Origin of the sequence: Chryseobacterium sp. MYb7 (assembly GCF_002979455.1) — a bacterium.
GTDB lineage: Bacteria > Bacteroidota > Bacteroidia > Flavobacteriales > Weeksellaceae > Chryseobacterium.
In genome coordinates this window covers 56,380-107,695 of sequence record NZ_PCOU01000018.1, presented here as the reverse complement: position 1 = coordinate 107,695, position 51,316 = coordinate 56,380, and the positions used below count along the sequence as shown (strand labels likewise).

The following is a 51,316-nucleotide window of genomic DNA, read 5'->3' as shown; positions in this document are numbered from 1 at the left end:
TTAGGATATAAAACAGCTAAAAGACGCATCGCTATGGAACTTCGGGATATGATTACCGCAATTCTAATAATATTTGCGGGGGGTGATCCTGCAAAAGTCTTCAAAACTTAAAACATAAAAAATGGTCGGAAATTTCTTCCGACCATGACTAGGTTAAAACCCGCCTTTGTTGAAATTAGATATAAAAAATAGAAATTTTTTTTAAATTCTTTGGTTTTTTCTTTACAAATGAACCGTTTAAGCACTGTGCATAAATTTTTGCCGATCCAATAGTACTTCTTCCGTTTCCCGATGGTCAGGATCATCTACACAACAGTCTACAGGGCATACAGCTTTACATTGAGGTTCATCGTGAAAACCTTTACATTCCGTACATTTTCCGGCTACAATATAATAAACCTCATCCGAGACAGCTTCATGATAAGCATCGGCATCACCTTCGCTGCCGTCAGGGAATATGATATGTCCTGAAAGTTTGGTTTTGTCTTTCCAGCGCCAGTCGATGGCACCTTCATAAATGGCTGAGTTGGGGCATTCAGGTTCGCAGGCTCCACAGTTGATACAGGCATCTGTTATTTTTATCGCCATATTGTTTGAATTTAAAGGGTTTAAAAAAGGGATTTCTTCAACGTCGGACGGCTAGGAAATCCCCGCTAAACTTAATTACAGCAGTTCAACACTGTTCTTTGAAAATAAGCAGCATAAAGCGTGCTAATTTTTATTTTTTAATCATTAATCTGCAGCAATTTCTACCGACAGCCCATCCATCTGGGCGGTAAGGTAAATCTGGCAGGATAATCTGCTGGTTGTCTTGGAGGTAAACAATTCTGATAACAAAGCTTCTTCAATGTCATTTTTTTCAGGCAGAGGAACTGTTTCACTCAGAATAAAGCAGTGACAGGTAGCACACATGGCCATACCACCGCACATCGCTTCCATAGGTAATTCGTAAGCCTTGCAGATGTCTTTAAGGGTAAGCCCCATTTCTAAAGGACATAATAAAGTATGTATAATACCGCTTTGGTCAATAACAGTAATCGTAATCTCGTTTTCCATAATTCTTAGTCAATAAGGGCTACTTTTTTAGAAGTTGCAATGCTGATGAGTTGATTAAACTTACCGGAATAGAGATCCGAAATTTCAGTTGAATTATCACCTGCGAATAATGCCGATCTGAGAACAGGTACACTGAATGGCAATGGCCATGCACGTAATGATTTGGCAATAGAATCCATGGCATTGATTCCCTGCATAGCCTGCAGGCCATCAGCCCAGCAAACCAATCCGACAGTTTTATCAGTAAGATAAGGTTCTTTCCTGTTGGCGGTCACTTCAAGCCAGTCCAGACAGTTTTTCATCACTCCCGGAATGCTTCCGTGGTAAAGAGGAGCCAGCCAGATGTGCAGATCAGCATCCGTGAACATCTGAGTCATCCGTTCTACAGCCAAAGGAGTTTTATTCAAAGTAACATCGAATAAAGGGATACCGGAATCAGCAAGCGTAAAAATATCAGTATGAATTCCCAGTCTTTTCAGACGTTCTGAAAAATAGTCCGAAATAAGCCCGGAAGTTGATAAAGTTCTTCTTTCCAGCGACCCGTTGAATATAATAGCTTTCATTTTCTATTGTTTAAAAATTACTTTGGGTAATCCTATTTCACCGTACATAAGTGTTTTCACCAGAGGTTTCAATAATCCTGCTGCTAATAAGTACAATGCAGGATCATGATTCGTACTTGCGCGAACAACTACTTTCTGGTTTCTGTAGTGTTTCAGGTCAGCATAGATGAGACGGCGTTTCCAGAGATCGAGCAAAATAGTTTCTGCATTGTTTAAATCGGCATAGGAAGCATAAGGAGACAATTTTTCCATAATCAGCATGTAGGCCCAGGGCGGGATGATAGCATCCGTAGAACAGATGATTCCTACAGCTTTTTCGTTGTATACAGAAAAATCTACCGCAGCAATTGATTCTTTAAACTCTTTCTCCTTCACAATCATTCCCATAAAAAGATGATCTTTGATATCCAGTTCTACAATTTCCGTAGTCGGTTTGTAGTCTGAAAGGTCAAGGGCAATAATGCCTGAAGCCTTTGCTTTATTGATAAAATTTTCCTCAACCATAGTTTATTTGCATTCAAGGTTCATTATCTTACTTTTGACAAAGCTTCTTCATATTTTCTTCCTACAGCAGACCAATCCAGTACAGACCAGAAAGCATCCAGATAATCTGCACGTTTATTTTGATAGTTTAAATAATAAGCATGTTCCCACACATCTATTCCCAAAATTGGAAAGCCTCTGTTCGTAGAAAGAATATCCATCATCGGATTATCCTGATTAGGAGTAGAACTGACCGCAAGTGATCCGTTGAATTTCACAAAAAGCCATACCCATCCGGAACCGAACTGAGATAAACCTGTTTTTTTCATTTCTCCTTTAAGATTCTCAAGGCTTCCGAAAGTAGCTGTGATATCATCATGAAGCATCCCTTCAGGGGTAAGCTTAGGCTGAGATGAAAGAATTTCCCAGAATAAAGAATGGTTATAGTGACCACCGCCATTATTTCTTACAGCAGGGCTGTATTCACTGATTCTTTGCAGTATGGAATCCAGATCCGGATTGACTTCATCGGTTTGTGTCAAAGCTGCATTCAGATTATCTACATAAGCCTGATGATGTTTCTGGTGGTGAATAGTCATTGTTTCTTTATCTATAAAAGGTACCAAAGCATCATAAGCATAAGGTAATTGTGGTAATGTAAATGGGTTCATCGTCTTTGTTTTTTTGATTAATGTGTGACAAAGGTAGAAATATATTTTAATAAAACAACTTTTTAGTTGTTTTATGTGTTTTATGATTTTAATTGATAAAGTATTGTAAATGTTTAATTTAAGCTTTTGTTTTTGAAATTATAGAAAATGACTATATTTGTTGTTGGAAAATAAAACAACCTAAATATTGTCAAATGAAGAAGCCGGCTGCAGATCGTATTCTAATGTTTTTGAAGATGAGAGGTGAGGCTACATCCCTTCTTATTGCTGAAGAATTGTCGATTACCAAAGAAGGAGCGAGAAAACATTTACTGAATCTTGCTCAGGAAGGATTGATTCGTTCTTTGGTGAAGAGCGAAGGAGTAGGTCGTCCATCCACTTATTATATTCTTACAGAGAAAGGATTGGCTCAATTTCCGGATACGCATGCAGATGTAACGGTTCAGATTCTGAAATCAGTAAAAAATCTTTTGGGAGAAAATGCTTTAAATCTATTAATTAGTGACCGGGAAAAAAATACCCATGACCGCTATGAAAAGATACTTTCCAAGACAAAATCTCTTGAGCAGCGCCTTGAATCCCTTGCAAAAGTGCGTAGTGATGAAGGCTATATGGCAGAATGGAAAAAAGAAGGTACAGATTATTTCCTGATTGAAAACCATTGCCCAATATGTGCCGCTGCAACCGAATGTCAGGGTTTCTGCCGTGCCGAATTATCCAATTTCCAGTCGTTGATAGGGAAGGATTACAAAGTAGAAAGGATAGACCATATCATTTCCGGAGGACAGCGCTGTGTGTATAAAATCAGCCAATAATTCATCATTTATAACTCATAACTCATAACTCATAATTCATCATTCAGAAAATGGCTTTACAAGCAGTAATATTTGACATGGACGGTGTTCTGATAGACTCAGAAAAATTCTGGACTCAGGCGGAGCTTGATGTTTTTTCATCATATGGCGTACAAGTTACAGATGAATTGGCGGCACAAACCAAATATATGACGGCTCAGGAAGTCACAGAATTCTGGTATGAAAGATTTCCATGGGAAAATTTTGATAGTTCTGATTTGGAAGATAAAGTGGTTACAAGAGTAATCGAAATGATACAAAGCCAGGACTGCACGATGTCTGGTGTACAGGAATTTATTCAAACTCTTAAAAGTAAAGCATACAAAATAGGATTAGCTACCAATGCTCCTTTGCGTGTGGCACATGTGGTTCTTGAGAAGCTTCAGGTTCGTGAACTCTTTGATACCGTTCACTCATCAGAGTTTGAAACTCAGGGGAAACCTCATCCGGCCGTGTATCTTACTTCTGCAAAAAATCTGGGTGTTTCTCCTGAACACTGTATTGCTATTGAAGACAGCCAGTCAGGATTAAAAGCAGCCAAAGAAGCCGGAATGCAAACCATAATTTTCACCAATAATGATGAAAGCATCCACTCCAACCTTGCCGATTTTAAAATCTTAGATTTTAATACAGATTTTCCAGCCGTATTTGGTGAATAACGAATGGTGAATGGTGAATTTGCTTCGCTGTGAATTTTATTAATGGTTGTAAAAATTGACCATTGACTGCGCAGCAAATTGACCATTGGCACAAGCCGCACCCCGCATCTCAATACCTCGTCAAAACCTCCATCAGTAATAGAATAGAGACCAGTTTTTTAGACGACTGATATTCCGGATTCAGTTTTTCGCGGATTTCCCCTAAAGCTTTGCTTAATTTATTACTCACCGTTTTGTTGCTGATTCCCAGTGCTTCTGCGGTTTCATTCACCGACATATTTTTCCGGATTCTCATATCATATACCTGCTGTTCCGTGGAAGGAAGCTGAGAAACAACCTCATCAATCATCGATAATAAAGTACTGATCTCATTTTCCTCAAGGATTTCAAAATAGTCCGAATCTGCGATTTCAATTTCATTCGGAATATCAAATTCATCAATGCTCAGCGTTGGAGGTGCTTTTTTGTAGCTGTTATAAAAATCAATAATCCGATAATGAAGATGGCGGAGAAGATAGCCTTTGGCACTTTCTGTATCATCTGTTTGTATAAGTTCTGTATTCTCAAGAATCTTCATCCATAGGTTCTGAAGAATTTCCTCAGAGACTTCTTTATCCCTTGTCCGCACATAAACAAAGCGATATAGACTATCCCAGTATCGGTCATACAGCAGCATAAATGCAGGACGGTCGCCTGATTTTATTTTCTTTAATAATGTATAGTCGGTTGCGCTCATATTGTTGTCACAAAATTACCTAAAGGAAAATTAACTTTTTGTGAACTTTGGGTATAGTAAGATTAAATATTTCTGAAAAAAGACTCCAAAATTGGATGTTAATGTTGAGTAAATGTGAAAAACAATGAAAATTATTAACAATTTGGTGTAAATGTGAATATAATATTAAGAGTGCTCTGGGGAAGTTTTTCATTTTCAAAGTCTTATAGATAGAAGTATCTGTGAATACGATGAAAAACTCTATGAAAAAACGCTTAACCTATAAAAATATTGAAGCCTTTGTTTTCAGACTTTGGGAACGGGAAGTTTCGGAAAATAACATTTCTGAAAAGGAAAATGAATTGTTAAAACAATGGAAGACCCTTGCAGAAAAAGATCTGGATATTACTCATCTTAAAGAATCCAAAGAAAGGATATTATCCGGTCTGGAACATTATTTTCCTCAAAGAGATATACAGTCTGCAAAAAGTTTTAAAACCCATTTTTATAAAATTGCAGCAGTTATTATTCTGTTGTTGTCGCTAGGAAGCATTTTTACCTACACGATGTTCATTAAACCGGATGTCTATCTTGCAAAATCTGAAAATCGAATTATTCATCTTGAAGACGGATCTGTGGTTACTCTTTTGCCGGGTGCTGAACTGACCGTAGAAAAATCTTTTCCGGCATCTACCAGAGTGGTGGATTTAAAAGGAGATGCAATTTTCACTGTAGCAAAATCAAAAATACATCCTTTCATCGTTCGTGCGGATGGTTTCAGTACCAAAGTACTGGGAACGGTATTTAAAATCTCACAGTCGGGGAAGAGAAAAGCAGTTGATCTTTATGAAGGGAAGGTTGCGGTATCTTCGCCGGGTGTTCCTGTTTCTTTTCTTAAGCCTAATCAGAAATGGACCAATTTCGGGATTGCTCATACTACAGCAATTGTTTCATTGAAACCAGCAAAAAATTCACCCAACAAAGTTCCAGCGATATTGTCTTTAAGCTTTAATGATGTTCCTTTAAAAGAGGTAGTGTCAGTTCTGGAGAACAGTTACAATACAAAAGTTTTATATCCTAAAGAAGCCGAAGATAAAAAAATCACAGCAGATTTTACCGGAGGAACTGTCGGTGAAAATATTGAATCGCTTGCCTTCATCCTTGGATTGGAAGTACAGAAAAAAGAAAACACCTATATCCTTAAGAAATAAATCATTATTCAAAAAAATTAAATAATCATAATCAAGAGAACACTATTAAGTATGAAAAGTTTGAAATGTGGGATTACCATAGCAGCCTTATTTTTTACTGTAGCCGCAGAAGCTCAGGAGCTGGTTCAGAAAGTAACATTTTCCGTACCTGCCAACAGACCTTTGATTGAAGTTTTGGAAGAGTTTGCCGGAAAAACAGGGATGAGACTGGCTTATTCCAAGGTAGATATTAAAGAGCTGAAGGTAAGAGGAGTGAAATGTGAAAATACTTCCGTGAACAACTGCCTGAAAGACATTACTAATGGACTTCCTGTGATATACCGTCTGCATGGTGATCTTATTTCGGTAAAATATGAAGGTTCAAACATTTCAGTACCGGGAAACGGAAGAATTTCCGGTAAAATAGTGGATGAAGTAGGAAATCCCATTACCGGAGCCGAAGTGAATATCGCTCAGAAAACCGTCATAACAGATAATAATGGGGATTTTACGGTAGATCTCCCTTCAGGAACTTATAATCTGAGCATAAAAGCTCCCAAATACAATACGCTGAGGGTTGAAAAACTCTCTGTTACCAATAAAGAAACCAATTCCGTTTCATTTGCATTAAACAAAGCTTCTGACAAAATTACAGACATCAAAGAAGTGGTGATTACCGCAACCCGTAAAGCAGATACACAAGCCGGACTTCTTGCCCAGCAGAAGAAAGCAGCACAGATGAGTGACGGTATTTCTGCGGAACAGATTTCCAAAACTCCCGATAGTGATGTAGGAGGAACATTGAAAAGAGTAACAGGAATCACCACGATTGATAATAAATATGTTGTTGTAAGATCCATGGGAGAACGTTGGAACACCGCAGCGATGGACGGGATCAACCTGCCCAGTACGGAAGCCTATAGCCAGAATTTTTCGTTTGATATCATTCCGACAGCAATGGTAGAAAGCGTGGTAGTAAGCAAATCAGCAACACCTGATATGAATGCCAGCTTTGCGGGAGGTTATGTGGAAGTGAGGACGAAAGATATTCCCAATGAAAATTTTACAACAGTAACCATGGGAACCTCTTACAATGATCAGTCGGCATTCAAAGAATTTCTGACCCGTAAGCGTGGAAAATATGATTACTTCGGATATGATGATGGAACAAGAGATTTTCCGAAAGGACTGGAAGCCATGAACTGGACAGATCCAAGGTTTTTTGAGCAGTCTAAACAGTTCACCAATGACAATTTCAGCACCTACAAGACAAGAGGTGACATGGGTTCTAATATACAGCTGGCACTAGGAAGAACATATGCCCTTAAAAACAATAATAAATGGGGATTTGCAGGAGCATTTGTCATCAGAAATGAGCAAAATAAACTGGATATTGACCATACAGGAAGAGGGAACTGGCTGGATACAACAGGAATGCCGGATGCTAACGGACAGATTCCATTCTATAATTTCAAAAATAGCGGAGCTTCTTACAATTACAATTCTACGTTGGCAGGAATGTTGAATTTCGGATTTCAATTGGGAAAAAACAGAATCTCATTCCGTAATTCTTATACCCATATTTTCGACAATACGCTGACAAGAGTAACAGGCTGGAATGAATATTCAACCGGAAGTGGAATGGCAGCCAATGCAGAATTAGCCTATAATTATTTCTACAATGGAGTTGTTCCTAATAATGATCCCGCTCAGATCAAAAATTTAGACAGACCTTATACTGATAATACCAATTACCCGATTTTTCAAACCCTTTTACAAAATAAATTAGAAGGAAACCATAAAATAGGAAATGCAGAAGTAAGCTGGTTTGCAGCCCGTACAGGAGTAGCTTCCGATACCAAAGATTACACACAGTATATTACCCGGTATGATTTTATTGGAAGTGAAATTCTGACTTTTCATAAGATCTACAATTCCGGAGCAGATTTTTACAGAGGGTATATCGAAAATAAAGAAACAGATTACAACTATGGTGCTTCTGTGAAATGGGATATGGATGCAGGAAGTTTTAAAAATACCATCAAAACCGGATATGCCGGAGCTATAAAAAACAATACCAACCAACAACAGAAGTTTTTTCTTCGTGTTGACGAAAACCGGAACGTTCCGAATAGCGAGAAGAACTATTTGACGATGTATGGTTCTCTTGCTGACTGGTTTAATGGTTCCCATTATGTTCCGGGTGGTATTGGTTGGGAAACCAGAGGATTGTACAAAAATGACAAGTATGAAGGTGAAGTGAATCAGCATGCGGTTTTTGTGATGTTTGATAACCGTTGGAAGAAATTAAGATTAGTCTGGGGACTTCGTGCAGAATATTTTAAGTACGATATGATTTCCCAGCAGTTGGATCCTACTGATTCCAAATACATCATGAGAACAGCTATAGATGATAAACCTTGGCAGTGGATGCCTTCCGTGAATTTTACGTACAGTCCTACCAATAAAATTAACTTGAGGCTTGCCTACAACAAATCTGTTATCCGTCCTCAATTTAATGAAAGAACAGGATTGCCCTATTTCGACCCTATTGCTAATGGGTTGATTTATAATACAGAATTAAGCTCTTCAGTCATTAATAATTATGATTTCAAATTTGAATGGTTTCCGGGGCTTGGCGAGATATTTTCTGCAGGATTGTATTACAAAGATATTGACAGGCCTATTGAACGTGAAGGTCATATTTCAAGTGAAGGAAATCTTTTCTTATACAACGGAAATTCAAAAAATGCAAAGCTGATGGGAGTGGAGGCAGAAGTAAGAAAAAGCTTAGGCTTTATCGCAGACGGAACTTTTCTTGAAAAGCTTTTCATAAGCGGAAATTTTACCTATAACCATACGAAAGTAGTGGCTTTTAAAGACTTATATAAAACAGGAGATAATGACGATACCTACGAAGTAAAACGACCGCTTTACGGACAGACACCTTATGCTTACAATCTTGGACTGGTCTATGACGGAACCCGTTTTGGGATGAGTTTTTTGTATAATGCAAAAGGAGACCAGTACATCACGGTAGGATATGCATACAAAGGAGAGGAAATCCAACGTCCTTATGCAGTGGCAGATGCTCAAATCTCATATAAATTTCTTCGAAACAGAAATTTTGAAGTGAAATTTAATGTAAGAAATCTCTTCAACAGGGTAAAGGAATATTACAACAACTTCAATTCTTATCTCGCTGCAAAAAACGGAGGCGGAAGTAATGTAGGAACAGAAAGAGAAGCTTGGGATCTTCTTCCGGGAGCAACAGATAAGTACGATAAAAATATTGATAAGATTATGTTCAGAGCCTACAGCGGAAGAATGTTCAGTCTGAGTGTGAACTATACTTTTTAAAAATAAGACACCAAACAATACCATATAAAAAGAGCTCTTAAGATAGAGGCGTACAGGTTTCGGGAACCTGATTAAAGACTGAAAAAATACTGCTGATGCGCACAGCAGTACAGTTAAGAAAAAAACCGGACGTTAACAGCTTTTCCCAGGCGTTAATGGATCTCATGGGAACTCCCGCAATGCAGCTCCTCATGCAGCGATGGGATGAACACCAAAAAACAAATCGAAGGAATAAAGAGGAAGATATTCCTGAATATTAAAAAACTGATCTGGTATAAAAATAATACGACCGGATTGTACTAAAAATTATAACAATGAAAAGACTAACTCTAATTGCAGTGGCAGCATTATCTCTTACAGCTTGTCAACACGATCAACTGGCGGATTCATCATCTCCATTCGAAATGAAATCTACTTCTGCTGAATACCTTACCGCTTCGGCGCTTCCGGTAACCAGCGTAAGTGGGGCTATTACTTCCAATACTACATGGAGTGGTGTAGTTGAATTAGATGGAGTTGTAACCGTAAAAGATGGTGCTACATTAACAATCCAGCCGGGTACATTCATTAAAGCAAAACCAAATTCAAGCAATACAGCTACAGGAGTTTTGGTAATTGCTAAAACAGGAAAAATCAACGCAGCAGGTACAGAAGCTCAGCCAATCATTTTCACAAGCTACAAATTGTTAGACGGAAATGAAGATACTACGGCTGCTCCTGGTGATTTCGGAGGGGTGATTATCTTAGGAGATGCTCCTACCAACACTCCTTTCACAAAAACGATTGAAGGATTATCTGGTCCTGATTTCTATTACGGAGGTACAAACCCTTCTCACAATGGTGGAACATTGAAGTATGTACGTATTGAGTTTGCGGGATATGACCTTTTGGCTCCGAATTCAGGAAACGAAATCAACGGTCTTACTTTAGGAGGTGTTGGAAACGGAACTACTTTAGATCATATTCAGGTATCTTTCGGAAAAGATGACTCTTTTGAATTCTTCGGTGGTACTGTAAACGCTTCAAACCTTGTTTCTTTCGCAGCAGATGACGATAACTTCGATTTTGATAATGGATATACAGGAACAATCACTTGTGCTCTTGCTTTGGCAGATTACAACTCTACACACAGCCTTAGCGGATCTAGCCCGGATTCTAACGGTATCGAGCTTGATAACAATGCAGACGGTTCTTCTACATCATTGTTGACTCACCCAGTAATCAACAACCTTACGATCATCGGTACTAAAAACTCTACTCAGGGAGCTTTGTATGAAAATGGTATCCACATCAGAAGACACGGAAGATTAACATTAAATAACGCTGTGGTTACAGGATATCCTGTGGGAATCAAAGTAGAAGGTACAGGTTCTGAACTTTCTTCAGCTTCAGCATACAACACGATCCAGATCCACGGATTTGGTACTTCTGTGACAGGTACAGGAACTGCGGGAATCCCAGCTGCTAACCTATTGACTGGAACTCCTGCATCTCTATGGGGTATGAGCCAGCCGTTCTTCAACGAAGGAAGCTGGAATGTATCTCCAAGAAACTGTGGAAACTTCCAGGGACTTTGGACAAAATACAATTTCACGATTGTAGAATAATAAAAAACTTTAAAAAGCAGGGAACAGCGAAAGCTGATTCCTTGCTTTTACTTCAAAAACATTAATAATCAGCATTATGAAAAAAATAATTTTATCATCTGTTCTGTTTTTATCCCAACTTGCTGCAGCGCAGACTCTGGTTTGGGGAAATTCTTTTGATACGCCTGCTGACCTACAGGGATGGACGTTCCATGATCTGAACAGCAACGGTAACGGATGGGTGCAGGGACAGAATATCTACCACAATGGAACGACTTTAACCTATGGAACCACAGGTGTTCTTCGTCATTCCATCAGTGTGGTACCAACCGGTAATGCTACAGGATTTACTACAGAAAATGACTGGATCATTTCTCCTCAGATTGATCTTACCAACACTGCAGGTACAGTTACTTTGGCTGCCAATATCGGAAGACAGAGAACTACCCATACCATTGTTGCCAGAGATCTTTTTATCTATGTAAGTACTCCGCAGAAAGAGGTTCCTACATTAGCGGATTTTCAGGCTATGACCGTAGATGCAGGTGGTAATGACGTTCAGAGTCTTTATAAAATACAGGTAGGAGACTCAGCCAATCCGTTTCCGGCAGATCTTACCGAGTTTGTACAATCTCTTGTAGATCTTTCTGCTTTTGCAGGAAAGAAAATCTATATCGGAATGTGGGCGAACAGAAAATCAAGCGGAAATAATATCCAGAATATCAATATTGATGAAATAGGAATTTATGCTACGGCATTTTTAGGAACTAAGGATGTAAAAGGAAACAAAACACGCACACAAATAGCAGAAAACCCGGTAAAAGAATCATTAGTACTACAGCTTAATCCTGCATTGAAGGAAAATACAACGGTAGTGAATATTTACAATGCTGCGGGACAAAAAGTGCTTACCGTTCAGTATTCAAAAGCGATTCATGTAGCTAATCTTACATCAGGAGCTTATATCGCAGAAATTACAGACGAAAAGACTACAGAAAGGCTGAAATTTATTAAAAAATAAAACTTTTACCCTTAGAAACTGATTTTAGAAACACCAGAAATTTTAAATACAATAATGGATAGTACCTAAAAAGACTATCCAGAACATATCCAACTAGTTTTTTTATAATTATATATTGCCCGGCTGATGGGTTGGGCAATATTTTTAAGTGTTACCATCAAATAATTAAATAAAGATGAATAAAATCTTTGCATTACTACTATTTTTCACTGTACTTTTCTCATGTACGGACAGCAACACGATGGAGTTGTATGATAAAATACAGAAACCCGGAGAGGTTACTATCAAAGGATTTTCCAAACCTGATGCTGTTCAGCTGAGGTTTAACGGAAAGCCTGTATCCATTGACGGAAAAGCATCTTATACCTATAAAATAGAAACCCAGCTTCAGTTTGTACTGGATCAGGGAGAAACCAATAAACTGTCTGTTTACAATAGTGAAACAGGCACCGAAATTGCAAAATATAATATTACCTATGACAATATAAATGATTTTAAAACCCTGAACTTTTTTAATCTTCCCGGAATTTATTTACAGACTTACGCCGTAAAACCTCAGGTTAATCTTGGGAAAGTCGGTTTTGAATTTATTTTTCCTAATCTGGGCGAGTTGTCCGGAACTTCATTGAAAAATGTAAAAGGTATTTTGAAAAGAGATAATGGAGTTGTACTGGCAGAATTTGACAACATCGGGAAAGATAATTTTACAGCAGTGAAAATCTATAACTTTTACAGCTCTACAGCTCCTGTATATCTGGAACTGTACAAACCGGGAACTACAGAACCTTATGCCGGATCTAAAATGATTCAGGTGAAAATAAAACAGCACACAGGTGCCAATATGATTGTCCTTCAGGAAAAAATGGAAAATGGAGAATGGGTAGTCAAAGGAGATATAGATGTAGCAGAATATCTGTAATTGCGTATGAAAAATTTTTTAAAACTTCAATGCATTGCCATCGCAGTCTTTCTCATTTCGTGTACGAATAATAGCGACGAAAATGCTCCCGTTTTTCCGGAAGGGAGCACAGAATCTGTGAATCTCTGGGTTCAGGACAGCATGAAACGGTATTATTATTGGGCGGATGAAATGCCTGCAAAACCTAATTACCAGCTTCCTGTCAAAGATTTTTTCAAAAATCTGCTTTCTTCCAAGGATCGGTTTTCTTTTATCGTTAATACTGAAGATTCCTCTTCCTATCCACGTTCTATAAGAAATATGTACGGGTTTGATTACTCTGTTGTTCAGCTTGCCAATAATGAAGTGGTTACCGTAGTAAAGCTGGTGCTTCAAAATTCTCCGGCCTTCAATGCAGGGCTGGAAAGAGGAATGATCATCACAAAAGTTAATGGAAAAGTAATGACGGCCGCTAATGCCGAAACAATGGCTTCATCTATTAAAGATCAGACTGTTGTAGAACTTACCGTTGGAAAATGGCAGAACGGAGCTATTACCTATGAGAAAAATATCACGGTTTACTATGGTTTTTCTTTTGAACAACCTGTTTTATCCAAAATTTTTGAAAAAAACGGTAAAAAAATAGGATATCTGTACATCTATGACTTTCCTGACGGAATGACTCAGACGCTGAACCAAAAGTTTGGAGAATTGAAAGCTGCCGGAGTACAGGAACTGATTCTCGATCTTCGCTACAATTATGGAGGTTCTGTATCATCTGCGGCTGCACTCTGTTCGTTGATTCCTGCAGGTTTATCATCAGGATCGCCATTCATTGTTTTTAAAGGAAATAAAAATGGTGGTGAAGTAAAAAGAACATTTGCCCAGCAAATCGCTTATGATCCAAAAGCTTTGGATTTTACAACTTTGCGTGGGAATGCATTGGGATTACAGAAAGTGTTTATTCTGACATCAAGCAGTACAGCATCTGCAGCTGAAATAGTTGTGAACAATCTGAAACCTTATATTCAGGTCGTTCAGATTGGAGATGTTACACTCGGAAAAGATATGGCTGGATTTGTAGTGGAAGACAAGCGTAAACCCAGAAAAATTTCATGGCAGATTCATCCGGTAATCTATAAAGTATTTAATGCCAACGGAGTAGGGGAATACAGCAATGGAATTTCACCACAGCTCAACGTCAATGAATTTGCCGGTCTGCCATTATTACCTTTGGGAGATCCCAACGAAACTCTTATTTCTTCTGCTCTTAACGGAGGTTATTTCAAATCTGCAGGTCAGGAAAAAAATGGAGGTGTTAAGATTTTATTTCAGAGTGATGTACCTCCGGTTATGATGGAAAAATAGAATTTGGATAGAAAAGATAAAAAGACGTTACATTTTCGAGTATGTAAAAATGGATATCTTTTTTTAACCACTAAGAATTTTAAAGAATTAAAGTGGAGTTAAGGTCAATCATTCTGATTTTAAATTAAGGCGAAGCTTATCTTAATTATCTTAACACCTTAATACAATCTTAATGGTTCAAAAAAGAAATTTAAGAAGGTTATTTAATAATAAAAAAGTAAAATATCAAATAGTAAAAGCAAAATCTCTTTGTTTTTTACCCATTCAAGAACTCAATAAAATAATAAGATCATGCAGGGAATAGAGCCAAAACTTCATATGAACCTGACCAGTCGTGTTGAATATTACCGTCTGCTGATAGAAGCTGCGGAAGATCCTGAAAGCCAGCCTTCAGAGGTAATTAATCAAATTTCAGAGCTCAGACATTTGTATGATGAGTATCTGCTCAATAAAAAGAATCTGGAGAACAGCATCAAAAACTACCGCGAATATCATAATGATTTAAGAAAAAAACTCACATCAAGACTCCGGGAACTCAGAAGAAAGGCACGACAGAAATAGAATCTGGAATATACTTTATCGGTTGATTTCACTATGAAATTCATACCTTTATGACATCAAGCTGAAGGATGAAGGACTTATGAATTTTAATCAAACAGAACTTTCCGGTTATCTACAGATATTTTGGCAGTTTTCCTGGCCAGAGTGGATCATATTCAGTCTGACCATTAATGTTGTTCTGTATCTGTTTTCTATAGGCTTATCTGTTTTTATAGAAAAAACTTGCCGTAAAAGCCAGTTACAGGAGAAAAATCATCCTGTCACAAGATCCGATTTTTACCTTAGTCTGCTTACTGTACTATGTAACAGTTTGGTACTGTTGTTAGGAGCTTTCCTATGGAAAAACGGATGGATTGTGATGGGACAAACTCAATCTGTGATTGGAGTCATAGCGGAAGTGGCAGCTTTGCTTCTCTTAATGGATCTTCTGATGTATTTCTTTCATTTTGCAGCTCATTTACCTTTCATCTATAAAACTTTGCATGGAAAACATCATGAGCATGTCAGTACCAATTTTTTGAGCCTTTTTGTACTTCATCCTTTCGAAACCATAGGATTTGGGTTGATGATGCTGGCTTTACTTATAGGTTATGATTTTTCTGTGATTTCTATTTCAATATATCTTTTACTCAACCTCATTTGGGGAACCATAGGACATTTGAACAGAGAATTTTTTCCTGCTTCTTTTGATCGTTTCTTTGTGGGAACAACAAGATTTCATAACCAGCATCATTTGGATGAAAGTAAAAACTTTGGATTTTATACTTCTATTTGGGATAGGGTGTTTGGGACGTATAAGTAGGAGGGAAGAGGGAGGCTGGGAGAGGGAAGTTTTTGTGATGGTATAACAATGCGATTATTTCTAACGCAAAGCTTAAGAAATAAACTTTATTATTTCTGATCTAGCAAAATTTTGCAGCAAGCTGCTTGAAAAGCTCATGGATAAAAATTTTGCTTCATCGGTTGATTGCAAATCAACTCTTTCTTAGCACCATTACAATATTACAACCCTTAGAATCAACTTTGCGTTGAAAAACTTTTAAGAAATAAACAATTAAGAAGAATGAAAAAGTGAAGAGTATTAAGCTAAACAGAATTCGTGAGATTGCTTCACCTCCGGTTCGCAATGGCTGTTTAGCTCAGCTTAATACTCTTAAACCCTTATCAAACCTTAATGGTTTAAAAGATTATTTTTATTTATTATTTTTCACTACTGATTTTATTGCTTTTTCAACAATCCTCCAGTCATAAAAGTGAAATACTCTTCCATTGCTCATCGCCACAAAAACTCCTTTCGGGAATTTTGGACCTAGATTAATATTCGTCACCTCAGAACCATCACTTTCCAGCGTAGACACCGGAATTTCTGCAATTCTTCCTTTGGATTGGTCTTCTCTTAAATAAACATTGAAGGTATCATTCTGCTGATTGGAAACCAGAATGTATCCTTTTCCTTTAGAGGTTGGATAAATTGAAATTCCTTCCACATCAGATTTAAAATCGCCTTTGCCGAAAACGGATAATTCTTCATTGCCTTTCTCTGGATCTGCATAGTACTTATGAACTCCAAACTGTTCATCAGAATAGTAGATATAACCCATTTCGTCATCTACAGCAATGCTTTCAATCTCTTTTAAGCCACTGTATTTCCCGAATTTACGGACAACTTTTCCTGTAATGGAACCATTTTTTTCAGAAAGTTGATACTGCCATAAGTAACCGTCAGACGGACCGGATTTTCTTCCAACAATCACAAATATATCTCCCGTTTCCGGATTTTTGTACATTGAGATTCCCATTGGACCACGTTCTGATTCTCCTTCAAATACTGAGATTTCTCCCAATTCTTTTAGTTCAGGAAGCGAGTATAATTTTACTTTGTTGGTTTCCCTTTCAGTTACCGCCGCGATATCTGTTTTTTGTCCATTTAAAATAAAACCATATTCAAGATCAACATTGTTTGGACGCTTCAATCCTAACACTTTATTGATAATTTTCCCGTTAAGATCAAAGGCATACAATCCGCCATCAGTATCTTTATCTGTCCCGATGATGATACTTTTGGAAGCATCTTTAGGATTGATCCATATAGCAGGATCATCTGTATCATGAACCACCGTTTCTGTAATAACGGTAGGTTTTAATTTTTCTGTTATTTCTTTCTGCCCTGTACAATTGATCACTAAAGGAAGAACTGAAATAGCCAGTATGTAATGTATGTTTTTCATATTTATTTAGAAATCAAATTTCACTCCCATTGTAAATCTAGGTCTGTAATATTCTGCCTGAGCAGTTCTGCTTTGGATTCCTTGGTAGTATCTTAACGGCTGATTGGTCAGATTATTGGCTTCCGCAAAAACTCTCAATTGGCTTGTGATCTTGTAAGAAGCATTGGCATCAAGGAAAAACTGTTTATCATAATAACGATCATCAAACGCTTTACCACCAAGCTCGTCAATATAGTGAGAAGCATAGTTCATGGAAACTCTTGCTGAGAAACGTTTATTCTCCCAGGAAAGTGATCCGTTGAACATATGAGGAGAAGCTCCCGGAAGCCCTACATCCGTTCTTTCCACTCCATCTTCGTTGGTGATTCCTTTTGCTTTGGATTTGGTGTAGGTATAGTTTACATACACTCCAAGTCCTTTCCAGAAGGCTCCCGGAATAAAATCAAGCTGTCTTTGTAAAGCGACTTCAAAACCATAGATGTCTACATTGTCACCATTACGCTGCTGGGTGAATTTCCAGTTGCTTTCTCCGGCAGGAATAGGGTTGGTTTGCCCTGCGAAATCATTGGCAAAATCATTGGCCGTATAATTTCTTTTAGAATAGGTGTAAATAAAGTTGTTCAGATTTTTATAGAAAACTCCACCTGAAAGAATCCCAACAGACTTGAAATATTTTTCAGCCATAAAATCAAAATTATAGGCATAGGTTGCTTTTAAGTTTGGATTACCGGCTGCTACGATCTCATCTTCTGATATAACATTCAGGTACGGAACCAACGAGTAATAATTCGGGCGGGCAAGGGCGGCAGTAAATGCTGTGCGAAGTACAAGATCCTGCATTGGAACATATTTGAAGGAAATATTGGGAAGTACGTTGGTGTAGGTGTTGGTATTATTGATCTGCCCTACCAGATCCTTTTCATTCATCACATAATTTCCGGTATAATCAATTTGGGTGGTTTCAAAACGTGCTCCAACGATCATGGATAATTTGTCATTAAAATCCTGATCCCAACGGATATAACCCGCATAGATTTGTTCCTTTGCATTGTAGTTACTGGAAAGATACTTTTCAGGCTTAAGCTTACCATTAAATAAAGTAGGGTTGAATAAATCCAAACTTCCAAGGAATGCCGGATCCACAAAAGTTCCCGGAACATAATGCCCAGCCTGGAAGTTCTGACCGTCAAGATTGATTGTAGGTACGGATAAAAGGCTTCCCAAACTGTTGACTGGTGTAAAAGCATAGAAATCATTCTCTCTTTCCTTTTTCTTCAAACGCATACGGAAACCTGTTCGAAGACGACCTTTCTGACCATCAATCACTGAAAAAGGAAAGCGTACATTCACTTTTGCTCCCAATTCTTTTTCCTGTGTAAAGTTGTTGGCATCCGAAAGATCGCTCAGTTTATAACTGCCCAAATTGTCTGCAGTCAGAAGATTGAACATGGGTTTTTCAGGATTACTAAGGTTTGGAGAAAAATTCATTTTGCTGTTTTCAAACTCTATATAACGCTGATGAGGCTTATCTTCACTGGCGATGGCATAGTTTACGGACCAGTCAAGGTCTACTTTAGAACCTAATAAATGCTCTCCTCTTAAAGCGTAATTCTGAACTCTTTGTTTTTCCAGACGGGTATTGTCATTATCAGCATTCCCACCTTTATTTTGTCTTGTAATACTGCCTTTCCAGTCTGTAATCTCCGTTTCATCTGCATTGTAGACCGGTTTTATTTTATATCCTAAAGCCAGTCTGGTTTCTTTATCATTTCTGAAATTGTACATGGCAGAAGCGTAGATCTTATTTTTGGAATTGAATTCATAATCCATATTAAGATCAAAACTATGCCTGATACGATGCTCATTATAATAACGTACCCCCATTTTGCTTACATAAACGGTTTGCGCAAGATCATTCGCCTGGCTCCATACGGGTTCTATATTATCAGAGCCAAAATTGTTGTTGTTATAGGAGAAGCTGAATACAGCCCCTAATTTTTTGTCTAAAAACCGGTTTCCGTAGACAAATCCGGCAGTGTAATTTCCTTTTTCACGGATGGGGTTGTAGCCTCCTGCAACAGTTGCTGAAATTCTCTGTCCGTTCGGTGAGGCTCTGGTAATAAGGTTGATAGAACCTCCGATGGCATCGGCATCCATATCCGGAGTGAGGGTTTTATTAACTTCTATGGTGGAAATCATATCAGAAGGAATCAAATCCATCTGTACATTACGGTTATCTCCTTCAGCAGACGGAATTCTGTCACCATTCAGGGTCACTGAGTTAAGATTAGGAGCAAGTCCTCTGATGATAAGGTTTCTGGCTTCACCCTGATCGTTTTGTATCGTGATTCCCGGAACTCTCTTCAAGGCATCCCCAATATTGGCATCAGGAAAACGGCCGATCTGATCCGATGAAATGACATTGGTAATATTCGCATTGCTTTTTTGCTTGTTTAAAGCTCTTGCCTGATTTTTCAACGTAGCTCCGGAGACAACAACTTCTGCAATAGAGGTTTCTTTCTTGTCGAAAACGATATTCTGACGCGTATTTTTCTCAGGTTCTACGGTTACGTTGTATTCATGCACACCATAACCCAAATAATCAATTTTCATGGTGTACGTTCCCGGAGGAACATTCAGGAATACAAAATTTCCGTGTTCATCTGATGTGGTATAGATATTTCCCGGACTTAAGGAGATTTTGGCTCCTGGCAGGGCAATTTTAGAATCGTCATTGATATTCCCGGAAAGAGATCCGGTTTGTGCATAGAAAAAAATAGAGGCACAAAATAGAACAGATGTAAAAATTTTTTTCACTTTTTCTTTTGATTAGATTAAAAACGTAACAAAATTAAACGTCTGTTTGGAAAAGATGTTAAAGAGAAAATTAAGGTTTTCTTAAGAATTGTTAATATAGAAGCTGTCTGTTAAAAGGGAACATAGAGTGAGTAATTACCTTTCGGATCCTAAATTTTTTGCAGTTTCATCTCCTTCTATAAGTAAAGTCAATTCATCACATCGTATAATCTGATGATTGTGGATGGTAAATTCTGCCAGTACTTTGTGCACAACTTCACTTCCATCTTTTAATGTGGATTTTGCGATATGATTGGTAAATATAATATTACCATTTTCAGCATAGCTAACGATTTCAAGCTTCTGTTCAGCCACTTTTTCTTTGAGCTTTTTGATGTGCAGGACAAATTGGTCATAATTCAGTTGAGAATGATCTACAAGCTGAATGTATTCTTTTGAAAAATATTTCTCAATTAATGATTCGTCAAATACCGGGTTTTCTAATACCTCTTTGAATACCTGTTGGATAAAATGTTTCATACCTTTATTATTTTGAAGCAAAATTACCTTACAGATTAGTGACTGAACGATAACAATTGTAAAGAAATTATCTCCTGTTGCGTATTCTGCTTAGTGAAACGCTGGTAATACCAAGATAAGAGGCAATATAATGCTGTGGAAAGCGGAGAAGAAGTTCTGGTCTGTTTTTGATAAGTTGTTCATATCTTTGTTGAGGAGAATCTTTAATGAAAGAAATGAGCCTTTTATTGATTTCGCTGAAGCGTTTGTAAAAAAGCGGATGAAAAGTATGCTGAAATTCCTGATTTTCCATGAGCTTATGAAAAGTATCATTATGAAGCTCATAGACTGTAGTAGATTCCAGAGTTTCAATAACGAAATCGCTGGGAATCCCATTCAAAAAGCTGTCAAAGGATGAAACAGCCTGGTTTTCTGTTATAAAATCCAATGTAAGTTCTTTTCCGTCCTGATAGAAAAATACTCTTAAGGCTCCGTTTTTTACAAGGAACATTTTATCTGAAACTTTTCCTTCTTCAAGCAGAATGGTTTTAGCAGGATAAATAACTTCGGATGATAAATGAAGAACAGTTTTTAAAAAAGAATGAAGATCAGGAATATGCATAGCTGAAGGATTAATAGGAGACGTTCAATATATCCTGCACAATAACTTTAGATTTTTCGATGAGTTCATTCGATCTGTAAAGCTGGCTGGTGAGTAAGGCACTTTCAAAAAGAAGATAAATATGAGCTGAAACCATATCATTTTGAAGAACTTCATTGAAGTTTTTTCTCAGCTTATTTTTATGAGTACGGATCACCTGGTGAATATCTTCCTTGTCTGAAGGAATTTCCGACAAAATATTCAGAAAACTGCATCCTCTGAAATCTTCTCTTTGATTCATGTAAATCAGGAAATCAAAAGATTTTTGGAATTTCTCTTGTACGGTTTTTGTTTCTGATGTGAATTGCTCAAGCTCAGAAACCCAATAATCATATCTTTTATTGAGAAATTCAATACAAAGCTCATCTTTAGATCTGAAATGCTGGTAAAAACTTGCTTTTGATACCCCTGCATCTTCAATAATCTGGTTAATGCCTGTATTATTGTAACCTTGCTTATGGAAGAGAACCATTGCGGTGCTTACTATTCTTTCTCGAGGTCGGGACATAATCTAAGATTTCCGCAAATTTAAACAAAATATGAACAGACTGGTATGTTATAAAAGGCTAGATTGGTATTAAATAAACCCCCGGGTATAATAAAGCTGTATCACAAAGAAAAGTACCGTAAAAAACCATACAACATAAGGGTGGTAACTGAAATTATTCTTAAGAATATAATGCAGAGCTTTGAAAAGCTTAAAGATCCCTATAATCCCAATGATGATAAAGACCAGAAAGACCAGAAGAAACACATAATCTCTTGTTCCATATTCAGTTGCCTTGCCAAGGTGATCCAGATAAGATTCTACATTTAAGGTTTGACCTAAAAACATAACAGAACTGATTAATATAAAAAATGGAGTAGAAGTATACACGGTTGTATAAATGAAAGAAAACAGGAGGGTTCGGAAAGCTGCAGTATTGATTTTCTCTTTTTTGTACCATAATAGAGCAACACTGAAGAGTACTGCAGTAATATTATTCATCAGGAATATAAACAGAGCTTTTTCCACCATGCTTAGCCCCTTGATCTTTGAAATAATGTTGTGCTCACCACCATAATCCATTAAAAGCACGGAGACAATTACAGAGGTATAAACAGAAAGCTTGATAGGAGAGAGGTAGTCGTGAAAACGTTCAGTTTCTTCCTTTTCCATCTCGTGTACAGAAAGATCATAGCAGCGGCGGGGATCCTGAAACAATTTGAAAATGGTTACCGGAACCAACAATATTTCAATAATAATCTGCAGACACAGTTTCTCGAAGCTATCGATCAATTTTTCAAACATATATTCGGGTATTAGGGAACGTAATATGCAATTTAATTAAATTTTAAATGATATTTCCATAATAAGTCCACGAATAAAAAAAGAGTGGACGATGGTAATAAACCGTCCACTCTTTGTTTGTATAAGAATTGCTTCCGGGCTATTTAGGAAGCCCTTTTTTTAATGCATTATTCGCTATTTCTACTGCTTTTCTTTCTTTCCAGTCCATATACCTTTTTTTGTATCGTCCTTTCATGAAATTATCAAAATTACGCTGAACAGCAAGGTTCCAAAGAGAATGTGCTTTTACAGCCCAGCTTTTGTCCCATGCACGCAGAGAAATAGAGAAAGAACCGTCCAGATATTTCATCCAGTGCCACCATCCGGTAGGCATGAAGAGTGTATCTCCGTGTTCAAGGAAACACTCGATGCCTTCAATACCATCCAATGCCGGGAATTTCTCAAAATCAGGATTGGCAATATCATAATCTTCCAGTGCATACGTAGCATATGGAAGTTTATAAAGCCTTGATTTCCATTTGTATTCAAACAGAAGGACATGTTTCCTTCCATTGAAATGCGTATGGAAAATATGCGGCATATCAATATCATAATGAAGGAAAGTCACAGAGCCCTTACCTCCAAAAAACATACTCGGATATTTATCTAAAAATCCTCCCATCAGATTCTTTGGCGGAACATAATCGTCCAGAAGTTTGGGTGCAAATTTTATAGGATCAAAGAAAAATATTCTTAGATCAGTAGGCTCCCTTTGAATCAGGTCTACATACTCGCTAAAAGGCATTTTCGTCGTTGGAGTATTGATAGGAGCGGCAGGATCTGCTTTGGAACTGTCGTAAAGGGGAACTTCAACGTCTCCTACTACTTCTTTCATATACTCCATCGTCCATTTTTGGTAGGCAGGCCATTTTCTTGCCATATTCTTGATTACCACTGGCTTACATGGCTTTAGATATTTTTCACGGAAATCTTCTTGTGAAATATCATCTACAATATCAATTGGTTTAAGGATTATTCCCATTTGTTCAAATTATTAAGCTAAAGTATTAAATATTTGCGACAATAAAATGGAAAGAATTAAAATTATTTGGAATTGATATAAATAAATAACAACCCCAAGATTGTAATCTTTCTTTGTTGGAGTTATTAGGATAGATTTTTAGTCTTTATTCTTTTAAAATGTACCGTGTTTATACGGTAAAAAGACTGTTGTAAAATACAATAATTGTATGTATCATTGTTACTGTTAAAAATAATCATGAAACGTTTTACCTCCATTATTTTCTCACTTGTATTTGCAAGTGCTTTTTCACAAAAATCGGCCAAAATTTTCACTTCAGATATTGATAATTTTTGGGTCGCTTATGACAGCATTCAAAAGACAGACAATCACACCCAAAAACTGGATCTGATAAAAAGATTGTATACCGATAAAGCTACAAAAGGCTTAAAAGCTTTTATGAAATCCAGAAATTATAATGATAGTGCATATGTAAAAGTCATTGATAAATATCCTAAATTCTGGAATTCTGTCAGACCCAATACTTTGACCATAAAAACCAAAACCAATGAACTGGAAGCCAGTGTTGTCAAGTTAAAAGAAATATATCCTGAACTTAAAGATGCTGAAATGTATTTTACCATTGGCGGGCTGAATTCCGGAGGAACGGTGAGTGATAATATGGTGCTGGTAGGAGCTGAACTTGCCACAGGACTTTCGTCTACAGATGTTTCAGAATTCAAAGATGAATGGCTGAAAGGCGTTTTTGCAATGCAGTCTCTGGATAATATTGTTTCTCTGAATATTCATGAATATATTCATACCCAGCAAACGGGCAACCGCAGAAGGGTTTTAAATCAATCTATAAAAGAAGGATCATGCGACCTGATTGCTGAGCTTGTGATGAATAAACCTCTGGAAAGGAAATATGTATCTTATGGACTGGCTCATGCAGATAAAGTGAAAGATCGGTTTAAAAAAGACATGTTCACAGGAAATCTTGCCAACTGGCTTTATAATGGAAGAGATAAAGGAGAAAGTGCAGATTTAGGATATTATGTAGGGTATGAGATCAGTAAATTGTATTACCAGAATGCCAAAAATAAAAAACAGGCTATCAAAGATATCATTGAGCTGAATTATGACAATGATAAGGCTGTTGAGGATTTCCTTACCCAATCAAAATTTTTTAAAGAAAAAACGAAAGATCTGATGAAGGAATATCAGAAAAACTCGCCCGCTGTTGTAAAAATAGATCCTGTAAATGGTTCTGTACGTGTAAACCCTGATACAAAAGAAATACGAATTACTTTTTCAAAGGAGATGGTGCCGGAATATTATTCTTTCAATCTTTCAGAAAAAGGAAAAGAATATATGCCGATCACCAAAGTTATTGGAATGGAAAACAATGATAAAACATTGGTCCTGGGTGTAAATCTTAAGCCTGATAAAGAGTATGAATTTTTTCTTACCAATAAAAGTTTCAGATCCAAAGAGGGCTATTCTCTGAAAGACGAGAAGCTTCTTATCAAGTTTAAAACTGGGAACAGATAGTTTGATAGCGATTCAACTTTTTTATTTTTAAATATGGCTATGAAGAAAAATATACTCAAAGTGTTCATCATAAACATCATGATACTGTCTTTGTTAGCTTATATTCTGGGGCTTACAGATTCTGCCTTCAGACAGGTTTATCCTTCGGAGAATATGTTTTTCTATCTGGTTAATTCCATACAATATTTTGTGCTTTGGGTTTTGCCTTACTGGTGGCTGATCATTATGGGAGGTGCTTTATTACTCACTTTTTTGTATTATATTATTAGAAAAAAATGAGGTATAGATGTACTATACTTCTGTTAAAATAGCTATCTTTAAAATCTTCAGTTAATCCTTTTGAAAAAAAAATTACATCACCTAAAATTCAGATTCTATCAAACTTTCAGACTGTTAAATCTGAATCCAAGAGCAGGCGTTCCTGTATTGATTATTCTTGGAATTCTGATGCTCATGAAGCTGCCGGAAAACTATTATTATCCGCCATTATTTTTTATGCTTACACTACTGTTTCACTATGAAAGGAAAGATATTCCTTTTCTGAAGAAAGTTTTTGTTAATGGCTGGCTGTGGGTTATTGTTTTGGAGGCTGCATGTATCTACATCATCCTATTATGCGGAAATATCCATTATAAATGGGATAAAACGGTATTGTTTCCACTGCCGCTATTGGTCTTACTGCCTTTTATCACTCCAAAAAAACAACCCTGGCTGACTTTACAATGGAATGGTATTCCTGATGATTTGTTTGAATGGAAAAGCTTCCTGAGAAAAAATACAGGGTTGGCAATTTTGGGATTGTTGATGATAAGCTCCTCGTCTTACCATCCTGTAACTCTGTTTCTGGCAGGATTTTTTGCATTGGATTATATCTCGCATGTTTATGAACCCAATGAAAACAAAGAAATGCTGGAAATGTATTTCAGAAAATATACCTTGAAAGAGAAAATCAGAAGAAACTCTTTGTTTTTTAATATTTTACTGTTACCGGCTTACTGTCTGTTTCTGATCCTGAATCCTGCCGAAAGTCTGTATCTGCTTTATTATTTTACTTTTATGAATCTGTATTTTTTACTGATTTTAACCAGAAAATATAAGCAGTATCATTATAAAGAAAAGAATAATTACTTTAATATGGGAGTTTTTATTGAATATACAATATGCAGCATAACCATTCTCCCAGCCTTATTTTTGCTGAAAAAAAATATCAAAGAAGCTTCTCAAAATATCAGAACCTATGTTGGAGATTAAAAATATACACGTTCAGTTTAAAAATCAGAAAGTTTTAAACAATCTGAATCTATCCGTAGAAGAAGGCTGTATAATAGGATTGCTTGGGAAAAATGGAGAAGGAAAGACCACTCTGTTTGAAGCCCTGTACCGAAGTGTTCCTTTTTCAGGGAATATTACCTGGAAGAATGAACAGCTGAAAAGGGAAATGATTTCTTATCTTGAAACTGAAAACTACTTTTATCCTTATATTACGGGAGAAGAGTATCTTGCTTATTTTACTTCAAAAAAAGAAAATGAAATCAAAGAAATTATTGAAAAATTTAATCTCCCTTTGAAAAAATATGTACAGTATTACTCCAGCGGAATGAAGAAAAAACTGGCACTTACCGGAATGCTGATGTTGGATAAACCAATCAATATTCTGGATGAGCCTTTCAATGGGGTTGATTTTGAGGGAGTTCATCTTCTTTATGACATCATCAGACAACTGAAATCCGAAAACAAGATTGTTATTGTGAGTTCCCATATCATTGAAACGCTGTTTAATACCTGTGATACAATAGCTTTACTGAAAGAAGGTAAAATTGAGAAAATATACAGAAAAGAGGAATTTAGCCAGCTGAATATGCTTAAGTTCTAAGTATAAAACTTTAAAATTTTAACAATTGAAATCAAGCCGGTTCTTTGAATTTTTATTAAATTATTTTTTTAGATAACACTTATTTTTCATAAAGTGTAACGGTAAAAACGATTCCTATGCCTGAATTTTTCCATGATAAAAGACTGTATTATACGCCTATTGAATTTGCTTTAAGCCATATCGGAGGAACCTGGAAAATGCCTATCCTGTGGAGGTTACAGGAGAAACCTCTTCGTTTCAGTGAACTTAAAAAAGATATTCCACATATTACAGATAAGATGCTGACCAGCCAGCTGCGCGAACTGGAAGCTAAAGACATGATCCACCGTGAAGTATTTCCTGTAGTGCCGCCAAAAGTGGAGTACAGTCTTACAGAAAAAGGGAAAAAAGCGATTCCGGTAATTGAAACCATTATGAATTTTGGTTATGATTTGATCAAAGAGGAAGGAATTGTGTTTCCACCCAAAGAATGACCAGCGGATATTTCTCCATTCAATAAAGCTTTTTTCATACCTTCACCATAAAATTGATTCAATAGTATGAAGCTGAAATTAGGGATATTAGACCAGTCGCCTACCACCATGGGCGGCAGTGCAGCATCTGCTTTGGAAAACAGTATTAATCTGGCTTTATTGGCTGAAGAAACTGGTTTTCACAGTATCATGTATTCCGAACATCATGGGGTAGAAGCTTATGGAAGTTCCAGCCCTGAATTATTAGCTGCGATTGTACTCAGTAAAACAAATCATATCAAGATAGGAACGGCCGGCATTATGATGCGAAATTATTCTGCTTATAAGATCGCGGAATGGACCAAAATGCTGTCAACCCTTTATCCTGAACGCTTTATTCTCGGACTGGGAAAAGCTCCCGGAGGATTGAAAGATGCGGTGATGGCTTTGAATAATCACAAACCTGTCATTCTATCCAATATGGAAACTAAACTGGAAGAGATTATTCAATTTATAAAAGATGAAAAAGGGATTTATGACGGATTGATTGCACAACCTACTCAAGTAAAACACATCCCTGAGATCATGTGGCTGGGCTCAGGAATGACCTCTGCAAAAGAAGCTGCAAAACATGGGATTGGCTATTCGTTTGCTGCTTTTATGAACAATGAGAACGGGATGGAAAATACAGAAGTTTATCTCAGAGAATTCGATGAGACTCAATATTTTTCTCAGCCTTCTTTACAGATTGCAGTGGCGGTATCAGTATCAGATACTTTTGATCAGGCTAAAAGGAATGCTTATGGTATGGCATATCAGTTTTTACAGTCACGGCAGCTGGCCAGTCCCAATGCTGTACTTTCCCCTGAAGTTGTAGAGCAAAGGATTTTGGGAACTCATGATGATGAAGAGTTTTTTACCATTTTGGATAGGATTATCATAGAAACACCAGAGTCTGTCAATCAAAAGTTGCAGCAGGTTTCAGCAAAATATAATACGGATGATCTCCTCATATTATGCAATATGCATCAGGAAGAAGATCGTATCAATACGTATAAAAATATCATTAACAATAATAAATAAGTTCTCCAGAATATAAGTGAAAACCATGAAGCAGGATAATTCAATAGTATATATCATGACGGGTGGTCCTGGAGCAGGAAAGACGACCTTGCTGGATGAATTAAACAAAAACGGACTGGAAACGGTACCTGAAGAAGGAAGGAAAATCATTAAGGAACAAATTGATTCTAATGGTGAAGGACTTCCATGGATAAATAAAGAACTTTTTGCAGAACTGATGTTTAAAGAATCTGTAAAATCGTACTTGAAAATAAGTCAGATGAACAATGTGGGACCTGTTTTCTTCGACCGAGGAATATTGGATACTCTTGGTTATATGAGGCTTGAGAATATTCCAATTCCGGCATTCATGGAAGCGAAAGCAAAAGAAATGGTGTATCATAACAATGTTTTTATTCTTCCACCATGGAAAGAAATTTACGAAAATGATCAGGAAAGAAAACAAACCATTGAAAAAGCGATTCTTACCTTTGAATGCATGAAGGAAATTTATCAGGAATACGGATACAATCTCATAGAAGTCCCGAAATCTGCAGTTGAAAGCAGAGCACGTTTCATCCTTGATACCCTTTCATATACTAATTAAATTAATTGCTTATCAATCATCAATCACCAATTATCATTTATAGTATGAATCATCTACCTTTTGAAAAAGAACTCCTTGAAATGGCTGATAAAGATCTGTCAGTAAGAGGAAAACTCTTGGAAGCAGGAGAATTATCCGGAGGTTATCATCCTGAAATGGAACGTATTCATAGAGCCAATGCACAACGTCTTCGGGAAATTATATTGGAAATCGGCTATCCTACCATTCCAAAAGTGGGTGAAAAAGCAAGTGAGGCTGCGTGGCTGATTATCCAGCATGCCATTGGTGAGCCTGAATTTATGAAAGAATGCTGCATTATGATGGAAGAGAGTGGTGGTGATATTAATCCAGCTAATAAAGCTTATTTATACGATAGGATTCAGGTTTTTCAAAGCAAGCCACAGAAATATGGAACACAGCTGACTGCTGAAAGAGCCATTTATCCTGTAGAAAATAAAGACAACCTAAACGAAGAACGTAAAAAGGTACATCTGCCAGCACTTTCAAAAGAGGAAATTAGCAATATTCCAGAGCCTGAAGAGATTCCGGAAATTGACAGTAAAGATGCCGGGTATGTAGTCTGGAGAAAAAAGGTAGGCTGGATTTAATAAAAATGCAGAATAAAGAAAATAGTTTTCGACTTAGGCTGCAATAACTTCCAACTCCTGGCTTCCATCTTCATACTTATTTTTATACCTTCAAAACTTCACGTACCTCAATATTACCTCCGATTTTAAAGATGGGATTTCCTTTTGCCATTTCTACTGCTTCATCTATAGACTCTGCTCTTATAATAATATATCCGCTGATAAATTCTTTGATTTCCGTATAAGGTCCGTCGGTTACAATATTATCCGGTTTTACAGTTTTTGCAGCTCCAGGGGCAGGCAGAAGAGTATTTCCTTTATCGACCAGTTTATTCTGAGCGGCAATGTTTCCCAACCAGTTCAGACGTTCCTGGATCTGTTCTGGAGAAGGTTTAAAGTCGGAAATATCTTTAAGTCTGAAGATTAATGCAAATTCTTTCATAATCTATATTTTTTTGTTATTCATTTTAATGACGATTGAAACATAAAAATGGAGACAAAAATCTTAATTTTATTTTAGTCTTTTAATAATGGTCTGGGATCAAACAACACTTTTAAGGTATGAATCTTTCCATCTTTAATCTGATACCATCCGGAAGCCTCTACTTCTTTTTCTCCCATGTCAATGGTATACCAGAAACATACATCTTCGCCGGATGTAAAAGCTTTCAGAATTTTGTACTTAAACTTCATTTGCTTCATATCTGTGATATAAACAGAAGCTCCTTCTCTTTTTCCAAGTACTCCTATGAATTTAAAGCCAGGATCAAGACAACTTTCTGCCTTGTCAAAATTTTCTTCATTTAAATATTGGATAAACTGTTCTGCTGTGTTTTGGCCTTTATTATTCATAAGTCTTATTTTAATTGTTAAATACAAATTTAGCTGGCACATATCATTTCATCTGTGATTATAATCACAAAATAATTCGTAATTTTTACTATTTTAAACCAGGGATTCTGCCTTTAGCATAAGCAATTTGTTCTTTTTCTTTTTCCTGATCCGGATTGTTTCTAAGATACAGCTGGTAATAAGTTGCAGCATTTTTAGGCTGTTTCAGATTGAGATCGTAAAGAAGTCCCAAGCGATAATAAATAATATTGCTCGTACCAAAAGTTAATCCTCTTTTATAAGCCGTCACCGCATCATTATACTGATTTCTGGATTCATAAATTCCCGCCAGTGCGGCATAGTAAAGAGTGGTATGATCTGAAATCGCTTCATCAATTGTTTTTTGAGCATAGATTGCAGCATTATTATAATCTTTCATTTCTCGATAGCTTAATGTCATGAAATATAAGGTGCCTTCGCTCTGCACTCCCTTCTCTTCCAGCATTTTATAAAGACTGATGCATTTCTGATAATCTTTTACATAAAAATAGGCCTGTCCCATATCATTCATCACATTTACATCAGTATGATTTTTCAGGAGTTTTTCACCAATTTCAATCACTTCAGGATACTTTCCCAACTGATTGGCAACCGGTAATAAAGCCTGTTGTAAAGTAAAGTTTTCAGGATCAGAAGCAATGGCTGTTTTCAGTACATCATAAGCTGGTTTAAATTGTTTGAGACTGCTGTAAGTCAGAGAAAGATCATAAGCTACATCCGGATCTGTAGCGTTCAGGGTATTGGCCTTTTTCAGATAATTAAGTTTAGACTCAGGAGTATCTGCATAGATGGCAAGCTGTTTATAAGCATTGAAATTAAGACTGTCCACCTGAATAATCTGATGAAGATATCCCTTGGCATTGGACGCATTACCACGTCTTGAATTAATACTGGCCAGACTGAATAGAGTAGGCAGGTTATTAGGTTGAAGAGTATTGATTTTCTGATAATTTTTCTCAGCTTCCGGCAGTTTACCGGCCATCATATTACAGTAAGCTATTTGAGAAAGGGCTTTTATATCCTGTGTATCGCCGGGATATATGCTCTGAAGATATTTTGCGGCATCGGCATAGCGTTGTGTTTCATAGTATTCAAGAAGTTTTTCAGTATCAATTTTTGCAGACTGAGCTGTGATATGGTTAAAACATAATAGAATAATACCCACACAGGTTCCTATTTTCATCATGGTTATTTTTTAACTAAAATATTGGATATTTAATAAGGTTCCAAATTTTATCCTCACTTATTGGGGATTTTTTTAATTTTATGAATAGTTTATAGTGGAAATCAAAAACTTCTCTCATAAGATTTCTTATATTCACTCTATAGAAAAGGATCAGACAAAGTTGAATAGATATGGAAATAAAAACTGTAGAATCATTTCTGGATTACTATAAAAAGATAAGAGAAAGGACAAACCGGATTATCGAAGTGGTACCTCCCGAACATATTGACTTCACTTATAAACCTGGAAAATTTACCATTGGTGATCAGATAAGGCATATCGCAACGATTGAACGGTACATGTATGGAGAAACTATTTCAGGAAAGAAAAGTGCTTATCCGGGATGTGGGAAAGAGCTTGCTGACGGTTATGAAGATACCGTTAAGTTTTTCAATGAAATGCATCGCCAGACCCTGGAAATCATCAGCGGAATGTCTGATGAAGATCTTACCCGTAAATGCTTAACTCCCGCCAATAATGAAATTTCTATCTGGAAATGGCTTCGTGCGATGATAGAGCATGAAATTCATCACAGAGCTGAAATTTATATTTATCTGAATCTTTTGAATGTAAAAACACCTCAAATCTATGGATTTTCTGCAGAAGAAGTTCAGGAAATGAGCATGAAATTATAGATTCAAAGGTGATGAATAAAGGCTGTTCGGTCCGTTGAGGTTAATTTGTATATTAGCCCATTCAAAAAATAATAATGACCAGACCTTTCATCATTCCTCTTGTACTGCTTTTAAACAGTGCATATGCACAGACTCATTCAGACCTGAAACCGGGAGATACATTAAAATATATTCCCAAGTCTCATAAACCTTCATGGATTTCGGTACAGTCCGGGGATGCAAATTTGGGGCTTGCATTGTTCATGGATGGAAAGAAACTGAAAGAACAGGATGATTCCAGAGGGATAAAAAGTGTTGAACGCTTCTATTTTACCCCTGAAAAAGGGAAAAAATATGAACTGAAAGTGTGGGCTAAGTCTTATGTTGAGAAAAGCAAAACAGCTAAAGTTTCCATTATGGAATCTAAAAATGTGGCAGTTTTGGATGGCCAGTTCACTTCTGAACAGTTTGTGGAAGACCTTAGAACATTCCGTTCTATCAGAGAAAAAGCAAATTCAGGATTGTATGTCTACAGAACCAAAGAACAGATAGATAGTATCTACCAGAAGGCAGAAGCAGACGCCCGAAACAGCAAAAATATTTTCGACTTTTATAAAGTAATAGCGAATGTTACCGGATTTGAAGGAAGCTGCCATAATTATACTGATTTGCCTAATCATGCTTCTTATTATCTCACCCAAAAACCGGAATATTTACCCATAACATTGAAGAATATTGACAGTCGTCTGCTTCAGGATTCAAAGGATGTAGCATTGCCTTTAGGTGCTGAAATCCTTTCTATCAACGGAGTTCCTGCCAAAGAAATGATTGGCCGTTTTTCAAAATACTATTTTTCTGACGGATATTCCATGCCTTACAAAAAAGCAACAGGCTTTGAAAGAGGGATGCTGGACAAATTTTATATAGAATTTGGTACTCACAAAAACTATGTCATCAGCTATCAGTGGAATGGAAATGTAAAAGAAATTTCATTGCCGGGAATATCATTGGAAAACTTTAAAAAGCTTCAGGATTCCAGACATTCATTGACTTTTGACAAAAAACTGCTCTCAGAAAAATACAGTTTTACTAAAGAAGGAGATGGACTATACCGTTTATCTGTGAGAGGTTTTGATTTTGCAACAGGAAAAGAAGATCCCGCCTATAAAAAATTCAGTGCTTTTCTTGATCAGATGATGGATACCCTGGAGCAGGAAAAAATAAAAGATCTTATTGTGGATCTCAGAGGAAATACCGGGGGTACGGGAGCTCTTTATGAAAAAGTTTTTTCTTATCTTACCCAGAGACCTTTTCGTGACAGCCACTATGCTTATACGAAGTTCAATGAAGTACCTATGGAAGAGAAACTGGTAATTACCTCTCTTTTTCTTTCCAACGGAGTGCAGGATAAGCACGGACTGAATGCTTATCTGAAACAGCTTTATCCTAAGAATGTTCAGGGAAAATATTATTGGGCAGATGATAAGAATCCTTCCGTTATGCCGAATGAAAGAACTTTTAAAGGACAGCTTTATCTGTTGGTAGACCAGCGTGTGGCTTCCGCAGCTTCACACTTAGCTTCACTGATTAAATCCTACACTAATGCAGTGGTGATTGGAAAAGAAACCGTAGGAGGGTATTATGAACACAACGGACATCTTCCATTGGTTTATGAACTTCCTAATACCGGAATTCAGACAGGATTTTCTATTGTTCATGTTATTCAGGATACTCAAAACCTTCCGGACCAGAAAAGAGGACAAGGGATTATGCCTCATAGTAAAATTCAGGAGACAGATCAGGAATTTTTGGATCAGACTGATGTTTATCTTAAAAAAGTATCAGAACTCAGAAAACAGTAAAAAGGATTTCATTTATTGAATCATTACATATAATCCAGCTGCAAATAATCAATTTACGGCTGGTTTTTTTGTTGTTAAATTATAGCGTGATTTTAAATTATATCTTTTTTTAGTGATAAATTTTATGTTTTTATTTATTAAAAATTGTTAAATATCATTCTGGTAGATAGGTATTTATTTCTTTTTTTTAATCATTTATTTTGGAATTATTAATGAAAAGTCGTAGAACTACTACAAATTTTCAGATTAGCTTCTGAAAATTTTTTGAATAGAAATTACCGTTCTATCTTTGTAATACCACCAATCTAATGACAAAAAAATTAATAATGATTAAAACTTTCATCTCATAACGATAAATAGAGGAGAAATCCCGAAATTCAACAGGGAGTAAAGGGGATAAATTTTCTGCTTTACCTTTTTAACATTACTCTATACCCTGTTTTGATCTTAATATCCGCATTTTATTTTTCAGAATGAAAGCCGGATAACGAAAATGTATCTGAATGTTTTAATTCAGGTAGGTTTTAGCCTTAAAAAATTTGACACTCAATCAATCAAAATATTACAATTATGTTTCAGGACGATCATTCACCCAAAATGCCTGTTTCAAAAGATAAAATCCCAGCTGCAGATAATATAAAACAAACGTTGAAAGATAAAGCTGTAAGCAAAGCTGCCAAGGAAGTCCAGGAAAAATCGAGCGGAACCGTTAAAAAAGCAACTGAAAAAATGGTTCAGGCTCAAGCCTATACAGGGATGGTTCAGAACGGTTCCCAAATGTTTATGAATCAGGTTAAGCAGCCTAATCCACCCACATTGGTAGAGGACAAAGTATGGTCTAAACAGCCTACTTCCGGAATTTACAATGCCAATACTATTCCCGGTAATCAAGTAGCGGGAATCAACCGTGTGGTAAAACTTGAAATTGTGATTGACGGAAAAGTGATCAAGCATTTCAAGCATTTTCAGTTAAAACAAAGTGCTGTAAAACATCATGAATTTGATCTGATGCTGGCTCACGATATTTTAGGAAGCTCAGAAAATCATAATCTGGAAGAAGCTCAAAACTTTCTGGGAAAAAGAATTACTGTAATTTTCAAATATAAAGACGTTGAAGATGGCCCGGAAAGAAACTTTGTTGGTGTAATTACTGAAGTAGGTTTTAGCCAGGAAAAAGGGAGTCTGGGAAATATTGTTCTTACAGGATCAAGCCCAACAGTACTTTTGGATGCGGCTCCTCATATTCAGAGTTTTGGCGGAGCACAGGAAATCAGTCTGAACAGTATCGCAGATCAGGTGATTAAAGAAGGTTTAGGACAAAACTCCTTTGATTTCAGAGTAGATGCAGCTCACGGAAATGTTTCCTACAGCTCACAATATGAAGAAACCCATTACAACTATCTGGCAAGAATAGCGGAAGCCTATGGAGAACAGTTTTATTATGATGGTGAAGTGCTTCATTTCGGGAAATTGCCACCTCAGGAAAAACCAGTAAAACTGACTTACGGAAGCAGCGTAAGCGATGTAAAGATAAAAATGAAAGCCCAGCACGTGAATCCATCATTTTATGGCTATAACAGCAGTAAAAATGAAAAATTAACCGCTGGGAATTCAAAAATAAATCATACTTCGGATATTGCTAAAAGGGCTTATGAAATTTCAGAGAAAACCTTTACCACTCCTTCATTAAGAGTGGCTCCGATAAAAGCAACGTCTTTTATGGATGTGGAAAATTCCCAGAAAGGAACAGCCGGAAGCAAAGCCTCAGAAGTATTTGTTATTTCAGGGATTACAACAGTACCTTTCCTGTATCCGGGCTGTATTGCTGATATCGAAATGAGAAAAGCAGAAAGCAGTGAAACCACATATTTCACAAAACTGATGATTGTAGATATGCAACATGAAGTAGATGCAAGAGGGTATTATACAGGAACTTTTGAAGCCATTGCTTCTGACACAGGATTTATTCCGCGCCCGGAGTTTCAAACTCCAAAAGCAGATGCACAATTTGCTAAAGTAATTTCCAATACAGACCCTTTAAACCAGGGAAGAGTGAAGGTACAGTTCGACTGGCAGAATGGTTCTACCACTACAGAATATATCAGAGTAATGACTCCAGATGGCGGTGGAAGCGAAAAGGTAAGTAAAAATCGTGGATTCATGGCCATTCCGGAAGAAGGAGATCAGGTTGTAGTCAATTTTGCCCATCAGCATCCTGACCGTCCGTTTGTGATGGGAGGAATGTTCCATGGTGGAGTCGGCGGCGGTGGCGGAGCCGGAAATAATATTAAAAGTTTAAGCAGTAAAAGCGGCCACACCATGAGCCTTGATGACGGCGGAGGAATTACGGTAAAAGATAAAGATCAAAACTCTGTCTTTCTGGATGGAGCAGGAAATATCACGATAGACAGTAAGATTTCTATTACTCTGAATTGCGGAAGCAGTTCCCTTTATATGGATAAAGACGGAAATATTCAGATCAAAGGAAAAGAAATATTTGTACAGGGAATTAATATCGGAGTTGGGGGAACATCGAGTATTGGAGTGGGTGTAGGACCTGAAGACGGTGATCCTACTTCAGGAATCGGAATCAAATCAGATACTCTGGATATCGGAACCAAAACCCTTTCCATGAGAGGTGATACTGAAGCCAACCTCAGCAGTGGAGGAAAAATAAATGTAGGAGGCGGAAGTGAAACAAATATTGTAAGCGGAACTGTAAAACTGAATTAAAAGAAAATGAATCCTGTAGACCTGGAGCTGGTAAAATTAAAAAGACAATGGCAGAAAGTCGTTTCGAAAAATGAAGAAAAACCTATGCTGATCTGTATAGGAGAGAAACATGAAACCGATCTTTTTGATGGATTTATCAAATCTAAACTTTCTGAAGACGAAGAAAGTGATGATGTTTTTTTACTCCATTATCAGGAATTTAACGGAATGAATTCCTTCGGACAGACTTTATTGGATGAATGGACCGAGTTCTATGAAATGCTGAAAAAAAGTGAAGAAAATATTCCTCAATGGGATTTGAAGAATCCGGAAAAAAAATTTAAAACAGATGCTTATAAAGCCTTTTATCCTCTGCTGGAATTAAAGAAAAACTTCCCGAATATTCAGCACTCCAAGATTTACCTCTACATTGCTCCGCTCAGGATCAGTGATAAAGAAGAGTTATCTCTATGGGTGAAAGAATGGTGCAGCATCTGTGCAGCATCAGAAAATAAAGATATTACACTGGTATGGGCAGAGCATCACACCTACAGAACGTTGTCACAAATTCCTTCAGCACATAGTTTCAGGGTAGAAGTGGATATTCATCAGCTGATGCAGAATACAGCGGTACATACCAACCGGAAGAAAAACAGCCCGGATACAGACTTTCAGCAGCAGATTCTCGTAGCGAGTAATCATTTAAGCAAAGAAAGATTCAAAGAAGCAGAACATGCCCTGAAAACAGCGGTGAAACTGGCCAAAGAACAAAAGAATAAACAGGGAGAAATCTCAGCCTATTTTATGCTTACACAGGCTTACACCGCAGATAAGAAAAAAGACCGTGCAGAAGATACTTACAGAACGATATTGGAAGAAGTAATGACGGATTCACCTTTGGAAGTTCAGATGTTGATGAATTATGGAAGTCATCTCTTAGGAAATTCCCAAAAATCCAAAGCAGAAAAAATATTTGAAAAAGCTGCAGAAACAGCACAGAAAATAGGAGAGTATGCGATGGCTATTGAATGCTGCAGAATCATCGCAACACTGAATGATACTGTTTTGACAAAAGATAAAATGATAAGGTATTTTGAAAAGTGCCTTGATATCGCAAAAGTAATGGAGCCTTCAACCAGAGAACAAAGCAGTCTGCGGTTCGTAGCCTCAATGCTGATTCTGAAATACGAAGGCGATCAGGATAAAAAAACAAAACTGGACAATGAAATGAAGGCGTATTTTGGTGATGACTGGAAGGTAAGTGTAGAAAGGCCAAAAGCTGAGTAATCTCAAATTAAAAGAATCATGGCAGATCTGAATAAAAAAACAGTAAAACCCATCAAGGTTGAAAAACCGAATATGAATCCGGACCGCTCGCTGAAAGTGAATGCAGACGTTACCTCAGTAAGCTGGGACAAAACTACGCAAGGCTGGAAGAACGGAATGAAGAATAATGTTGACTCTCTGAATCCGGTTTCCATGGCTAAATCCATTGCAGGTGGAGATAGCGCTCAGCCAGCAAAAAGTAGTGGCGGAGGTGGCGGAGACAGTGCTGTAACAGCAGAAAAAGCAGCTCCGGAAAGTAAAGTAAAGCTGATCAAAGTCAATACACCGGCAATGCCTTCCACTGCCATTCAGCATACAAGCAAGCATTTTGATATTGTGCTGGCGATTGATATCCACTGGACATTGATCCCGCCGCCGCCTTCATTTATGCTGATTCCGCTGCCTTTGCCGCATCCGTTCATCGGGATTGTATTTGATGTTATGGATTACATTACGATCACTATCCCGATTCCTCAGTTTGCAAGAAATCTCATGCCGTCACTTCCGGAAAGCATTCCGATGGGAGGCTCAATATATGTTCACGGAAGACATAAAGCAACCACTACGACGAGTGTCATGGGAGTGGTAATTCCGTTCAGACATGTCACCTCATTGATTCCGGTATATCTCATTCCTTTTCCTCAGGAAGCTCCGCATGAAGGAGAAGTATATTACGGCTCTCAAACCGTTTTAGCGCAAGGAAGTAAAATGAGCGGAAACCAGCCGCAGCAGGTACTTACTTGTATGGGGTTTCCTTTCGGGATGACCATGCTGCCTGCCATGCCGGACAAACCAAAGAAAAACCCACTGGCGTACTTCGCCTTCTATAATAATTTTTCAAGCATGTATATCCAGATCAATACGGGTGGACCTGTATTGGTGGGAGGAGCTTTCGTTCCCCATGTTTATACTCCCGGAGAAATGCTGATGCGTCTTGCTGGGATGTTTTTAATGAGAAGCCTGACCAAGAAAATAGGAAAACTAGGGGCTAATGGTTTAAAAAAACTGAATAATAGTGTCCTTAAAAAAGCTCCATTCAATAAATTCAAATTTGCCAATGCCCTTTCTAAGAAATTATGCCACTGGGGATTGGAACCTGTTAATTTTGCTACAGGTGCCATGGTTTTTGAATGGGATGATTTTGAAATTCAGGGAAGCACTCCTTTAAAATGGAGAAATATGTGGCACAGTGACAGACCTTATGATTTTGGGCCTTTAGGAAACGGGGTCTTTAATAATCATGATCTGTTTATCCTTCCTGAAGAAAATAATAAGTTTGCCGGATGGATGCATCCTTATGAGAATATTGCCATGCTAATCCCTGCACCGGAAATTGGCGAAGAAATGACCTATTTCAGAGATCAGAAGATATGGCAGTACAGACCAAGCAGCAGCATTTGGGTTATTCGCAAAGGAACCGATATCTACACATATAAACGTTTCCATCATATTACAGAAGGAACCATCTACAAAGTAGTTCGTATTGAATATGGTGACGGAACAATCCGGGAATACGAGTATGAAGACAGGAATATTGTCCTGAAAAGTATCAAAGATGTAAAGAGTGGATTCAGTATAGAAACCGTTATTCACCCTGAATATAAAAAGGTAACAGAAGTTTATTACTGTTATAAAAAACAGAGAGATCTGCAGGTTCGCTATGATTATGATGACCGCGGAAATCTTACCCATGTCTGGGATATTCATAAAAAGGCAATTGCCTTTGAATATGACGGAAACAATAAGGTGGTGAAAAGAACTAACCGAAATGGGATGAGCTATATCTGGAACTATGATAAAGAGGGAAGAGTAATTCATACTAAAGGAGTAGATGGGTTTATGGAAGGGAATCTCCATTATAATGAGGAAGAAGGTTTTACAGAAGTAATATATCCAAAACAGAATAATAAAACCGAACGCTATTATTACGATGAAAACTTTCTTGTTTATAAAAAAATAGATGGAGAAGGTGGTGAAACCTGGTATGATTTTACAGCGAACAACGAGTTGAAAATGATAGGAACTCCGGAAGGAAGAGTTCAGGGGTATACCTATGATGAAATGGGAAATATCAAGATTTTCCATAGTTTTGATGGGGAAGAGTATCATTATCAGTACAATGAATTTGGACAGGTTATTGCGCGCTTTTCACCATCCGGAAGTTCTGAAACATGGAGTTATGATGAAAATGGAAGATTGATTAGTCATACAAATGCAACAGAAGAAAGTGTCTATTATGAGTATGCCGAAGAGGAAAGACTTCCCGAAAGAAGCATAAGAGAAAATATTACAACATCTTACGAATATAACAAAAGAGGCCAGCTTATTCAGCTGACCAATGCAATGGGAACTGAGCAATATTGGAAATATGATGAGTATGGAAGATTATTGGTTTTCAGTCCAAAACCTCTAAACAGAGTCCTTTGGAACAGAGATAAAATGGGAAGGGTTGTAGAAGTGAATGAACAGGGGCAGCTGCCTTTAAAGCTTCGTTACGATGCCTATGATCTTCCGATTTATGCTACGGATGGACGCGCAGAATGGCTCATGAGTTATACCCCTATGGGAAGTCTGAAACGACAGGTGCGCCGGAATGCACTTACGGGTAAAAAAGAACAAACCCTGGCTTTTGGATATGATGCTTATGAAAACTTAATGAGCATTACCAATGAAAAAGGAGAAGTCTATTCTTTTGAAAGAAATAATAATAACGAAATCATAGGTGAAACCGGCTTTGAAGGCCAGAAAAAATTCTTTGTTCGTGATAAAGACGGATTGGTTACCCAAAGAAGAACCCCTCACGGGAAGAATATTTTTTATGAATATGATTTAGCGGGAAGAATAACGCAAACCCATTATCCGGACGGAACCTGGGAAGCCTATCAATATGACACTTCAGGGTTATTAGTTAATGCAGATAATGAAAATAGCAGTGTTGCCTTCCAAAGAAATAAATTAGGACTGGTTACCAGTGAAAAACAAGGCGAACATTCCATTGAATATGAATATGACAATCAAGGGAATTTGGTGGGTTTAAAGAGCAGTTTGGGAGCCGAAATTGACTATAGCTACAATGATTTTGGACAGCTTAGAACAGTTACTGCTACCAACCGGATTATTGAAGTTCCGTGGCAGATGAGTCTTCAGATCAGTCGGAACGGGCAGATGTATTCCCGTGAAATGACTGGCGGTGTAGAAAGTACTTTTGAATTCGATCATCTCGGAATACCAGTAAGTCAGAAAGTAATGGTGAATAAAAACAATACCAGTTTCCATAAAGATTACGACTGGGGAGTAGGAAACCGTTTGCTGCATATGCTGGATAGGGTGACTGGCGGAAGAACAAGATTTGATTATGATGCTTTTGGAAGCCTTGTGACCGCTGAATATTCCACTGGAGAAGTACAGTACAAAAATCCGGATGCCACAGGATGTTTATATGAAAGTGCCAAACGTACGGACCGTATTTATAACAAAGGAGGGCAGCTGATGCGGGATAAAAACTGGTTTTATCATTATGATGATGAAGGTTATTTGCTGTTAAAAAGCAAACGACCGATCAATAATGTGAAGCCGGAGCGTACAGAAGATTCCAATAATATGCATCCTTACTATAAAACCATTGCTTCAGACTGGTTAAGTAATCCGAAAATGCCGGATGGAGCTGATTTACCTAATGTAAATGAGGAGGTTTCAACAGGAGCCCAAAACCAGGAATGGTTTTCAGGAGATTGGGCTTATTCCTGGACTGCCAGCGGAATGCTTGCTAAAGTAAAACGCCCTGATGGTAAGGAAATAAGCTTTGAATATGATGCGCTGGGAAGAAGAACTTCAAAAATTGGACTCAAGAAAATAACTCGTTATATTTGGGATGGTAATGTCCTTCTGCATGAATGGAATTACGCTACAGAGGAAGATCCTATTACGGTTGTAGATGATGAAGGAAATGTTATTGCAGGCAAAGAACCTATGGAGAATGTGGTGACCTGGGTATATGAAAGAGGAAATCATGTGCCGAGTGCGAAAATAGAAGATGGTAGAAAAGCATCCATTATTTTAGATTATATAGGGAGGCCTGTACAGGCTTATGATGAAAATGGAGGTCTAATATGGAGCGCAGAATATGATATCTTTGGAAAGTTTAAAGTCTTTAAAGGAAATCAGCATTTTATTCCATTCAGACAGCTTGGACAATATGAAGATTCAGAGCTCGCAGGCCTTTATTATAATAGGTTTAGATACTATGATTCTGAGAGTGGGAGATATATCAGCAAAGACCCTATAGGTTTTGCGAGTGGTGAGCCTAACTTCTATGGGTATGTAGATGATAGTAACAGAAAGGTGGATATTTTAGGATTAATGCCATTTGATCCCAAGCCTATTACCTCTGGTAGCGTTTTTAGAGGCGTGAAATCTGGGCAGGCTCCTTTTTTTCCTAGCTCAGGAGATATTGCACACTTTAAAAATACTGGAACAATGCCGGGACTTTCTACAAAACCTAAGTTAAATAGTCAGGCAACTAAGTTTTTTGAAAAAATTGGTGTTAAAGATATTTTAGAAATTGACACAGAGAAATTGAGTAACTTGGAAGTAATTCAGGATGGAAAGGAACACGCAAGTGTTAAACCAACTGATGATTATCTGGCACGAAATAATATGAGCATGGCAGAAGCTTTAGACGATTGGAATGCGAAAGGAGAATCACATCCACTTAGTATAGAACTTTCCAAAGCGGCAAACTATAAATAAAATCCAATGAATTTAAAATCATTCATCAGTAATGAAATTTTACGAACAGAAAACGAGATCAATACTTTTTTACTTAAAAACGATGTAGAATCATTAATAAAAAAAGAAGTAGTTTATGGAAAAAGAAACAACTTTATCCTTCATTCGCTTGAAGGAGGTAAAAAAGAAATATTTACATTTTCTATATCATATACATTTAAAGAGGACATAGAAGACGAGAGTGGTCAAAGACCTAATGATATCACTTTAAGCATCATATTACAAATCAATGATAATAAGAATTATAAAGTTAATCAGGAGATCACTTTTGGGACTGAGCTAGATGATATTGAATTCGAAGTAATAAATATTAATGATTTAGCCATTGTAAACTTTGAGCAAATATTTAATTTTGATGAACTTAGGAAGGTTTTTGAGGTAAGTATTGTGAATTTTATTAAATTATTATGATAACATCTTTGTATGGGAATGTCCTTTGCATGAATAGAATTATGATGTTGAGTGCAGACTATAAAAGGTTATTTATAGATAATGAAAGAGATGTCTCATAAGGGGTGTTTGGTTTAACTATGGAAAATAAAGAATTTAATTTAGAAATAGTCGGGACACCTACAGAATTTGGGAATCTTACAGAATTAGAAAGTTTTAGGTTTTCAAATGGAAAAGGATTTCCTGAATCTTATAAAAAATTTGTGAAGCAATATGGATATGGGGTAGCACTTGAAGAATTTCATATTTATCTGCCAATGGAAAACTATGGAGATTCTTTATTTGTGAGAACAGAAGGAATCAAAAATACATACATAGATGATGTTAATAATGATGATATTTGGTTTAGTATTGAGCCAGATGGTTCTCCTGAGTTATTAAAAAGGGTATTTCCCTTTGCTTCAAGTGATAATGGCTTGTACCTTTTTTGGGATCCGGAATCAGACGTAGACAACGAATTCAATATCTATTTAACCGATTTTAGAGGAATTGGTTTTAGAAAAATTGGGCAATCTTTGTATGAGGCTGTAGATAATTTAACCGGGAGTAACTTCAAAGAATTTTTACGATTTTCCAGTGAACCTCTGGCAAGAAGTTTTACATGTTTAAAAAAAAAATAACATAAGAATAATATTTTCCCCCAATAATAAATGTACCAGGTGGTCAATTAAAAAGGGAGATGTTTAATGATAACTTCAAAATTTTAAAAATCAATGATAATATTACCATTCATGTAGCTTTTTCCTTTATAAAATATTTAATCCAAATCCAATCCAAATATATATGAAGAAAATATTCTCTGAACTTAAAGGGTTCGTGGTATTCAGTCCGCAGTTATTGGCAAAATATCTGGAAGAAAATCATCTTCAGGACAATAATATTTTAAAATATTTCGTAGAAAACGAACATGGAGATAAAATTACACAATCAGGAATTGCTATTCCAATCATAGGAGTAGAAGAAGATTACTATGCATTTCGGGTTTCAGTGAACGATGAAAAGATTTTGAATGATGATGAAGTAGAGGTGGAGTCGCGAGGCTGGGTGTTTCACACCGCCAACAATGAAGTGAAAATTGTAGGCATCGGCTATTTAAAAGATATCGCCTCTATTAATGATGAAAATTGCATCACTTTTTCCTTAGAAAATGGTTGGTATTCCTTAAAAATACTGGGTGGAAATAAAAATGGCGAAAGATTATTTGAACTGAATATGCAAAAACAGGATATGCATCCGGTTTTTAGCGGAGATGTCACTACAGAATATTACTATGGATAAAATATATTTGTGAAAAATAATATTGAAGAGAGAATATTGCCTATTTTAGGGTAAGTGGCTGATGTTGAGTTTTTAATATTTCTATTTTGAAAGTCTGAAAAAATTGAGTTTTCTTTAAAATTACGGAAATGTAAATTTTATTGAAAAAATATTTTGTCAGTAATAAAAAACTTTCTATATTTGCACCACTGAAAACAATGGCACTGCCGGAGTTAAAGGAGAGTTGGCAGAGTGGTCGATTGCGGCAGTCTTGAAAACTGTTGACTGTAACAGGTCCGGGGGTTCGAATCCCTCACTCTCCGCTTAGAGAGACGCTTATTTTAAGCGTCTCTTTTTTTGTATAAATAATCAATCTTATATCCCTTGTTTTAAGTTGATTATGTGCTAATATACCTATCATGGTAAGGTTTGCGATGATTTTATGTATATCGTAAATCGATCAATAGATCCAGCTTATTATCCAATATTCCAGATGCGAGACTTCCATCAGTGATAACTTCATTAAGTATTTAAATACGTATAGGTTTTTTAAAGAGACTCTGTCAACCTTACCAAAATTTTAAGATTGCTAAAATTTAATCCCAAACCTAGGCTCGGGATTAAAAAAATAAAGTTCTAAAAACGCTAACATATTTTTTAAATATTAACAAAAAATAGTCTTTTCCATTTGGTTATTGTATTTCGGCTTAAATTAAAATGTTTGGCCAGCTGAATGTTATTCAATCCTTTTTTCTTCTGATATGTCAATATTTCTAATATTGAATTTTTATCATAGGAACGCAGCCGCTGATTGATAATTTCGGAGTCTGATAATGCAGAATCTAATAAAAGCTCATTCAGGTGGATAACATCCAGGATACTTAAACTTTCTTTCTCCAAAATAGGTTTGCATAATGCTAATTTGTCAGGATATTTCATTATAATCATATCCTTATAGATCTTTTTATAATCGGGGGGCATACTTATCGTTTTTATAATGAAAATATGTATGGTTATGAACCAAGCTTATTAGAACTGTTTTTGCTGATCCATTTGTATAGAGTAGTCTTAGGTATTTTATAATCATTCATGATCTCTAGTTTTGTCTTTTTACCACTTGATATTAATTCCAATATAAAGTGTATGACTTCCCGGGTGTAAATATGCTTTCTGAAATCTGGAAGTCTTGACTTTCTACTCTTAGAATTTTTTTTATTTATATTGGAGGGTGGAGAATACAATATCAAATGCTGGCTGTAAATTCTGAAAAAATCATATTCCAGCAATTTACTCCACCGAAGCAAAAAGGATGTATTGATTTCTTTACTTTCATACATTTCCGAGATCTCCAGCTCGTTTATATCGAGGAAATTACAAATCCGCTCTATATTGATATCCAGATCATTAACACGCGATTGGATAAGTTTTCCTATATGTATATCTTTAAAATCCATTTATTATAATTTTTTTGAGGTAAACAAACTCCCTCGGATCCCCCTGATTATAAATTAAAAAAAGAGAAATGAGAGAGTTTGTAAAAGGAAATATTTAAAAACAATATTTATATACGCCGAATTAAAAGTTCCTTTTGATAGAATCAATGTGCTTATAAGAATCGTTTTTTCAAAATAATTTCTAATTGATATTTCTGGAACAAATAGCATTCAATTGATATAAAGGATGCCAATTTTTCACATGATATTTGGATTTTAGAAAAATTAAAACTGTATAATTAAAGCTATTATTATACTATAGAAATTGATTGAATTAAATATTCTGATTAATTTTATAATCCTGATGGAGCCGGGGCACTGCCTGCTGTTGTTCCTCCAAGATTTGCCGTCACATCCGAAAGTGACTTAACTTGTGAGTTATTAAGGACAAGACAATATATTGTCCATGTTCCATTATTAGCAGATCCACCACCACTATAATCTGCTGTAAGTCTCCAGGTTCCACCAGAGATAAATGCGTTAACATTAACCGGATTGTATGTGTTGGCATTAGTACTGGTTATAAATTGCTCACTAAAGCTGCTTCCAACAACCACTACTGTGTAATTGGTTGTAGAAATATTAGTATTAAAATTGCTTATCCAATCTTTATCAACATTGCTTATTACGTACTTTACATAGTTAAAAGGTTTAGTGTTGGTGGATGTACCTGCCACCATTACCTCTCCCGTACTGTCATCTCTTACCAATGTAGATACAGCAGAAGATGATGTTGAACTAACGGTTCCAATCCTCAGTTTACCATTTACATCCAGTTTTTGTGCTGGGGAATTGGTTCCCACACCAATCCTGTCGTTTGTGGCGTCAACACTAAAAGTATTATTATCAAAATTAATGGCATCAGTTCCTGTTGCCGTTACAGCAAGCTTATTAGTCGCTGTAACTCCTGAAATAGTAGTAGCTTCGGTAAGAGTACCACCCAATTTTATGTTGTTACCAGACATTGTAAGCCCGTTATTTGCACTGTAAGCAGGTGCCGTATTAGAGTTAATAACTTTCTGCCAAATAGTTCCGTCAAAATAATAATAACCTGCAGCAGTGATGTTGACAGTTTTAGCGGTTGATGAAGACACTGCAGCTGTCGCATAAATTAAAGTTCCTGTCTGGTTTGATCCGTATTGTGTATCAGCAGCCTTAATCTGGTCTCCTGTAAGTCTTGGAGCAATTACCCCTTCCGGTGTACTGCCGTTTGTGGTTTTGGCAGTGACATCCAAAGTAGCCTTTGGGCTGGTGTTGTTAATTCCTACTTGTGCAAATGCAAGTCCTGTAAAAAGCAGGCCTGCTATTAAAATAATTTTCTTTTTCATTTTTTTCATTATTTAAGTTTGATGCCATAGGCATTCTATAATAGTATTGTTTAATTTGATATTCAATTGTCGGTAAGATCAGGATATCATTGGTGGAGGACGTGAGGAATAAGTAAAATTAAAATTGACCAATAACAGGCTTCTATTTTTTGTTTTTGTATTAAGTGGTTTCTCAAATAAAGCCCATTGGTAAATATTCCAAAGTTGTATTTTTATACCATTTTTATATTGTGTTTGAGGGAAATAAAGCTGCTGTATCGAATCATTCCAGAAAGAAAGGAAATTGATTTTTTCAAGCGGTTTAAAAAGAATTGTATTATAATGGACTAAATATTTAGTTAAGGTCTTTATTTTTAGAGGTTTTGGCGATATTTTATTAAGTCTTTTTAATTTCCCACCTACGGTCTTTTCTAAATCATCTTTATTTTCAACATGAACAATAATAGAATTAGAATTTTCTTCTAATCCCCAAATCTTCACATCGTCTGAGACAAAAATCAATCCTTTTTTATCAGCGGGTACTGTTTTTAAAGAAGAACCATTTTCTTTTAACAAGCTGTCTTGTTGTGAGAATATTAAAATAGGATTAATCAATAAAGAGATTATAAGCACTATACCTTTAGATTCTCTCCATAATGAAGAGATTTTATTGTTGAGATATAGGTATAATGTTTCCAAAAATTGCGTTTTTTTTCACATTAGTCAATATTAGACTAATGTGAAAAAATTAAATATCTGTAATAAAATAGGTTACTTGGAAAAGGATTGGAAAAAGCAAAAAACAGCAGTCTGAACTTGTGCATATTATGAGTAATGTCAATAAGATGAGCTCTTATTAAAATGTTATTTAAATCTTTATTTTACAATAAATTACATAAATTGTTTTTACAATTAAATTTAATTAGTACATTTGCAATGTTAGTCTAATATTGACTAATTATTTGTACTATTTTTGGCAGAAAAATAAATATCAATGTCTAATTTTGCCAGCTTAAAATTCTCTTTAAAAAAAAGTTCAGATCATATTTTCAGTAAAATCATCCTCATTATTCAAAAAAAAATCTGAAAGTCATCATAAAGAAATGATTTTTGAAACTCCATTTTTTATCTGCGAAGGAGACTGGGATTACGAAAGACAACGTCCAAAGAATATTTACTGCAAGAAATATAAAGAATTGAATTTTCTGCTTAATGAAATTAAAATTGAAATACAAAAACTTGTTCAGTATTATACCAGTCATCATAGAAATTTTCCCCAAAAAAAGTTCTCCTCCCATATTGAAAATATCAGTAAATCGAAAATTTATTCTTATGAAAAAGAGTCATTTCTTTATCTGGCATCTATTTATATTGAACAGAAAAAGAGTTCAATACAACTGTCGACTTACAGGAGGTACATTGTCTTTATAAGGCTTTTGCAGAATTTTGAAGGGTATCTGATGAAACGTCTAACTCTGCAAGATATGAATGCAGAATTAGTGAAAAAATTTCAGCATTTCGGGGTTTTGGAAAAATATACACAAAGCACTGTTGTAAGAACCCTCCATTTTGTGAAAACCATATTAAATTTTTCTGAAAGAAATGGATATCAGATTCCTATTAGAAATCTTGATATTCCTAAGATAACAACAAGAAAAAGATTATCTATACTTTCTGAACAGGAAATTGTAAAAATTAAAAAGGTTAAGCTTCCCCAGGAATTTGAAAATGCCCGAGACTGGCTGGTAATAAGCTGTTATACTGGGCAAAGAATATCAGATTTTATGAAATTCAATCTTGATCAGGTTTTAATGATCGATGGTAAAGCATGCATTTCTTTTATTCAGCAGAAAACAGGAAAAGAGATGCTTATACCGCTGCATCCTATTGTTCTTAAAATTATCAAAAAGAATGGGGGTGGTTTCCCCAAGCCTATTGATGTAACTCATTATAATTCATTTATTAAAAATATTGCTCGGGCAGCAGGTATTAACAATACTATTAATATCCGCAAGCGTAGTGGATACCGAAGTTATGAAACTATAACAGAAAAATGGGAAACGATGACCAGCCACATTGGACGAAGAAGTTTTGCCTCTAATTTCTACGGTAAAATTCCGACCCCTTTATTGATGCAGGCAACAGGACATAGTTCGGAGAAAATGTTTCTACATTATATCAATCCGCTCAATCATGAAAGAGTACTTTCACTGGGAAATTATTTTGAAAAAATCTATGAAGAAAGATTATTATGATTCAATAAATATAAAAACTTACTTTTAGATTTATTGAATCATAATGTTCTATTTATAGTAATTGGGAAAATGGGATTTCTCTTTAACATTGCACTCTGAAAAGTGATATTTTGCTAACTCCTGTTGTGCAAAGTCTCATGATTTTGAACTTTGTAAAATTATTTCCCTCTGAATATTGGGCTCGTATTTATAAATAAAGGCCATTGTATGTACAGCGGCCTTTATGTTTGTTGATAAGAAATTTCCTTCTTTTAACTTAAAATCTCACATGGAGCTACACAATATATCCATGGGCATCTTTTGATTCCCGGAGGTGGGCAGCATGCTTCAGAGCAGCTTACTGCTCCGCCATTAATACTCTTCAATTGGTCTCTTGAAATTTTTTTAAAATTTTTCATAGTCAAGTTATTGGGTTAAACATAAAATTACGGCTGATTTCCACCACCACATCCATCATAAGGCATACATTGCCATTTTCCTCCGATTAAACACAATTGACCACCTCTGCAGTCAATTCCACCCTTAATTGTTTTCAATTCCTGTCTTTCGATTTTCTTTAAATTTTTCATAATAATTTTTAAGTTTAGTTCTATTCGAAATTAATTAAATTTTATCAACTATTGTAGAATTATTGTTAAAATATTTATTTAAAAATAATTAATTGTTTGGTGTTTTGTGTTTATGATGTGTTATTGTGTAAAATAAATTTAAAGTGTCTTGTGAAGGCTCCCATTAGGAGAATTTATAATGAGTTGTTTCACTGAAATAAAATCTTGTCCTGTGGCAAGTCCGGTTTCATTGTAACCAGCTAATTTTGGTAAAAAGTTTAATCCACCAAATCTGATACTATTATGAAAACTTTATTCAAATTCTCTACGCTACTGGTTTTAATCATTATTATCACTGCATCCCAGGCATACGGACAAAAAGTAAAACCTTCTGAAAGTGGCTATGCACCTGTGAATGGCATCAAAGTTTACTACGAAGTTTACGGTATTGGAAAGCCCATTGTGTTGCTGCATGGTGCTTTCATGACTATTGATATGAATTGGGGCGAGTTGATTCCGGAACTGTCTAAAAACAGAAAAGTAATAGCTCTTGAATTACAGGGACACGGGCATTCCCCATTTTCGGAACGAAAACTATCACATGCTATTTTGGCCAGTGATGTTATAAAGGTAATGGACTATCTGAAAATTGATAAGGCAGATGTTGTGGGGTACAGCTTTGGAGGGGAAGTGGCTTATCAGCTGGCAATACAGAGTCCGGAAAGGCTGAACAAACTGGTGATTATTTCGTCAACTTATAAAACGAGTGGCTGGCTGCCTGAAGTCAATAAAGCATTTGAAGGAATGAAACCTGATCTCTTTACAAACAGTCCTCTGCATACTGCCTACAATGCTGTAGCACCCGATAAAACAAAATGGACAAAATTTCTGGAACAGATGATCGCTTCTGCCGGAAAGCCTTTCGACCTTGGAGATAATAATATTTCTAAAATACCGGCACCCGTTTTAATCA

51 protein-coding genes and 1 tRNA gene (1 of these 52 cut by a window edge) are annotated in these 51,316 nt (G+C 36.4%); 30 read left to right on the top strand and 22 right to left on the bottom strand.

From position 1 onward, the window contains the following. Positions 1 to 237: 237 nt before the first annotated feature. From CQ046_RS15085 to CQ046_RS15065, 5 genes are all read right to left on the bottom strand, one after another. The gene (locus tag CQ046_RS15085) at positions 238 to 588 is read right to left on the bottom strand and encodes a 4Fe-4S dicluster domain-containing protein (RefSeq protein ID WP_105703066.1); all 351 of its coding nucleotides are present in this window, start codon (positions 586 to 588) and stop codon (positions 238 to 240) included. A 144-nt stretch (positions 589 to 732) separates the two neighbouring features. Then, complete coding sequence (locus CQ046_RS15080; RefSeq protein WP_105703065.1) at positions 733 to 1,056, bottom strand: 2Fe-2S iron-sulfur cluster-binding protein; 324 nt, start codon at positions 1,054 to 1,056, stop codon at positions 733 to 735. A 5-nt stretch (positions 1,057 to 1,061) separates the two neighbouring features. Further along, positions 1,062 to 1,619, bottom strand: a complete 558-nt coding sequence (locus CQ046_RS15075) for an NADPH-dependent FMN reductase (protein ID WP_105703064.1) — start codon at positions 1,617 to 1,619, stop codon at positions 1,062 to 1,064. A gap of 3 nt (positions 1,620 to 1,622) precedes the next feature. Next, positions 1,623 to 2,123: a DUF2480 family protein gene (locus CQ046_RS15070; RefSeq protein WP_105703063.1), complete on the bottom strand. Its 501-nt coding sequence runs from the start codon at positions 2,121 to 2,123 to the stop codon at positions 1,623 to 1,625. Positions 2,124 to 2,146: 23 nt separating this feature from the next. After that, positions 2,147 to 2,773: a superoxide dismutase gene (locus tag CQ046_RS15065; RefSeq protein WP_105703062.1), complete on the bottom strand. Its 627-nt coding sequence runs from the start codon at positions 2,771 to 2,773 to the stop codon at positions 2,147 to 2,149. Positions 2,774 to 2,967: 194 nt separating this feature from the next. Here CQ046_RS15065 and CQ046_RS15060 point away from each other — a divergent pair, with 194 nt between their 5' ends. Then, entirely contained in the window at positions 2,968 to 3,588 is a 621-nt protein-coding gene (locus tag CQ046_RS15060) for a helix-turn-helix transcriptional regulator (RefSeq protein WP_105703061.1), read from the top strand. Positions 3,589 to 3,638: 50 nt separating this feature from the next. Then, positions 3,639 to 4,286, top strand: a complete 648-nt coding sequence (gene hxpB, locus CQ046_RS15055) for a hexitol phosphatase HxpB (protein WP_105703060.1) — start codon at positions 3,639 to 3,641, stop codon at positions 4,284 to 4,286. Between the two features lie 109 nt (positions 4,287 to 4,395). Here hxpB and CQ046_RS15050 read toward each other — a convergent pair whose 3' ends face one another. Continuing rightward, positions 4,396 to 5,022, bottom strand: coding sequence for an RNA polymerase sigma factor (locus CQ046_RS15050; RefSeq protein WP_105703059.1), 627 nt, complete (start codon positions 5,020 to 5,022; stop codon positions 4,396 to 4,398). 242 nt (positions 5,023 to 5,264) lie between these two features. Here CQ046_RS15050 and CQ046_RS15045 point away from each other — a divergent pair, with 242 nt between their 5' ends. From CQ046_RS15045 to CQ046_RS15010, 9 genes are all read left to right on the top strand, one after another. Continuing rightward, positions 5,265 to 6,212: a FecR family protein gene (locus CQ046_RS15045; RefSeq protein ID WP_228406968.1), complete on the top strand. Its 948-nt coding sequence runs from the start codon at positions 5,265 to 5,267 to the stop codon at positions 6,210 to 6,212. A gap of 51 nt (positions 6,213 to 6,263) precedes the next feature. Next, a complete protein-coding gene (locus CQ046_RS15040) occupies positions 6,264 to 9,551 on the top strand; it encodes a TonB-dependent receptor (RefSeq protein ID WP_105703057.1) in 3,288 nt (1,095 codons plus the stop codon). Between the two features lie 95 nt (positions 9,552 to 9,646). Then, positions 9,647 to 9,811, top strand: a complete 165-nt coding sequence (locus tag CQ046_RS23640) for a hypothetical protein (protein ID WP_165790532.1) — start codon at positions 9,647 to 9,649, stop codon at positions 9,809 to 9,811. Positions 9,812 to 9,865: 54 nt separating this feature from the next. Then, positions 9,866 to 11,158, top strand: coding sequence for a hypothetical protein (locus CQ046_RS15035; RefSeq protein ID WP_105703056.1), 1,293 nt, complete (start codon positions 9,866 to 9,868; stop codon positions 11,156 to 11,158). 76 nt (positions 11,159 to 11,234) lie between these two features. Continuing rightward, a complete protein-coding gene (locus CQ046_RS15030; RefSeq protein WP_105703055.1) occupies positions 11,235 to 12,158 on the top strand; it encodes a T9SS-dependent choice-of-anchor J family protein in 924 nt (307 codons plus the stop codon). Between the two features lie 175 nt (positions 12,159 to 12,333). Continuing rightward, complete coding sequence (locus tag CQ046_RS15025) at positions 12,334 to 13,077, top strand: hypothetical protein (protein ID WP_228406967.1); 744 nt, start codon at positions 12,334 to 12,336, stop codon at positions 13,075 to 13,077. A 6-nt stretch (positions 13,078 to 13,083) separates the two neighbouring features. Further along, entirely contained in the window at positions 13,084 to 14,424 is a 1,341-nt protein-coding gene (locus CQ046_RS15020) for a S41 family peptidase (RefSeq protein WP_105703053.1), read from the top strand. 291 nt (positions 14,425 to 14,715) lie between these two features. Further along, a complete protein-coding gene (locus tag CQ046_RS15015) occupies positions 14,716 to 14,985 on the top strand; it encodes a hypothetical protein (RefSeq protein ID WP_105703052.1) in 270 nt (89 codons plus the stop codon). A gap of 79 nt (positions 14,986 to 15,064) precedes the next feature. Beyond that, entirely contained in the window at positions 15,065 to 15,787 is a 723-nt protein-coding gene (locus tag CQ046_RS15010; RefSeq protein WP_105703051.1) for a sterol desaturase family protein, read from the top strand. 391 nt (positions 15,788 to 16,178) lie between these two features. Here CQ046_RS15010 and CQ046_RS15005 read toward each other — a convergent pair whose 3' ends face one another. The 7 genes from CQ046_RS15005 to CQ046_RS14975 all read right to left on the bottom strand — a co-directional run bounded on the left by CQ046_RS15005 (position 16,179) and on the right by CQ046_RS14975 (position 23,501). Then, the gene (locus CQ046_RS15005) at positions 16,179 to 17,213 is read right to left on the bottom strand and encodes a phytase (protein ID WP_105703050.1); all 1,035 of its coding nucleotides are present in this window, start codon (positions 17,211 to 17,213) and stop codon (positions 16,179 to 16,181) included. A 6-nt stretch (positions 17,214 to 17,219) separates the two neighbouring features. Beyond that, entirely contained in the window at positions 17,220 to 20,030 is a 2,811-nt protein-coding gene (locus tag CQ046_RS15000; RefSeq protein ID WP_105703049.1) for a TonB-dependent receptor, read from the bottom strand. A gap of 135 nt (positions 20,031 to 20,165) precedes the next feature. Beyond that, entirely contained in the window at positions 20,166 to 20,549 is a 384-nt protein-coding gene (locus tag CQ046_RS14995) for a hypothetical protein (RefSeq protein ID WP_105703048.1), read from the bottom strand. A gap of 67 nt (positions 20,550 to 20,616) precedes the next feature. Then, complete coding sequence (locus tag CQ046_RS14990) at positions 20,617 to 21,150, bottom strand: Crp/Fnr family transcriptional regulator (RefSeq protein ID WP_105703047.1); 534 nt, start codon at positions 21,148 to 21,150, stop codon at positions 20,617 to 20,619. 10 nt (positions 21,151 to 21,160) lie between these two features. Beyond that, entirely contained in the window at positions 21,161 to 21,697 is a 537-nt protein-coding gene (locus CQ046_RS14985) for a TetR/AcrR family transcriptional regulator (RefSeq protein ID WP_105703046.1), read from the bottom strand. A 69-nt stretch (positions 21,698 to 21,766) separates the two neighbouring features. Further along, entirely contained in the window at positions 21,767 to 22,480 is a 714-nt protein-coding gene (locus tag CQ046_RS14980; protein WP_105703045.1) for a hypothetical protein, read from the bottom strand. Between the two features lie 139 nt (positions 22,481 to 22,619). Continuing rightward, positions 22,620 to 23,501: a cupin-like domain-containing protein gene (locus CQ046_RS14975; RefSeq protein ID WP_105703044.1), complete on the bottom strand. Its 882-nt coding sequence runs from the start codon at positions 23,499 to 23,501 to the stop codon at positions 22,620 to 22,622. A 237-nt stretch (positions 23,502 to 23,738) separates the two neighbouring features. On the opposite strand from CQ046_RS14975, the gene CQ046_RS14970 reads away from it, so the two are divergent. The 8 genes from CQ046_RS14970 (at position 23,739) to CQ046_RS14935 (ending at position 29,636) form a co-directional block, all read left to right on the top strand. Further along, positions 23,739 to 25,034 (top strand): Ig-like domain-containing protein, encoded by a 1,296-nt coding sequence (locus tag CQ046_RS14970; protein WP_105703043.1) that lies wholly within the window; start codon positions 23,739 to 23,741, stop codon positions 25,032 to 25,034. A 39-nt stretch (positions 25,035 to 25,073) separates the two neighbouring features. Further along, positions 25,074 to 25,313, top strand: coding sequence for a hypothetical protein (locus CQ046_RS14965; protein WP_105703072.1), 240 nt, complete (start codon positions 25,074 to 25,076; stop codon positions 25,311 to 25,313). A 60-nt stretch (positions 25,314 to 25,373) separates the two neighbouring features. After that, the gene (locus tag CQ046_RS14960; protein WP_105703042.1) at positions 25,374 to 26,285 is read left to right on the top strand and encodes a hypothetical protein; all 912 of its coding nucleotides are present in this window, start codon (positions 25,374 to 25,376) and stop codon (positions 26,283 to 26,285) included. Further along, complete coding sequence (locus tag CQ046_RS14955) at positions 26,272 to 26,907, top strand: ATP-binding cassette domain-containing protein (protein ID WP_105703041.1); 636 nt, start codon at positions 26,272 to 26,274, stop codon at positions 26,905 to 26,907. Before CQ046_RS14960 ends, CQ046_RS14955 begins: the two co-directional genes overlap by 14 nt. A gap of 116 nt (positions 26,908 to 27,023) precedes the next feature. Continuing rightward, positions 27,024 to 27,380: a winged helix-turn-helix transcriptional regulator gene (locus CQ046_RS14950; protein ID WP_105703040.1), complete on the top strand. Its 357-nt coding sequence runs from the start codon at positions 27,024 to 27,026 to the stop codon at positions 27,378 to 27,380. Between the two features lie 66 nt (positions 27,381 to 27,446). Next, a complete protein-coding gene (locus CQ046_RS14945; RefSeq protein WP_105703039.1) occupies positions 27,447 to 28,442 on the top strand; it encodes an MsnO8 family LLM class oxidoreductase in 996 nt (331 codons plus the stop codon). A gap of 25 nt (positions 28,443 to 28,467) precedes the next feature. Then, entirely contained in the window at positions 28,468 to 29,028 is a 561-nt protein-coding gene (locus tag CQ046_RS14940) for an AAA family ATPase (protein WP_105703038.1), read from the top strand. A 44-nt stretch (positions 29,029 to 29,072) separates the two neighbouring features. After that, positions 29,073 to 29,636 (top strand): DUF6624 domain-containing protein, encoded by a 564-nt coding sequence (locus tag CQ046_RS14935; protein WP_105703037.1) that lies wholly within the window; start codon positions 29,073 to 29,075, stop codon positions 29,634 to 29,636. A gap of 82 nt (positions 29,637 to 29,718) precedes the next feature. On the opposite strand, the gene CQ046_RS14930 is transcribed toward CQ046_RS14935, so the two are convergent. The 3 genes from CQ046_RS14930 to CQ046_RS14920 all read right to left on the bottom strand — a co-directional run bounded on the left by CQ046_RS14930 (position 29,719) and on the right by CQ046_RS14920 (position 31,692). Further along, positions 29,719 to 30,057, bottom strand: a complete 339-nt coding sequence (locus CQ046_RS14930) for a YciI family protein (RefSeq protein ID WP_105703036.1) — start codon at positions 30,055 to 30,057, stop codon at positions 29,719 to 29,721. Between the two features lie 74 nt (positions 30,058 to 30,131). Then, positions 30,132 to 30,467 (bottom strand): nuclear transport factor 2 family protein, encoded by a 336-nt coding sequence (locus tag CQ046_RS14925; RefSeq protein ID WP_105703035.1) that lies wholly within the window; start codon positions 30,465 to 30,467, stop codon positions 30,132 to 30,134. Between the two features lie 88 nt (positions 30,468 to 30,555). Then, positions 30,556 to 31,692, bottom strand: coding sequence for a tetratricopeptide repeat protein (locus tag CQ046_RS14920; protein ID WP_123906633.1), 1,137 nt, complete (start codon positions 31,690 to 31,692; stop codon positions 30,556 to 30,558). A gap of 170 nt (positions 31,693 to 31,862) precedes the next feature. On the opposite strand from CQ046_RS14920, the gene CQ046_RS14915 reads away from it, so the two are divergent. The 9 genes from CQ046_RS14915 (at position 31,863) to CQ046_RS14875 (ending at position 45,063) form a co-directional block, all read left to right on the top strand. After that, entirely contained in the window at positions 31,863 to 32,366 is a 504-nt protein-coding gene (locus CQ046_RS14915; protein ID WP_105703033.1) for a DinB family protein, read from the top strand. Positions 32,367 to 32,440: 74 nt separating this feature from the next. After that, complete coding sequence (locus tag CQ046_RS14910; protein ID WP_105703032.1) at positions 32,441 to 34,207, top strand: S41 family peptidase; 1,767 nt, start codon at positions 32,441 to 32,443, stop codon at positions 34,205 to 34,207. A gap of 570 nt (positions 34,208 to 34,777) precedes the next feature. Further along, positions 34,778 to 36,940, top strand: a complete 2,163-nt coding sequence (locus tag CQ046_RS14905; protein WP_105703031.1) for a type VI secretion system Vgr family protein — start codon at positions 34,778 to 34,780, stop codon at positions 36,938 to 36,940. A gap of 6 nt (positions 36,941 to 36,946) precedes the next feature. Continuing rightward, a complete protein-coding gene (locus CQ046_RS14900; protein ID WP_105703030.1) occupies positions 36,947 to 38,206 on the top strand; it encodes a tetratricopeptide repeat protein in 1,260 nt (419 codons plus the stop codon). A gap of 18 nt (positions 38,207 to 38,224) precedes the next feature. Continuing rightward, complete coding sequence (locus CQ046_RS14895) at positions 38,225 to 42,994, top strand: RHS repeat-associated core domain-containing protein (protein WP_228406966.1); 4,770 nt, start codon at positions 38,225 to 38,227, stop codon at positions 42,992 to 42,994. A gap of 6 nt (positions 42,995 to 43,000) precedes the next feature. Continuing rightward, on the top strand, positions 43,001 to 43,444 hold the full coding sequence (locus CQ046_RS14890; protein ID WP_105703029.1) for a hypothetical protein: 444 nt from the start codon (positions 43,001 to 43,003) through the stop codon (positions 43,442 to 43,444). A 119-nt stretch (positions 43,445 to 43,563) separates the two neighbouring features. Further along, positions 43,564 to 44,103: an SMI1/KNR4 family protein gene (locus CQ046_RS14885; RefSeq protein ID WP_105703028.1), complete on the top strand. Its 540-nt coding sequence runs from the start codon at positions 43,564 to 43,566 to the stop codon at positions 44,101 to 44,103. Positions 44,104 to 44,266: 163 nt separating this feature from the next. Further along, complete coding sequence (locus CQ046_RS14880) at positions 44,267 to 44,761, top strand: hypothetical protein (protein ID WP_105703027.1); 495 nt, start codon at positions 44,267 to 44,269, stop codon at positions 44,759 to 44,761. Positions 44,762 to 44,978: 217 nt separating this feature from the next. Continuing rightward, a tRNA-Ser gene (locus tag CQ046_RS14875) sits at positions 44,979 to 45,063 on the top strand. Positions 45,064 to 45,397: 334 nt separating this feature from the next. Here the strand turns inward: CQ046_RS14875 and CQ046_RS14870 are convergent. The 4 genes from CQ046_RS14870 to CQ046_RS14855 form a co-directional block, all read right to left on the bottom strand. After that, positions 45,398 to 45,721: a helix-turn-helix domain-containing protein gene (locus CQ046_RS14870; protein WP_105703026.1), complete on the bottom strand. Its 324-nt coding sequence runs from the start codon at positions 45,719 to 45,721 to the stop codon at positions 45,398 to 45,400. A 32-nt stretch (positions 45,722 to 45,753) separates the two neighbouring features. Then, on the bottom strand, positions 45,754 to 46,194 hold the full coding sequence (locus tag CQ046_RS14865; protein WP_105703025.1) for a transposase: 441 nt from the start codon (positions 46,192 to 46,194) through the stop codon (positions 45,754 to 45,756). 332 nt (positions 46,195 to 46,526) lie between these two features. Further along, positions 46,527 to 47,561, bottom strand: coding sequence for a hypothetical protein (locus CQ046_RS14860; RefSeq protein ID WP_123906632.1), 1,035 nt, complete (start codon positions 47,559 to 47,561; stop codon positions 46,527 to 46,529). A 78-nt stretch (positions 47,562 to 47,639) separates the two neighbouring features. After that, positions 47,640 to 48,239: a hypothetical protein gene (locus tag CQ046_RS14855; RefSeq protein WP_123906631.1), complete on the bottom strand. Its 600-nt coding sequence runs from the start codon at positions 48,237 to 48,239 to the stop codon at positions 47,640 to 47,642. A 404-nt stretch (positions 48,240 to 48,643) separates the two neighbouring features. On the opposite strand from CQ046_RS14855, the gene CQ046_RS14850 reads away from it, so the two are divergent. Continuing rightward, the gene (locus CQ046_RS14850) at positions 48,644 to 49,795 is read left to right on the top strand and encodes a site-specific integrase (RefSeq protein ID WP_105703022.1); all 1,152 of its coding nucleotides are present in this window, start codon (positions 48,644 to 48,646) and stop codon (positions 49,793 to 49,795) included. Positions 49,796 to 50,046: 251 nt separating this feature from the next. On the opposite strand, the gene CQ046_RS23635 is transcribed toward CQ046_RS14850, so the two are convergent. Both CQ046_RS23635 and CQ046_RS23630 read right to left on the bottom strand, forming a co-directional pair. Beyond that, a complete protein-coding gene (locus CQ046_RS23635; protein WP_165790531.1) occupies positions 50,047 to 50,193 on the bottom strand; it encodes a bacteriocin-like protein in 147 nt (48 codons plus the stop codon). A gap of 27 nt (positions 50,194 to 50,220) precedes the next feature. Then, a complete protein-coding gene (locus CQ046_RS23630) occupies positions 50,221 to 50,364 on the bottom strand; it encodes a bacteriocin-like protein (protein ID WP_002980068.1) in 144 nt (47 codons plus the stop codon). A 282-nt stretch (positions 50,365 to 50,646) separates the two neighbouring features. Here CQ046_RS23630 and CQ046_RS14845 point away from each other — a divergent pair, with 282 nt between their 5' ends. After that, on the top strand, positions 50,647 to 51,316 hold the 5' portion of the coding sequence (locus CQ046_RS14845) for an alpha/beta fold hydrolase (RefSeq protein ID WP_105703021.1). Its footprint extends 191 nt past the window's final position; the window shows 670 of its 861 coding nt (coding positions 1–670); the start codon lies at positions 50,647 to 50,649; its stop codon lies beyond the right edge, outside the window.

Bases quoted from the DNA above. Each gene is read 5' to 3' on its own strand.
- CQ046_RS15085 (WP_105703066.1), bottom strand. From the start codon at position 588: ATGGCGATAAAAATAACAGATGCCTGTATCAACTGTGGAGCCTGCGAA.
- CQ046_RS15080 (WP_105703065.1), bottom strand. From the start codon at position 1,056: ATGGAAAACGAGATTACGATTACTGTTATTGACCAAAGCGGTATTATA.
- CQ046_RS15075 (WP_105703064.1), bottom strand. From the start codon at position 1,619: ATGAAAGCTATTATATTCAACGGGTCGCTGGAAAGAAGAACTTTATCA.
- CQ046_RS15070 (WP_105703063.1), bottom strand. From the start codon at position 2,123: ATGGTTGAGGAAAATTTTATCAATAAAGCAAAGGCTTCAGGCATTATT.
- CQ046_RS15065 (WP_105703062.1), bottom strand. From the start codon at position 2,773: ATGAACCCATTTACATTACCACAATTACCTTATGCTTATGATGCTTTG.
- CQ046_RS15060 (WP_105703061.1), top strand. From the start codon at position 2,968: ATGAAGAAGCCGGCTGCAGATCGTATTCTAATGTTTTTGAAGATGAGA.
- hxpB (WP_105703060.1), top strand. From the start codon at position 3,639: ATGGCTTTACAAGCAGTAATATTTGACATGGACGGTGTTCTGATAGAC.
- CQ046_RS15050 (WP_105703059.1), bottom strand. From the start codon at position 5,022: ATGAGCGCAACCGACTATACATTATTAAAGAAAATAAAATCAGGCGAC.
- CQ046_RS15045 (WP_228406968.1), top strand. From the start codon at position 5,265: ATGAAAAAACGCTTAACCTATAAAAATATTGAAGCCTTTGTTTTCAGA.
- CQ046_RS15040 (WP_105703057.1), top strand. From the start codon at position 6,264: ATGAAAAGTTTGAAATGTGGGATTACCATAGCAGCCTTATTTTTTACT.
- CQ046_RS23640 (WP_165790532.1), top strand. From the start codon at position 9,647: ATGCGCACAGCAGTACAGTTAAGAAAAAAACCGGACGTTAACAGCTTT.
- CQ046_RS15035 (WP_105703056.1), top strand. From the start codon at position 9,866: ATGAAAAGACTAACTCTAATTGCAGTGGCAGCATTATCTCTTACAGCT.
- CQ046_RS15030 (WP_105703055.1), top strand. From the start codon at position 11,235: ATGAAAAAAATAATTTTATCATCTGTTCTGTTTTTATCCCAACTTGCT.
- CQ046_RS15025 (WP_228406967.1), top strand. From the start codon at position 12,334: ATGAATAAAATCTTTGCATTACTACTATTTTTCACTGTACTTTTCTCA.
- CQ046_RS15020 (WP_105703053.1), top strand. From the start codon at position 13,084: ATGAAAAATTTTTTAAAACTTCAATGCATTGCCATCGCAGTCTTTCTC.
- CQ046_RS15015 (WP_105703052.1), top strand. From the start codon at position 14,716: ATGCAGGGAATAGAGCCAAAACTTCATATGAACCTGACCAGTCGTGTT.
- CQ046_RS15010 (WP_105703051.1), top strand. From the start codon at position 15,065: ATGAATTTTAATCAAACAGAACTTTCCGGTTATCTACAGATATTTTGG.
- CQ046_RS15005 (WP_105703050.1), bottom strand. From the start codon at position 17,213: ATGAAAAACATACATTACATACTGGCTATTTCAGTTCTTCCTTTAGTG.
- CQ046_RS14995 (WP_105703048.1), bottom strand. From the start codon at position 20,549: ATGAAACATTTTATCCAACAGGTATTCAAAGAGGTATTAGAAAACCCG.
- CQ046_RS14990 (WP_105703047.1), bottom strand. From the start codon at position 21,150: ATGCATATTCCTGATCTTCATTCTTTTTTAAAAACTGTTCTTCATTTA.
- CQ046_RS14985 (WP_105703046.1), bottom strand. From the start codon at position 21,697: ATGTCCCGACCTCGAGAAAGAATAGTAAGCACCGCAATGGTTCTCTTC.
- CQ046_RS14980 (WP_105703045.1), bottom strand. From the start codon at position 22,480: ATGTTTGAAAAATTGATCGATAGCTTCGAGAAACTGTGTCTGCAGATT.
- CQ046_RS14975 (WP_105703044.1), bottom strand. From the start codon at position 23,501: ATGGGAATAATCCTTAAACCAATTGATATTGTAGATGATATTTCACAA.
- CQ046_RS14970 (WP_105703043.1), top strand. From the start codon at position 23,739: ATGAAACGTTTTACCTCCATTATTTTCTCACTTGTATTTGCAAGTGCT.
- CQ046_RS14965 (WP_105703072.1), top strand. From the start codon at position 25,074: ATGAAGAAAAATATACTCAAAGTGTTCATCATAAACATCATGATACTG.
- CQ046_RS14955 (WP_105703041.1), top strand. From the start codon at position 26,272: ATGTTGGAGATTAAAAATATACACGTTCAGTTTAAAAATCAGAAAGTT.
- CQ046_RS14950 (WP_105703040.1), top strand. From the start codon at position 27,024: ATGCCTGAATTTTTCCATGATAAAAGACTGTATTATACGCCTATTGAA.
- CQ046_RS14945 (WP_105703039.1), top strand. From the start codon at position 27,447: ATGAAGCTGAAATTAGGGATATTAGACCAGTCGCCTACCACCATGGGC.
- CQ046_RS14940 (WP_105703038.1), top strand. From the start codon at position 28,468: ATGAAGCAGGATAATTCAATAGTATATATCATGACGGGTGGTCCTGGA.
- CQ046_RS14935 (WP_105703037.1), top strand. From the start codon at position 29,073: ATGAATCATCTACCTTTTGAAAAAGAACTCCTTGAAATGGCTGATAAA.
- CQ046_RS14930 (WP_105703036.1), bottom strand. From the start codon at position 30,057: ATGAAAGAATTTGCATTAATCTTCAGACTTAAAGATATTTCCGACTTT.
- CQ046_RS14925 (WP_105703035.1), bottom strand. From the start codon at position 30,467: ATGAATAATAAAGGCCAAAACACAGCAGAACAGTTTATCCAATATTTA.
- CQ046_RS14920 (WP_123906633.1), bottom strand. From the start codon at position 31,692: ATGATGAAAATAGGAACCTGTGTGGGTATTATTCTATTATGTTTTAAC.
- CQ046_RS14915 (WP_105703033.1), top strand. From the start codon at position 31,863: ATGGAAATAAAAACTGTAGAATCATTTCTGGATTACTATAAAAAGATA.
- CQ046_RS14910 (WP_105703032.1), top strand. From the start codon at position 32,441: ATGACCAGACCTTTCATCATTCCTCTTGTACTGCTTTTAAACAGTGCA.
- CQ046_RS14905 (WP_105703031.1), top strand. From the start codon at position 34,778: ATGTTTCAGGACGATCATTCACCCAAAATGCCTGTTTCAAAAGATAAA.
- CQ046_RS14900 (WP_105703030.1), top strand. From the start codon at position 36,947: ATGAATCCTGTAGACCTGGAGCTGGTAAAATTAAAAAGACAATGGCAG.
- CQ046_RS14895 (WP_228406966.1), top strand. From the start codon at position 38,225: ATGGCAGATCTGAATAAAAAAACAGTAAAACCCATCAAGGTTGAAAAA.
- CQ046_RS14890 (WP_105703029.1), top strand. From the start codon at position 43,001: ATGAATTTAAAATCATTCATCAGTAATGAAATTTTACGAACAGAAAAC.
- CQ046_RS14885 (WP_105703028.1), top strand. From the start codon at position 43,564: ATGGAAAATAAAGAATTTAATTTAGAAATAGTCGGGACACCTACAGAA.
- CQ046_RS14880 (WP_105703027.1), top strand. From the start codon at position 44,267: ATGAAGAAAATATTCTCTGAACTTAAAGGGTTCGTGGTATTCAGTCCG.
- CQ046_RS14870 (WP_105703026.1), bottom strand. From the start codon at position 45,721: ATGCCCCCCGATTATAAAAAGATCTATAAGGATATGATTATAATGAAA.
- CQ046_RS14865 (WP_105703025.1), bottom strand. From the start codon at position 46,194: ATGGATTTTAAAGATATACATATAGGAAAACTTATCCAATCGCGTGTT.
- CQ046_RS14860 (WP_123906632.1), bottom strand. From the start codon at position 47,561: ATGAAAAAGAAAATTATTTTAATAGCAGGCCTGCTTTTTACAGGACTT.
- CQ046_RS14850 (WP_105703022.1), top strand. From the start codon at position 48,644: ATGATTTTTGAAACTCCATTTTTTATCTGCGAAGGAGACTGGGATTAC.
- CQ046_RS23635 (WP_165790531.1), bottom strand. From the start codon at position 50,193: ATGAAAAATTTTAAAAAAATTTCAAGAGACCAATTGAAGAGTATTAAT.
- CQ046_RS23630 (WP_002980068.1), bottom strand. From the start codon at position 50,364: ATGAAAAATTTAAAGAAAATCGAAAGACAGGAATTGAAAACAATTAAG.